General features: G+C 71.4%; 50 protein-coding genes, 2 tRNA genes and 1 riboswitch (2 of these 53 running past the window's edge). Of the genes, 34 read left to right on the top strand and 18 right to left on the bottom strand.

Annotated features, from left to right (window positions below; all coding sequences use genetic code 11):
- The 6 genes from hpnH to ACIQRL_RS27980 form a co-directional block, all read left to right on the top strand.
- On the top strand, window positions 1–581 hold the 3' portion of the coding sequence (gene hpnH, locus ACIQRL_RS28005) for an adenosyl-hopene transferase HpnH (RefSeq protein WP_401336743.1). The gene continues 442 nt to the left of window position 1, outside the view; 581 of the gene's 1023 nt are visible here — the last part of the coding sequence; its start codon lies off the left edge, out of view; the stop codon is at window positions 579–581.
- Between the two features lie 4 nt (window positions 582–585).
- A complete protein-coding gene (gene ispG, locus ACIQRL_RS28000; protein WP_401336742.1) occupies window positions 586–1743 on the top strand; it encodes a flavodoxin-dependent (E)-4-hydroxy-3-methylbut-2-enyl-diphosphate synthase in 1158 nt (385 codons plus the stop codon).
- Window positions 1744–1770: 27 nt separating this feature from the next.
- Complete coding sequence (dxs, locus tag ACIQRL_RS27995; protein ID WP_401336741.1) at window positions 1771–3723, top strand: 1-deoxy-D-xylulose-5-phosphate synthase; 1953 nt, start codon at window positions 1771–1773, stop codon at window positions 3721–3723.
- The gene (locus tag ACIQRL_RS27990; RefSeq protein WP_401336739.1) at window positions 3720–5120 is read left to right on the top strand and encodes an aspartate aminotransferase family protein; all 1401 of its coding nucleotides are present in this window, start codon (window positions 3720–3722) and stop codon (window positions 5118–5120) included. Before dxs ends, ACIQRL_RS27990 begins: the two co-directional genes overlap by 4 nt.
- Window positions 5121–5263: 143 nt before the next feature.
- Window positions 5264–5902, top strand: coding sequence for a helix-turn-helix domain-containing protein (locus tag ACIQRL_RS27985; protein ID WP_401336738.1), 639 nt, complete (start codon window positions 5264–5266; stop codon window positions 5900–5902).
- A gap of 26 nt (window positions 5903–5928) precedes the next feature.
- The gene (locus tag ACIQRL_RS27980) at window positions 5929–6045 is read left to right on the top strand and encodes a DUF6126 family protein (RefSeq protein WP_401337035.1); all 117 of its coding nucleotides are present in this window, start codon (window positions 5929–5931) and stop codon (window positions 6043–6045) included.
- Window positions 6046–6174: 129 nt separating this feature from the next.
- On the opposite strand, the gene ACIQRL_RS27975 is transcribed toward ACIQRL_RS27980, so the two are convergent.
- Window positions 6175–6972: a tyrosine-protein phosphatase gene (locus ACIQRL_RS27975; RefSeq protein ID WP_401336736.1), complete on the bottom strand. Its 798-nt coding sequence runs from the start codon at window positions 6970–6972 to the stop codon at window positions 6175–6177.
- Between the two features lie 644 nt (window positions 6973–7616).
- Window positions 7617–7774: riboswitch (cyclic di-AMP (ydaO/yuaA leader) on the top strand.
- Between the two features lie 4 nt (window positions 7775–7778).
- Here ACIQRL_RS27975 and ACIQRL_RS27970 point away from each other — a divergent pair.
- The 3 genes from ACIQRL_RS27970 (at window position 7779) to ACIQRL_RS27960 (ending at window position 10192) form a co-directional block, all read left to right on the top strand.
- Window positions 7779–8684 (top strand): LysM peptidoglycan-binding domain-containing M23 family metallopeptidase, encoded by a 906-nt coding sequence (locus ACIQRL_RS27970; protein WP_401336734.1) that lies wholly within the window; start codon window positions 7779–7781, stop codon window positions 8682–8684.
- 346 nt (window positions 8685–9030) lie between these two features.
- On the top strand, window positions 9031–9816 hold the full coding sequence (locus tag ACIQRL_RS27965) for an SGNH/GDSL hydrolase family protein (protein ID WP_401337033.1): 786 nt from the start codon (window positions 9031–9033) through the stop codon (window positions 9814–9816).
- A 154-nt stretch (window positions 9817–9970) separates the two neighbouring features.
- Complete coding sequence (locus ACIQRL_RS27960) at window positions 9971–10192, top strand: SIMPL domain-containing protein (RefSeq protein ID WP_401336733.1); 222 nt, start codon at window positions 9971–9973, stop codon at window positions 10190–10192.
- Window positions 10193–10261: 69 nt separating this feature from the next.
- Here the strand turns inward: ACIQRL_RS27960 and ACIQRL_RS27955 are convergent, their stop codons facing one another.
- From ACIQRL_RS27955 to ACIQRL_RS27940, 4 genes are all read right to left on the bottom strand, one after another.
- Entirely contained in the window at window positions 10262–10882 is a 621-nt protein-coding gene (locus ACIQRL_RS27955) for a TetR/AcrR family transcriptional regulator (RefSeq protein ID WP_401336731.1), read from the bottom strand.
- 160 nt (window positions 10883–11042) lie between these two features.
- Window positions 11043–11462 carry a hypothetical protein gene (locus tag ACIQRL_RS27950; protein ID WP_401336729.1) on the bottom strand — a complete coding sequence of 140 codons (420 nt, stop codon included), beginning with the start codon at window positions 11460–11462 and terminating at the stop codon, window positions 11043–11045.
- A gap of 234 nt (window positions 11463–11696) precedes the next feature.
- Window positions 11697–12875: a Glu/Leu/Phe/Val dehydrogenase dimerization domain-containing protein gene (locus ACIQRL_RS27945; RefSeq protein ID WP_401336727.1), complete on the bottom strand. Its 1179-nt coding sequence runs from the start codon at window positions 12873–12875 to the stop codon at window positions 11697–11699.
- A complete protein-coding gene (locus tag ACIQRL_RS27940; RefSeq protein ID WP_401336726.1) occupies window positions 12872–14527 on the bottom strand; it encodes a thiamine pyrophosphate-binding protein in 1656 nt (551 codons plus the stop codon). Before ACIQRL_RS27940 ends, ACIQRL_RS27945 begins: the two co-directional genes overlap by 4 nt.
- Window positions 14528–15009: 482 nt before the next feature.
- Between ACIQRL_RS27940 and ACIQRL_RS27935 the strand changes: the two genes are divergently transcribed.
- From ACIQRL_RS27935 to ACIQRL_RS27865, 15 genes are all read left to right on the top strand, one after another.
- Window positions 15010–16230, top strand: coding sequence for an MBL fold metallo-hydrolase (locus ACIQRL_RS27935; RefSeq protein WP_401336725.1), 1221 nt, complete (start codon window positions 15010–15012; stop codon window positions 16228–16230).
- A 348-nt stretch (window positions 16231–16578) separates the two neighbouring features.
- Window positions 16579–18759 carry an ATP-binding protein gene (locus tag ACIQRL_RS27930; protein ID WP_401336724.1) on the top strand — a complete coding sequence of 727 codons (2181 nt, stop codon included), beginning with the start codon at window positions 16579–16581 and terminating at the stop codon, window positions 18757–18759.
- Between the two features lie 62 nt (window positions 18760–18821).
- On the top strand, window positions 18822–19256 hold the full coding sequence (locus ACIQRL_RS27925; protein ID WP_401336723.1) for a roadblock/LC7 domain-containing protein: 435 nt from the start codon (window positions 18822–18824) through the stop codon (window positions 19254–19256).
- On the top strand, window positions 19253–19630 hold the full coding sequence (locus ACIQRL_RS27920; protein ID WP_401336722.1) for a DUF742 domain-containing protein: 378 nt from the start codon (window positions 19253–19255) through the stop codon (window positions 19628–19630). The genes ACIQRL_RS27925 and ACIQRL_RS27920 overlap by 4 nt, the downstream gene beginning before the upstream one ends.
- Window positions 19608–20207, top strand: coding sequence for a GTP-binding protein (locus tag ACIQRL_RS27915; RefSeq protein WP_401336720.1), 600 nt, complete (start codon window positions 19608–19610; stop codon window positions 20205–20207). The genes ACIQRL_RS27920 and ACIQRL_RS27915 overlap by 23 nt, the downstream gene beginning before the upstream one ends.
- Entirely contained in the window at window positions 20204–20791 is a 588-nt protein-coding gene (locus tag ACIQRL_RS27910) for a GAF domain-containing protein (RefSeq protein WP_401336719.1), read from the top strand. The genes ACIQRL_RS27915 and ACIQRL_RS27910 overlap by 4 nt, the downstream gene beginning before the upstream one ends.
- Before the next feature lie 335 nt (window positions 20792–21126).
- Window positions 21127–22155: an L-threonine 3-dehydrogenase gene (tdh, locus tag ACIQRL_RS27905; protein WP_401336717.1), complete on the top strand. Its 1029-nt coding sequence runs from the start codon at window positions 21127–21129 to the stop codon at window positions 22153–22155.
- 19 nt (window positions 22156–22174) lie between these two features.
- Entirely contained in the window at window positions 22175–23368 is a 1194-nt protein-coding gene (locus ACIQRL_RS27900; protein WP_401337032.1) for a glycine C-acetyltransferase, read from the top strand.
- 80 nt (window positions 23369–23448) lie between these two features.
- Window positions 23449–24354: a LysR family transcriptional regulator gene (locus ACIQRL_RS27895; RefSeq protein WP_401336716.1), complete on the top strand. Its 906-nt coding sequence runs from the start codon at window positions 23449–23451 to the stop codon at window positions 24352–24354.
- A gap of 38 nt (window positions 24355–24392) precedes the next feature.
- Window positions 24393–24965 carry a helix-turn-helix domain-containing protein gene (locus ACIQRL_RS27890; RefSeq protein WP_401336714.1) on the top strand — a complete coding sequence of 191 codons (573 nt, stop codon included), beginning with the start codon at window positions 24393–24395 and terminating at the stop codon, window positions 24963–24965.
- Window positions 24965–25498: a GNAT family N-acetyltransferase gene (locus ACIQRL_RS27885; protein WP_401337031.1), complete on the top strand. Its 534-nt coding sequence runs from the start codon at window positions 24965–24967 to the stop codon at window positions 25496–25498. The genes ACIQRL_RS27890 and ACIQRL_RS27885 overlap by 1 nt, the downstream gene beginning before the upstream one ends.
- A gap of 173 nt (window positions 25499–25671) precedes the next feature.
- Window positions 25672–26031: an MmcQ/YjbR family DNA-binding protein gene (locus tag ACIQRL_RS27880; RefSeq protein ID WP_401336712.1), complete on the top strand. Its 360-nt coding sequence runs from the start codon at window positions 25672–25674 to the stop codon at window positions 26029–26031.
- A 393-nt stretch (window positions 26032–26424) separates the two neighbouring features.
- Window positions 26425–27744, top strand: a complete 1320-nt coding sequence (locus ACIQRL_RS27875) for an MFS transporter (protein ID WP_401337030.1) — start codon at window positions 26425–26427, stop codon at window positions 27742–27744.
- 166 nt (window positions 27745–27910) lie between these two features.
- Window positions 27911–27984, top strand: a tRNA-Pro gene (locus tag ACIQRL_RS27870).
- 319 nt (window positions 27985–28303) lie between these two features.
- A complete protein-coding gene (locus tag ACIQRL_RS27865; RefSeq protein ID WP_401336710.1) occupies window positions 28304–30076 on the top strand; it encodes an ABC transporter ATP-binding protein in 1773 nt (590 codons plus the stop codon).
- Between the two features lie 177 nt (window positions 30077–30253).
- Here ACIQRL_RS27865 and ACIQRL_RS27860 read toward each other — a convergent pair whose 3' ends face one another.
- Complete coding sequence (locus tag ACIQRL_RS27860; protein ID WP_401336709.1) at window positions 30254–31987, bottom strand: GAF domain-containing protein; 1734 nt, start codon at window positions 31985–31987, stop codon at window positions 30254–30256.
- 325 nt (window positions 31988–32312) lie between these two features.
- Here ACIQRL_RS27860 and ACIQRL_RS27855 point away from each other — a divergent pair, with 325 nt between their 5' ends.
- The 3 genes from ACIQRL_RS27855 (at window position 32313) to ACIQRL_RS27845 (ending at window position 35199) form a co-directional block, all read left to right on the top strand.
- A complete protein-coding gene (locus ACIQRL_RS27855; RefSeq protein ID WP_401336707.1) occupies window positions 32313–33500 on the top strand; it encodes a thiolase family protein in 1188 nt (395 codons plus the stop codon).
- Between the two features lie 105 nt (window positions 33501–33605).
- Window positions 33606–34379 carry a sulfite exporter TauE/SafE family protein gene (locus ACIQRL_RS27850; RefSeq protein ID WP_401336705.1) on the top strand — a complete coding sequence of 258 codons (774 nt, stop codon included), beginning with the start codon at window positions 33606–33608 and terminating at the stop codon, window positions 34377–34379.
- Between the two features lie 64 nt (window positions 34380–34443).
- Window positions 34444–35199: a cobalt-precorrin-6A reductase gene (locus ACIQRL_RS27845; RefSeq protein ID WP_401336703.1), complete on the top strand. Its 756-nt coding sequence runs from the start codon at window positions 34444–34446 to the stop codon at window positions 35197–35199.
- Window positions 35200–35304: 105 nt separating this feature from the next.
- Here the strand turns inward: ACIQRL_RS27845 and ACIQRL_RS27840 are convergent, their stop codons facing one another.
- The 3 genes from ACIQRL_RS27840 to ACIQRL_RS27830 form a co-directional block, all read right to left on the bottom strand.
- Entirely contained in the window at window positions 35305–37389 is a 2085-nt protein-coding gene (locus ACIQRL_RS27840; protein WP_401336702.1) for an MDR family MFS transporter, read from the bottom strand.
- A 76-nt stretch (window positions 37390–37465) separates the two neighbouring features.
- Window positions 37466–38236, bottom strand: coding sequence for a precorrin-6A synthase (deacetylating) (gene cobF, locus ACIQRL_RS27835; RefSeq protein ID WP_401336700.1), 771 nt, complete (start codon window positions 38234–38236; stop codon window positions 37466–37468).
- A 102-nt stretch (window positions 38237–38338) separates the two neighbouring features.
- Entirely contained in the window at window positions 38339–38863 is a 525-nt protein-coding gene (locus ACIQRL_RS27830) for a DUF309 domain-containing protein (protein ID WP_401336699.1), read from the bottom strand.
- A gap of 99 nt (window positions 38864–38962) precedes the next feature.
- Here ACIQRL_RS27830 and ACIQRL_RS27825 point away from each other — a divergent pair.
- Window positions 38963–39036 (top strand) — tRNA-Pro (locus ACIQRL_RS27825).
- Window positions 39037–39276: 240 nt separating this feature from the next.
- On the opposite strand, the gene ACIQRL_RS27820 is transcribed toward ACIQRL_RS27825, so the two are convergent.
- The 9 genes from ACIQRL_RS27820 to ACIQRL_RS27780 all read right to left on the bottom strand — a co-directional run bounded on the left by ACIQRL_RS27820 (window position 39277) and on the right by ACIQRL_RS27780 (window position 50494).
- A complete protein-coding gene (locus ACIQRL_RS27820; protein WP_401336697.1) occupies window positions 39277–41181 on the bottom strand; it encodes an ArnT family glycosyltransferase in 1905 nt (634 codons plus the stop codon).
- A gap of 41 nt (window positions 41182–41222) precedes the next feature.
- Window positions 41223–42302, bottom strand: coding sequence for an NlpC/P60 family protein (locus tag ACIQRL_RS27815; RefSeq protein WP_401336696.1), 1080 nt, complete (start codon window positions 42300–42302; stop codon window positions 41223–41225).
- Window positions 42303–42346: 44 nt separating this feature from the next.
- Window positions 42347–42829, bottom strand: a complete 483-nt coding sequence (locus tag ACIQRL_RS27810; protein WP_401336694.1) for a poly-gamma-glutamate biosynthesis protein PgsC/CapC — start codon at window positions 42827–42829, stop codon at window positions 42347–42349.
- Window positions 42829–44286, bottom strand: coding sequence for a poly-gamma-glutamate synthase PgsB (gene pgsB / locus ACIQRL_RS27805; RefSeq protein WP_401336692.1), 1458 nt, complete (start codon window positions 44284–44286; stop codon window positions 42829–42831). The genes ACIQRL_RS27810 and pgsB overlap by 1 nt, the downstream gene beginning before the upstream one ends.
- A gap of 15 nt (window positions 44287–44301) precedes the next feature.
- The gene (locus tag ACIQRL_RS27800; RefSeq protein ID WP_401336690.1) at window positions 44302–46548 is read right to left on the bottom strand and encodes a HAMP domain-containing protein; all 2247 of its coding nucleotides are present in this window, start codon (window positions 46546–46548) and stop codon (window positions 44302–44304) included.
- A 255-nt stretch (window positions 46549–46803) separates the two neighbouring features.
- Window positions 46804–48111 (bottom strand): alpha/beta hydrolase family protein, encoded by a 1308-nt coding sequence (locus tag ACIQRL_RS27795; RefSeq protein ID WP_401336687.1) that lies wholly within the window; start codon window positions 48109–48111, stop codon window positions 46804–46806.
- Between the two features lie 582 nt (window positions 48112–48693).
- Window positions 48694–49650 (bottom strand): hypothetical protein, encoded by a 957-nt coding sequence (locus tag ACIQRL_RS27790; protein ID WP_401336685.1) that lies wholly within the window; start codon window positions 49648–49650, stop codon window positions 48694–48696.
- Complete coding sequence (locus tag ACIQRL_RS27785; RefSeq protein ID WP_401336682.1) at window positions 49647–50309, bottom strand: cytochrome b N-terminal domain-containing protein; 663 nt, start codon at window positions 50307–50309, stop codon at window positions 49647–49649. The genes ACIQRL_RS27790 and ACIQRL_RS27785 overlap by 4 nt, the downstream gene beginning before the upstream one ends.
- Window positions 50306–50494 (bottom strand): hypothetical protein, encoded by a 189-nt coding sequence (locus ACIQRL_RS27780; protein ID WP_401336679.1) that lies wholly within the window; start codon window positions 50492–50494, stop codon window positions 50306–50308. Before ACIQRL_RS27780 ends, ACIQRL_RS27785 begins: the two co-directional genes overlap by 4 nt.
- A gap of 610 nt (window positions 50495–51104) precedes the next feature.
- On the opposite strand from ACIQRL_RS27780, the gene ACIQRL_RS27775 reads away from it, so the two are divergent.
- The 6 genes from ACIQRL_RS27775 to ACIQRL_RS27750 form a co-directional block, all read left to right on the top strand.
- Entirely contained in the window at window positions 51105–52343 is a 1239-nt protein-coding gene (locus ACIQRL_RS27775; protein ID WP_401336676.1) for a CaiB/BaiF CoA transferase family protein, read from the top strand.
- 42 nt (window positions 52344–52385) lie between these two features.
- Entirely contained in the window at window positions 52386–53279 is an 894-nt protein-coding gene (locus ACIQRL_RS27770) for a hydroxymethylglutaryl-CoA lyase (RefSeq protein WP_401336673.1), read from the top strand.
- 70 nt (window positions 53280–53349) lie between these two features.
- The gene (locus ACIQRL_RS27765; protein WP_401336670.1) at window positions 53350–54012 is read left to right on the top strand and encodes a GntR family transcriptional regulator; all 663 of its coding nucleotides are present in this window, start codon (window positions 53350–53352) and stop codon (window positions 54010–54012) included.
- Between the two features lie 477 nt (window positions 54013–54489).
- Complete coding sequence (locus tag ACIQRL_RS27760; protein ID WP_401336667.1) at window positions 54490–55698, top strand: CaiB/BaiF CoA transferase family protein; 1209 nt, start codon at window positions 54490–54492, stop codon at window positions 55696–55698.
- On the top strand, window positions 55692–57230 hold the full coding sequence (locus tag ACIQRL_RS27755) for a class I adenylate-forming enzyme family protein (protein ID WP_401336664.1): 1539 nt from the start codon (window positions 55692–55694) through the stop codon (window positions 57228–57230). The genes ACIQRL_RS27760 and ACIQRL_RS27755 overlap by 7 nt, the downstream gene beginning before the upstream one ends.
- A gap of 130 nt (window positions 57231–57360) precedes the next feature.
- Window positions 57361–57671, top strand: the 5' end (the start) of a protein-coding gene (locus tag ACIQRL_RS27750) for an SMP-30/gluconolactonase/LRE family protein (RefSeq protein ID WP_401336661.1). It continues 781 nt past the right edge of the window; 311 of the gene's 1092 nt are visible here — the first part of the coding sequence; its start codon is at window positions 57361–57363; the stop codon falls past the right edge of the window.

The raw sequence follows: 57671 nt of genomic DNA, 5'->3' as shown, positions 1-57671 counted from the left end.
TCGACGAGGCCGTCGAGGCCATCAAGGAGGCCAAGCGCCGCGGCTTCCGCGTCACCACCAACTCGACCTTCTTCAACACCGACACCCCGCAGACCATCATCGAGGTGCTCAACTACCTCAACGACGACCTGAAGGTCGACGAGATGATGCTCTCGCCCGCCTACGCCTACGAGAAGGCCCCCGACCAGGAGCACTTCCTCGGCGTCCAGCAGACCCGGGAACTGTTCAAGAAGGCCTTCGCGGGCGGCAACCGGCGCCGCTGGCGGCTCAACCAGAGCCCGCTCTTCCTGGACTTCCTGGAGGGCAAGGTCGACTTCCCGTGCACCGCGTGGGCGATCCCGAGCTACTCGCTCTTCGGCTGGCAGAAGCCCTGCTATCTGATGAGCGACGGGTACGTGCAGACGTACAAGCAGCTCCTGGAGGAGACCGACTGGGACTCCTACGGCCGCGGCAAGGACGACCGGTGTGCCAACTGCATGGCGCACTGCGGCTACGAGCCGACGGCCGTCCTCGCCACCATGGGCTCCCTCAAGGAGTCGATCCGGGCGGCCCGTGAGACCTTCACGGAAAGCCGCGGGTGACCTCATGACCGCCGTTTCCCTGGGCCTCCCCGAGGTACCGGTCCGGCCGATCGCGGAGCGCCGTGTCTCGCGGCGCATCCAGGTCGGACCGGTGGCGGTGGGCGGCGGGGCGCCCGTGTCGGTGCAGTCGATGACCACGACCCGTACGTCGGACGTGGGTGCCACCCTCCAGCAGATCGCGGAACTGACCGCGTCCGGCTGCCAGATCGTCCGTGTCGCCTGCCCCACGCAGGACGACGCGGACGCGCTCGCGACCATCGCGCGCAAGTCGCAGATCCCGGTGATCGCGGACATCCACTTCCAGCCGAAGTACGTGTTCGCGGCGATCGAGGCGGGCTGCGCGGCGGTGCGCGTGAACCCCGGCAACATCAAGCAGTTCGACGACAAGGTGAAGGAGATCGCGCGGGCCGCGAAGGACGCCGGGACCCCGATCCGGATCGGCGTGAACGCCGGCTCACTCGACCGGCGGCTGCTGGAGAAGTACGGCAGGGCGACGCCCGAGGCACTCGTCGAGTCGGCGCTGTGGGAGGCGTCGCTCTTCGAGGAGCACGGGTTCCGGGACATCAAGATCTCGGTCAAGCACAACGACCCGGTCGTCATGGTCAACGCCTACCGGCAGCTCGCCGCGCAGTGCGACTACCCGCTGCACCTCGGGGTGACCGAGGCCGGTCCGGCGTTCCAGGGGACCATCAAGTCGGCCGTGGCGTTCGGCGCGCTGCTCAGTGAGGGCATCGGCGACACCATCAGGGTCTCGCTGAGCGCGCCGCCCGCCGAGGAGTGCAAGGTCGGCATCCAGATCCTGGAGTCGCTGGGGCTGCGGCAGCGGCGCCTGGAGATCGTCTCCTGCCCGTCCTGCGGGCGTGCCCAGGTCGACGTGTACAAGCTGGCCGACGAGGTCACGGCCGGTCTGGAGGGGATGGAGGTCCCGTTGCGCGTCGCGGTCATGGGCTGCGTCGTCAACGGTCCCGGCGAGGCGCGGGAGGCGGACCTGGGGGTCGCCTCCGGCAACGGCAAGGGACAGATCTTCGTCAGGGGCGAGGTCATCAAGACCGTCCCCGAGTCGAAGATCGTCGAGACCCTCATCGACGAGGCGATGAAGATCGCGGAGCAGATGGAGAACGACGGCGTCGCGTCCGGAGAACCGGCCGTCACCGTGAGCTGATCAGCACGGACCGAGAGGGGGCCCGACGTGACGATTCTGGAGAACATCCGGGGACCACGCGACCTGAAGGCGCTGTCCGAGGCGGAAATCGGTGAACTGGCCGAAGAGGTGAGGGAGTTCCTGGTGCACGCGGTCGCCAGGACCGGCGGTCACCTCGGACCCAACCTGGGAGTGGTGGAACTGTCCATCGCCCTCCACCGGGTCTTCGAGTCGCCCGTCGACCGCATCCTGTGGGACACCGGCCATCAGAGCTACGTACACAAGCTGCTGACAGGGCGTCAGGACTTCTCCAAGCTGCGCAGCAAGGGCGGCCTGTCCGGCTATCCCTCGCGCGAGGAGTCCGAGCACGACGTCATCGAGAACAGCCACGCCTCCACGGCGCTCGGCTGGGCGGACGGGCTCGCCAAGGCCCGCCAGGTGCAGGGCGAGAAGGGGCACGTCGTCGCGGTCATCGGCGACGGAGCGCTGACCGGCGGCATGGCGTGGGAGGCGCTGAACAACATCGCCGCCGCCAAGGACCGGCCGCTGATCATCGTCGTCAACGACAACGAACGCTCGTACGCGCCGACCATCGGCGGCCTCGCGAACCACCTCGCGACCCTGCGGACGACCGACAGCTACGAGCAGATCCTCGCCTGGGGCAAGGACGTCCTGCTGCGCACCCCCCTGGTCGGCAACACGATCTACGAGTCCCTGCACGGCGCGAAGAAGGGCTTCAAGGACGCCTTCGCGCCGCAGGGCATGTTCGAGGACCTCGGACTCAAGTACGTCGGCCCGATCGACGGCCACGACGTGGGAGCCGTGGAGTCCGCGCTCCGCCGGGCGAAACGCTTCCACGGCCCCGTGCTCGTCCACTGCCTGACGGAGAAGGGCCGCGGCTACGAACCCGCGCTCGCCCACGAGGAGGACCACTTCCACACCGTCGGGGTGATGGACCCGCTCACCTGCGAGCCCCTCGCACCGTCCAACGGCCCTTCCTGGACCTCCGTGTTCGGCGAGGAGATCGTCAGGATCGGCGAGGAGCGCGCGGACGTCGTGGCCATCACGGCGGCCATGCTGCATCCGGTGGGGCTCGGGAAGTTCGCCGAGCGGTTCCCCGACCGGGTGTGGGACGTCGGCATCGCCGAGCAGCACGCCACGGTGTCCGCGGCCGGACTCGCGACCGGCGGTCTGCATCCCGTCGTCGCCGTGTACGCGACCTTCCTCAACCGGGCCTTCGACCAGCTCCTCATGGACGTCGCGCTGCACCGCTGCGGGGTGACCTTCGTCCTCGACCGGGCCGGGGTCACCGGCGTCGACGGCGCCTCGCACAACGGCATGTGGGACATGTCGATCCTCCAGGTCGTGCCCGGCCTCAGGATCGCCGCGCCGCGCGACGCCGACCAGCTGAAGGCTCAACTGAGGGAGGCGGTCGCCGTCGACGACGCGCCGACCCTCATCCGCTTCCCGAAGGAGTCGGTGGGTCCGGCGATCCCCGCGGTCGACCATGTGGGCGGGCTCGACGTCCTGCACCGGGGCGAGCGCCCCGAGGTACTGCTCGTCGCGGTGGGCGTCATGGCGCCGGTCTGCCTCCAGACCGCCGACCTGCTGGAGTCCCGGGGCATCGGCTGCACGGTCGTCGACCCGCGCTGGGTCAAGCCCGTCGACCCGGCGCTGCCCCACCTCGCCGCCGAGCACCGGCTCGTCGCGGTGGTCGAGGACAACAGCCGGGCCTCGGGCGTCGGCGCGGCGGTCGCGCTGGCCCTCGGGGACGCCGAAGTCGACGTGCCCGTACGGCGGTTCGGCATTCCGGAGCAGTTCCTCGCGCACGCCAAGCGGGCCGAGGTGCTGGCCGACATCGGGCTCACGCCCGTGGAGATCGCCGGACGGATCGGCGCCGGCCTGGCGATCAGGGACGAGCGGGCCAAGACCGCGTACGAGCTGTCGACGGCCGCCGACCGGCCGGCCGAGGATGAGTCGTCCAAGGAGAAACAGGAATGACCGACCCTGCCAAGAAGGGGGAGTTCGACCTCGGTGCGCTCCTGGCCGAGCGCGGAGCCGAGCGCTACGAGCTGCACACCAAGTACCTGAACCACCAGCTCCCGCGCATGCTGCACACCATCGGCTTCGACAAGGTGTACGAGCGGGCCGAGGGCGCGCACTTCTGGGACGCCGACGGCAACGACTACCTGGACATGCTCGCCGGGTTCGGGGTGATGGGCCTCGGCCGCCATCACCCCGTCGTCCGGCAGGCACTGCACGACGTCCTCGACGCCTCGCTCGCCGACCTCACCCGCTTCGACTGCCAGCCGTTGCCCGGCCTGCTCGCGGAGCGACTGCTCACCCACTCCCCGCACCTGGACCGGGTGTTCTTCGGCAACAGCGGTACGGAAGCGGTCGAGACCGCGCTGAAGTTCGCCCGGTACGCCACCGGCAGACCGCGGATCCTGTACTGCTCGCACGCCTTCCACGGCCTGACCACCGGCTCGCTGTCCGTGAACGGCGAGGACGGCTTCCGCGACGGCTTCGCGCCCCTGCTGCCCGACACGGCCGTCCCGCTCGGCGATCTCGACGCCCTGGCAAGGGAGTTGAAGAAGGGCGATGTCGCCGCCCTGATCGTGGAGCCGATCCAGGGCAAGGGCGTCCACGAGTCCCCGCCCGGATATCTGCGCGCCGCCCAGGAGTTGCTCCACCGGCACAAGGCACTGCTCATCGCGGACGAGGTGCAGACCGGCCTCGGCCGGACCGGCGACTTCTACGCCTACCAGCACGAGGAGGGCGTCGAACCGGACCTGGTGTGCGTGGCCAAGGCGCTCTCCGGAGGCTATGTGCCCGTCGGCGCGACGCTCGGCAAGGACTGGATCTTCAAGAAGGTCTACTCCTCCATGGACCGGGTCCTCGTGCACTCGGCGAGCTTCGGCTCCAACGCGCAGGCCATGGCGGCGGGGCTCGCGGTGCTCTCCGTGATGGAGAACGAGCAGATCGTCGCCAACGCGCGGATCACCGGAGAACAGCTGAAGTCCCGGCTGGCCGCGCTGGTCGACCGGTACGAACTGCTCAGCGACGTACGCGGCAGGGGTCTGATGATCGGCATCGAGTTCGGCCGGCCCACGTCGCTCAAGCTCCGCGGCCGCTGGACCATGCTGCAGGCCGCGCGCAAGGGCCTGTTCGCGCAGATGGTCGTCGTCCCGCTGCTCCAGCGGCACCGCATCCTCACCCAGGTCTCCGGCGACCACCTGGAGGTGATCAAGCTGATCCCGCCGCTGGTCATCGACGAGCGGGACGTCGACCGGTTCGTGGAGGCCTTCACCGCGGTGATGGAGGACGCGCACAGCGGCGGCGGGCTGATGTGGGACTTCGGGAAGACACTGGTCAAGCAGGCGGTGGCCAACCGCTGAGCCGCGCCCCCTCCTGAGGCCCCGCCCTTTCGGGCCGGGTGAAGGACATACGGGCCTCTCGGGCCGGGTGAAGGACCTACGAGCCGCTTTGCCTCTGGGGCAAGAAAATTGCCCCAGAGGCAACCATCGGGCTCAATGGTCCTATGAGCCCTGCCGATCCAGGGGCGGTCGAAGAGCCGTCCGCCGAGCTGCACGCCGTGGCGCCCCAGCTGCGGGCGCTGCGCCGCAGCGCCAACCTCACGCTGGAGTCCGCCGCCCGCGCCGCCGGACTCTCGCCCGCGCATCTCTCCCGTCTGGAGACCGGGCAGCGCCAGCCCTCGCTGCCGATGCTGCTCGCGCTCGCCCGCGTCTACGGTACGACGGTCTCCGAAGTGCTCGGCGAGACGGTCCCCGACCGTGACGCGATCGTCAGGGCCGCCGACATGGAAGCGGCCCCGGCGGGCGGCTGGACCTACTGGCAGGCCGGTGCCGCGGGCCGCGGTATGCAGGCGCTGCGCGTACACGTCCCCTACGGCTCGCAGGGCGACATCGTGCGCGTCCACCCGGGCGAGGAGTGGCTGTACGTCCTGCAGGGGCGGCTCAGGCTGCGCCTCGGGGACACCGCGCACATCCTCGCACCGGGGGACAGCGCCCATTTCGACTCGCTGACCCCGCACCGCATCGCCGCCGCCGACCGCGACGGAGCCGAGCTCCTCTTCGTACACACCCTGCTGCAGAGCCCCGTCGCCGCGCTGTGCCTCGGCTCGGCGACGGGCCACCCCACCTCGGGAGAGACGTCATGACCGAACCCACGGAACCCCGCCGGTCCATGGAGGACAAGTTCCCGCGCGCCCTGTGGGTGCGGCTGATCATCTACGTCGCCGTCGGCCACCTCTTCGCGGCCTTCATCTATCTGCTCTTCACGCTGGGCGCGCGGAACCAGTAGAAGCGGAACCAGTAGAACCACTGGAGCCGGTGGAACCACTGGAGCCAGTGATTGCAGTAGAACCACTGATCCCACCGGCTCCAGCGGAACCACGGGAACCGGTGGACGCCGCAGACCCGGGCGCCCGGCTCAGTCCAGCAGTCGCTCGCGCAGGCGCTCCCGCAGCTCCGGCGTCATCCCCAGTCCCTGCTCCAGGTAGTCGTCGACGCTGCCCCAGGTCTCCTCGATCGTCTCGAACGCGGCCGTCAGGTACTCGGCGCGGGCATCGAACAGGGGGCTGAGCAGTTCCATGACCTCGGGGGAGTACGCGGCGGCCGAGGTGTTGCTGCGGTGCACCTTGTAGCGGCGGTGCGCGGCGTTCGACTCCAGGTAGTCGGCCACGATCGCGTCGCGCTCGACGCCGAGGGCGAGCAGGGTGATCGCGATGGACAGTCCGGCGCGGTCCTTGCCGGCCGCGCAGTGCATCAGCGCGGGCACACTGTCCGCGGCCAGCGCGTGCAGCACCTGGGAGTGCTCGGCCGTGCGCTCCCTGATGATCGTGCGATACGAGTTGATCATCCGGTTCGCGGCCTTGCCGTCGCCGAGGATCGCGCGGAGCTGGTCGAGATCGCCGTCGCGGACCATCTTCCAGAACGCGCCGCCGTCCGCCGGGTCGGTCAGCGGAAGGTTCACGTTCCGTACGCCCGGCAGTTCGACGTCCGGGCCCTCCAGCTTCTGGTCCGCGGCATTGCGGAAGTCGAAGATCGTGTGGAGTCCCAGGGAGGAGAGGAACGCGGCGTCGTCCTCCGTGGCGTGCGCGAGGTGGCCGCTGCGGAACAGGTGCCCGTAGCGCACTCGTCGGCCGTCCGCGGTGGGCAGACCCCCCACGTCGCGGAAGTTGCGCACTCCGCCGAGCTCGGGCTCGGTCGACGGGACCTGCTGCGTCACGGGGGGCTCCTCTCATGGGGCCGCCGGCGCCGCCGGGCTGGATTCGGCGTCGCTCGTCGGCAGTTGTGTCCGGCTCGCGCTCTCGACGATACGACATGGGTTCCTCAGGCAATGATCTGTCCACAGGCGCCGCCTCCCGGACGAGACCCCCGTGATGATGTTGCTCAACGGGTTCGCCTGTCCGAATGCGTCGAGAGGTCGATCACCTCTTCCTGTCGTGTGGATCCAATGGGGCGAATTGCACCGATTGCAGCACTTTGGCGCGCCGTTTCGCGGGTCCTTTTGCGCGCCGGGCCACACAGGGATCCAGATGTGACGGATATCCGTCCGCGTCGCATCTGGCTGTTCTGTCCGAATTGGCGGCTTCATTCCAACTGGCCCTGGAATAAAGCACCCTGGGACGAGTCGCGTGAGGAGCGTCATATTCGTGACGATGCGTTGCCGTCCTGATTTCTCAACCGCCCCGCATTTCCGGGCGCCTTGAGGGGCCCGAAAGATCGTCATTCCACAGAGGGTGACGGCAATTCCCGCATGGATCAAGAAAGGTGAGCGCCCGGAAAGCGCACACGGTTGTCGACGCGCTCTCGTCTCGCTTACGTTCTGCCTCAATCCGGACGGACGCCCAATCCTGCCGCCGCCCGGAATCCGCACACTCACCCGTACACGGCAGGAGCGGGGGACCCACAGGTTCCGCGCCTGGTCCGGTCTCCGGAACAGGCTAGGGGTACAGCCGCGCAGCAGCGTGGCCGGGCATCTCCAGCCCGCACCCGACAGCTCACCCCGCAGGCGCCGGAGAGGAAATCGTCATGCCCGCGAAGGGTAAGCACCGCCGTCCCAAGTCCCTCCGTTTCAGCCGCTCGATCGCCGCGGCCGGAACCGGTGGCGCCGCACTCGCGCTGCCCCTGATGGGAGCCACGGGAGCCCACGCCGCGACCCCGGCCACCGCCGTCGCGCAGCACGTCGAGAAGGCCGCGACCGCCGCGCCCGCCGCCGCGAGGACCACCACGACGAAGACGTACGCGGTGAGGTCCGGCGACTACCTCTCGAAGATCGCCGACGAGCACAACGTCACCGGCGGCTGGAAGAAGATCTACTCCGACAACCGCTCGGCCATCGGCAGCGACCCGTCGCTGATCCACCCCGGTCTGAAGCTGTCGCTCGGCAAGAAGGCGGCCTTCGCCGGCGCCGGCCACGCGGCCACTCACGCGGCGACCCGCACGGCGGCCTCGGCCCCCAAGACCGACCAGGCGACCCCGGCCACCGACACCGCGGCCTCCAACACCGCCTCCGCCGAGAACAGTTCCGGCTACACCCTGCCGGTCGACGGCGGCAGCGTCGGCACCGGCTACAAGGTGGCGGGCAGCATGTGGTCCAGCGGCTACCACACGGGCGTGGACTTCGTGGTCCCGACCGGCACCACGATCAAGTCCATCGCCGCGGGCACCGTCGTCTCCGCGGGCTGGGGCGGCGCCTACGGCAACCAGGTCGTCATCCTGCACGCCGACGGCAAGTACTCCCAGTACGCCCACATGTCGTCCCTGTCCGTCTCGGCGGGGCAGACCGTGACCCCGGGACAGCAGATCGGCCTCTCCGGCGCGACCGGCAACGTCACCGGACCGCACCTGCACTTCGAGATCCGCACCACGCCCGACTACGGCTCCGACGTCGACCCGGTCGCGTACCTGCGCTCGCACGGTGTCGCCGTCGGCTGACGCCCGACCCCCTGCTCCTGACGGCAGGACCGACACCGAAGGCCGGACCCCACGATCCCCGGGGTCCGGCCTTCGGTGTCCCCTTTACGGGCCACGTGACCCGGAAGTCGGCTGAAACCCGTCGAGCGAAGCACCCGACCACCATGGAGCGATTCCCGTGATTCCCCCGCCCGTGGGTGATCGCTGCTTCAACGTCCTTGATATGAGCCTTATTCCAGAGTTGACCAACGCTTGGCGAGTGGCTTATCTCACCGCCCGTCAACCCTTCCCTACGGTCGCGTAGCTCACATCGAAAGGTGAATCATGGGTCGATGTGGCAGACGATTCGAAGAGTGACGACAGATCAGTGATCGGGTCGTACGTGGCGGTGGGGGACAGCTTCACCGAAGGCGTCGGCGACCCTGGGCCCGACGGGGCGTTCGTCGGCTGGGCCGACCGGTTCGCGGTACTTCTCGCCGACCGGCGACCCGAAGGCGATTTCAATTACACCAATCTCGCCGTGCGCGGCAAACTGCTCGACCAGATCGTCGAGTCCCAGCTCCTGAAGGCCAAGGAGCTCGGCCCCGACCTGGTCTCGTTCTGCGCGGGCGGCAACGACATCATCCGCCCGGGCACCGACCCCGACGAGGTCGCGGAGCGCTTCGAGCGCGCGATCGCCGACCTCACCTCCGCCGTCGGCACCGTCATGGTGACCACCGGCTTCGACACCCGTGGCGTCCCCGTGCTCAAGCATCTGCGCGGCAAGATCGCCACCTACAACGGACATGTGCGGGCCATCGCGGACCGCTACGGCTGTCCCGTCCTCGACCTCTGGTCCCTCAAGACGATCCAGGACCGCCGTGCCTGGGACGGCGACCGGCTGCACCTCTCGCCCGAGGGCCATACCCGGGTGGCGCTCCGTGCTGGACAGGTACTCGGCCTCGACGTACCCGCCGACCCGGACCAGCCCTGGCCGCCCCTCCCGCCGCGCGGCACCCTCGAGATGCGCCGCGACAACATCCAGTGGGCCCGCGAATATCTCGTCCCCTGGATCGGACGGCGGTTGCGCGGGGAGTCCTCGGGCGATCACGTGGCGGCCAAGGGGGCCCTGTCACCGGACGACATCAAGATGCGCATCGAGTCGGTGGCCTGAGACGGGACCACCCGGTGGCGGAACCACGGACAGCACGGGGCCCGGCCGGGCCGAGCAGCCGGGCCCCGCGCCGGCGTCCGGGGCGGGCCGGCGTCGACCGGTGAGATGACAGCGCGGGAGTGGCGCGGGGCGGGGCCCGGCCGACGGTGCTGGGATGGCCGCGTACCGGGACGCGCACACCAAGGCAATCCAGTACGCCCGGCTCGGCGGTCACCGTCCGCGCCGGCTGGTCTCCCTCACGGAGGGCGGCAGCGGGGCGTCCCGCCCGGTACCCCTCGCCGCGACGGCCTTCGGCCAGGGCGGATCAGGGGTACCGGTCGCTCCCGGCGAGATCCGGGACACGATCGTCCTCACGGTCGCCTACGACATGGACTGAGGCGGCGCGGAGCGCACCGCGAAAGGGGCCGAGGCGGCGCGCAGCGGGCCCACCGGGCCGGCCCGCGTGTCAGCGCACCGCCGCCATCAACGCCTCGCGCTCCAGGCCGAGTTCACGGGCGAGGGCCTCGTCCGCCCACTCCTGGGTCCGTGCCCGTGACACGGCTCCCGAGTACGCCGTCATCTGGACGGCCAGTCCGTCCAGCAGCGCCGTGAGCCTGAGGGCGGCACTCGTGGGATCCGCGCAGTGGAACTCGCCCGCGGCCACGCCCTCCGCGATCACCTCGGTCATCGCGGCCTTCCACCGGCGGTCGAGATCGCGGGTGACCTCGCGCAGCGCGGGTTCACGCAGGGCGACCGCCCAGCCCTCGATCCACAGGCGCCAGCCCTTCGCCTGCCCCGTCGGGGCGTACCAGCGCACGGCGGTCCGCAGGCGTCGCAGTGCCGTCGTCCGGCGGCCGAGCAGCTTGCGCAGATGGGCGAGGTCGTCCTCCGCCGCGTAGGTGAACGCGGCGGCGACCAGCTTCTCCTTCGTCGAGAAGTGGTACAGCACCAGCGCGTTGCTCACACCGAGGGACGAGGCCACGTCGGCGATCCGTACCGCCGCCACGCCCCGTGCCTCGATCTGTTCGACGGCGGCCCGCAGCAACTCCTCACGCCGCTCCGCCACGCTCAACCGCACTCTCGCCACGCGGCAACCCTACACAGCCCTTTCGTCAGGGGCCCGGCAGGAGTTGACGCCTTCCTCGGCGGCTCCCTCGGGGCCCGGCCCCGCGCGCCCCGGCGAGAGGCGCTCCGGCCGACCTCGGCCGCCGTCCGTCGTGGCCTTCGTGAAGGCCGTCGCCGTCGTCTCAGTCGACGAACTGATAGTCGGCCTTGATGCGGCCGTCCTCGTCCAGGACGAGGAATTCCAGTCCGCCACCCGTGACCCGTCCGTCCCCGGTGTGGAAGGACTCCCAGCGGAACGTGATCACGTCGTTCAGCCGGCGGGCGGACTCCCGGATCCGGAAGACGTACGTCCCGGGAGCCACGAACTCCTCGTGGGCACGCGTCACGCGCGCGTGCAGCTCGTCGTGGCCCCGTGCCTCCAGGACGGCGGTCCCGAAGCCGAGGGACACGGCCCTGTCGTGCATCTCCCCCGGGGGACGCAGGAGATGCACACCGTCCTCGGCCCAGAGCTCGTGCACGGTCTTGCGGCGGAACTCCGGGTCGGGTTCGTTCCAGACGCCGATGTAGCGCTCGATCAGGTCCTGCGGGTCGATGGCGGACATGACGCTCCTCGTGCGGGTCGGTGCGCGTTCGCGCGCGATCGCTCTGACGACACCGACTCTGCTGCGGCCCGCTCCACGTCTCAATTCCCACCAGGGAATCGCCGACCTCGGCGCGTCCGCATGGCGCGCCCGCATCGCGGGGCCGCACCGCGGGGCCGCACCGCGGGCCGGGCGGCGGGGCCGCCGCCCGGTCCGAGGAGTTCGGGTTGGCGGGCGGTCAGTGGCTTCGCGTCCTCACCGGTACCAGCCGAACCGCTCCGCGATGACCGGCAGTCGGTCGGTGACGATCGCGTGGGCGGCGGCGCGCGGCGTCGTGCCGTCGGCCTCCGCGCGCGCGAGCGTGCGGTCGATCAGGGCGCGCATGGAACGCCGGGTGTGGGCGAACGCCTCGTCCGCGTCGGCGCCGATGTCGCCGAACAGGGTCCACCACCACCAGGCGTTCGTGCCGGAGTTGACCACGACGTCCGGCAGCACGGTGACCCCGCGCGCGGCGAGCAGCAGTTCCGCGTCCGCGAGGACGGGCATGTTGGCCGCCTCGACGATCCAACGGGCCCTGATCCCTTGCTGGTTCGCCGAGTCGATCGCGTACGAGACGGCGGCGGGCACCAGCACCTCGACGTCGGCGGACAGCCAGGCGTCACCGGGGAGTTCACGGTCGGTGCGGCGCAGTACCGCGCGGTCGACCGTCCCGTACGCGTCCCGTGCCGCGAGCAGCGCCTCCACGTCGAGGCCGTCCGGGTTCGCGATGGTTCCCTTGACGTCGGCGACGGCCACGATGCTGAGCCCCGCGCGCGCGAGGAAGCGCGCCGTGGCCCCGCCCATGGTGCCGAGTCCCTGTACGGCGACGCGCGTTCCCGCGTACCGAACCCCGGCCCGGTCCAGGGCGGCGAGCACGGACTCGGCGACGCCGCAGCCGCCGACCAGCTCGTCGAGGCCGATGCCGTCCACCTCGACCGAGAAGGCGTCCGCGAGCCGCTTCCGGGCCGCCGTCTCGTCGTCGAGCAGCGGGTACACGGCCTGGATGGACGAGACGAGCCCGGCCTCCTCGGCGGCCCGGTCCACCAGGTCCTGGCTGAGCCCGAGATCCTCCCCGGTGGTCCAGAAGGCCTCGATGTAGGGGCGCATGGCGCGCAGATAGCGCACCAGCAGGCCGTACGCGGCCGGGTCCTGGGGGTCGCAGTCGATACCGCCCTTGGCGCCGCCCAGCGGGATGTAGCGGCCCTCGGGGTTGTAGTGCAGGGCCTCTTTCATGGTCATGCCACGGGCCAGCCCGGTGACCTCCTCCAGTGTGCAGCCGGGCCGCATCCGCAGTCCGCCGCTGGAGACACCGCGCACGAGCCGGTCGACGACGAGGTAGCCCGGACGGCCGGTGACATGGTCCGTCCAGGTGAGCGTCATCAGGGGGGCGGTCATCGGGTCTCCTCGGGGATGGCGATCAGGGTGGGGCCGGGGGTGCGCAGTGCCACGGTGAGCGCGGCGGTCAGCTCGTCGGGGCTGTACGCGCGCGTGCCCTGTCCTCCGTAGGCGCGGGCCAGGGCGGGCAGGTCCACCGGTGCGAGGTCGACGGCCGTGGGGGTGTCGCCCCGGGCGGCCATCTCGTCGCGGATCTCCCCGTAGCCGCCGTTGTCGAACACCACGACGGGCAGCGGGAGGCCCAGTTGTGCCGCGGTCGCCAGTTCCTGCACCGTGAACTGGAGGCCGCCGTCCCCGCTGAGCGCCACCACCTGGCGGTCGGGGAACGCCGTCCTGGCGCCGATCGCCGCGGGCAGCGCGTAGCCGAGCGTGCCGAAGCCGGTCGGGTGAAGATAGCGGCCCTCGGGCCCCAGCGGGAGATGGGGGAGCGCTCCGTAGTAGCAGCACTGGGCGCTGTCCGAGGTGATCACCGCGTCGTCGGCGAGGACGGAACGGAGGGCCCGCAGATACGGGATCCAGCGGGCGTCGCGCCCGACGGTCTCGGCGTTCCGCGCGGCCCGCAAGGCTCCGGTCCGCCGGACGGGGTCCTCGTCAGGCACGCGCGCGTGGAAGGGGTCCTCGTCGGGCACGCGCGCGTGACGGCGTACACCGCCCGGCGGAGCGACGGCGGCGAGCAGGGCCGTCAGGGAGAGTCGCGCGTCGCCGACGACGGCGATGTCCGCGGGGAGGCCCGCGTACATCTGGTCCGGGTCCAGGTCCACGCGGATCAGGGTGCCGTTCAGGGCGGGCGGGGCGGACCACAGATCGGACTCGGCGAGTTCGGTGCCGACGGCGAGAACGGCGTCGCGTTCCGTGAGCCACTTCTGGACCGAGGGGCTGTGGAGCGACACGCCGAGGGACAGCGGGTGGGTCTCGGGGACGATCCCCTTGCCGTTGGCCGTGGTGAGCACGGGAGCGCCCAGTTCCTCGGCGAGCGCGAGGGCGATGCCGGGGAGGGCCGCGCCGCGCGCTCCGCCGCCGAGCACGAACGCCGGACGGCGCGCCCCGCGCAGGGCTTCGGCGGCCCGCTCCACGGCCGCCGGGGCGGGGGCGAGGGGGACGACAGGAGGGGTGAGGCGGACGGGACCGGTCTCCTCGGCGGCCTCCAGCAGATCGAGGGGGATCTCGATGTGCGCGGGGCGCGGCCGACGGGTGCGGAACAGCGTGAAGGCGCGCGCCACCGCCGCGTCGATCTCCGCCACCGAGGACACGCGATGGCTGAACGCGGCCACGCCCCGCAGGGCCTCCGTCTGACTGCGCGCTTCGTGCAGCAGACCGGTGGCGAGCCGCGGGTGACGCAACGGCATCCCGGGGGAGACGACGAGCAGCGGCACGCTGTCCGAGTACGCCTGGCCGACGGCGGCCGCCGCGTTCAGCAGGGCGGGTCCGGTCGTCGTGATCACGACACCCGGGCGCTGGGTCACGCGCGCGTAGCCGTCGGCGGCGTATCCGGCGCCCTGCTCGTGGCGCGTCAGGACGTGCCGGATGCCGTACGCGGACAGGTGGCGGTAGATCTCCAGGTTGTGCGTGCCGGGGATACCGAAGGCCCGGGTCACGGCGTGGCCGCACAGGGCGCGGACTAGGGCCTCGCCCCCGGTGAGCGTCTCGCCCATCACAGGCTCCGCGCGACGACGTGCCGCGGGACGCCCGGGGCGCCCTCGGTCCTCGCCGGTTCGGCGGGCAGGTCGGACACGGGGTCTCCAGGGGTGGACGGGCCGGCGCGGCCCTGGGGCCACCGGGACGATGACCGGTTTACTGAATCACGAGTCAGTATCGGAAGCGGCCCCGGGTCATGTCAACGTACTGAATCGATCGTCGGGCGAGGCGCCACGGCCCCGCCCGGTGAACCCGTGCCGTACCCGGACCGAGTCGTACGGGACGAGACCGAGCCGTACGGTGCCGGGTCACCGGCGGTCGCCCGCGGGCGACCGCCGGTGACCAGAACGTTTCCCCCGGGCGGAAGAAGTGCGGGCACGCCGGGGTTGAGCACATACGGACCCAGTGTCACGGACACCGCTTTGTGACCGGGGCGACCCGGCGCTGTCAGAGGCGACGACCATAATGAAAGCCTGACCGACTCCATCTGGAGGTATCCGTGACCGGTTTCCGTACCTTGAGCTCCGGGCTCCGCGCGCTGCGGCCCGCCGCCTTCGGCGCGGATCCGGACGGTGCGCGCATGCGGCGCATCCGCAATTCGCCGAACTTCGCGGACGGTGTCTTCCAGAACCCGGAGACCGCCCGCACCCGCCCCGACGGCTCGATGCTGGAGTTCGCGAAGGTCTACTTCCGCAGCGAGGAGCGTGCCCACCGCTCCCCGACCGGGACGGTGCCGGTGCACGCGACGACCCTCGCGGACCTGGCCAGGCCCGCCGCGACCGGCCTGCGGCTCACCTGGATGGGGCACTCCAGCGTCCTCGCCGAGATCGACGGCCACCGCGTGCTGTTCGACCCGGTCTGGGGCGAGCGCTGTTCTCCGTTCGCCTTCGCCGGTCCCAAGCGGCTCCACCCGGTCCCCCTGCCGCTGGCCGCGCTCGGCCCGGTCGACGTCGTGGTGATCTCGCACGACCACTACGACCACCTCGACATGCCCACGATCAAGGCGCTGGCCGGCACGGACACGGTGTTCGCGGTGCCGCTCGGCGTCGGAGCGCATCTGGAGTACTGGGGCGTCTCGGCGGACCGGATCCGCGAGCTGGACTGGCAGGAGTCGACCAAGGTCGGCGGGATCACGCTGACGGCGACACCGGCGCGCCATTTCTGCGGCCGCGGCCTGCGCAACACCCAGCACACCCTCTGGGCCTCCTGGGTCGCCGAGGGCGATACCCACCGGATCTATCACAGCGGCGACACCGGCTACTTCCAGGGCTTCAAGGACATCGGCGCCGCCCACGGCCCGTTCGACGCCACGATGATCCAGATCGGCGCGTACAGCGACTTCTGGCCCGACATCCACATGACGCCCCAGGAGGGCATGCGCTCCCATCTCGACCTCCAGGGCGGGGAGCCCTCCGGAGTGATGCTGCCGATCCACTGGGGGACGTTCAATCTCTCCACCCACGCCTGGTCCGACCCCGGCGAGGGCACGCTGGCCGCCGCCCGCGCGGTCGGTGCGCGCGTGGCGCTGCCCCGGCCCGGCGAGCCCTTCGAGCCCACGGCCGAGACCGTCCCCTCCGAGCCGTGGTGGCGTGGCGTGGCCCGTACGCCGAAGGAGGGCTGGCCGGTCGTCGAGGAGCGCGTCGCCGCCGACACTCCGGGTGACGTCGCCGACGGCTCGGCGGAGGGCACCGGAGAGCCCGAAACGGTGCCCGCGGGCTGATCGACCGATCTGCGGCGAGGGCCGAGGAGCGAAACGCTCCTCGGCCCTCGCCTTTTGCTTGTGACCGCTTCTGACCAGCCCTGATCGGGTCCGGGGTGCGACGCGAACATGCGTCCGAGATGGTTATCGGTCAGCCGTACGAAGCCTCATACCAGAGCGGGACGCTACCTGGGGGAGTTTGTCAACAGCCCACCGCACATGATGCGTTGGCGACTACTGTCAGTTGCCGACGGGCGACGCAGGGCCGATTTTTTCGGCTCTCCCGACCGGCACCGCGATGGCACACGCCCGAGTCGCGCAGACCCGCGGGAGCTCCGTGCCCCCGACGCATCCAGTACGAGGACGCCGATGTCTCACCTTCGCGCACCGGCCGCACGCGCAGACCGCCGTGAGGGCGGGCGGCACGGACGACCGGCCGCCCGTGCCACCTCTCCGCTGCCCGAGACGCACCTGCGGCCCCAGCTCCTGCGCCTCGCGGTCCTGCCGCCGACCGCGGTGGCCCTCAGCGCGTGCGCCGCCGTCCTGTTCACCGTCCGCTCCACCGGCGCCCGGCCCGGCCCGATCCTGTGGGCCGTCCTCGCCGGAGCGGTCGGCGTGGCCCTGGCCGGCATCCTGATCGCCGCCGTGGCCGCCGATCGCGCCGCCACGTCCGTACGGGAACGCGTAGGAGCCCTGCGCCGCGCCAGCGCCCGCGCCGAGACCGATCTGCGCGCCGTCGTCGAGGGGCTGCGCCGCGGCGAGGACCCGCCCGCGCGCAGGACCCGCCGCCGTCCTCCGGAGGACGCCGACGACTTCGAACTCCTCGCCGCCGACATCTCCCGCGCCCACGACGGTGCCGTCGTGGCCGTCGTGCAGGCCTCGCAGCTCTCCAGCCACGCGGGCAGCGAGCAGAAGGTCGAGGTGTTCGTCAATCTGGCCCGGCGCCTGCAGTCCCTGGTGCACCGCGAGATCTCCATCCTCGACGAGCTGGAGAACGAGATCGAGGACCCGGACCTCCTCAAGGGACTCTTCCACGTCGACCATCTGGCCACCCGCATCAGACGCCACGCCGAGAACCTGGCCGTCCTCGGCGGCGCCGTCTCGCGCCGGCAGTGGAGCAACCCCGTCTCCATGACCGAGGTGCTGCGCTCCGCGATCGCCGAGGTCGAGCAGTACTCGCGGGTCAAGCTGGTGCCCCCGATCGAGGGCACCCTGCGCGGCCACGCGGTCGCCGACGTCATCCACCTGCTCGCCGAACTCGTCGAGAACGCCACGGTGTTCTCCGCCCCGCACACCCAAGTGCTGCTGCGCGTCAACCTCGTCACCTCGGGACTGGCCATCGAGGTGGAGGACCGCGGGCTCGGCATGCAGACGGCCGAACAGGCCAAGATGAACGCCCTGCTCGCCGACCCCGACCAGGTCAACGTCGCCGGCCTCCTCCAGGACGGCCGCATCGGCCTGTTCGTGGTCTCGCAGCTCGCCCGCCGGCACGGCATCCACGTACGGCTCCAGGGCAACATCTACGGCGGCGTCCAGGCCGTACTCGTGCTCCCGCAGGGTCTGTTGGGCCCGACGCCGGGCGCCGTCGAACACGCGGGCGTGACGCAGGCACCGCCGCACGGGACGAACGGTGGGCAGCACCGCCCGGCCATCGGAGCCGGGCCCGCACAGTCGGAACCGGTACGGGTCCCGGTCCTTCCCGGTGGCCACCCGGTGGCCCCCGTACCCCGCCAGTCGCCCCGGCAGCCCGCGCGCGAGCCGGCACGGGCGGAGCAGGCACGGGCGGAGCAGGCACGCCCGCGTGTCGCACCGGTCGCGGGGCGCGGCGGTTCCGCACCGCTGCCCGTGCGCGGTGCCCGCGCGGAGCGGCCCAATCCGGCCGAGGCCGTACCCGGCATCCGCCCCGAGGACCGGCTCGCCGCCGCCGAGAGCGCGGGCATGCCGCCCACACCGCGCGCCGGCGTCGGGCGCGGCACCATGGGCAAGCCCCATCTGCCCCGGCGGCGCGCCCAGGAGCACATCGTCCCCCAACTGCGCGAGGGCCCCGCTCCCCGCCGGGACAACGAGTATCTCGTCGGGCACGACCCGGGGCTCATGGCGGCGTTCCAGCGCGGGATCGGGCTCGCGGAGGCCGCCGACGCGGATTGGGCGGGCCGGGAACGGCCGGAGCCCTCCCGGGGAGCGCCCACGGCCGCGGAGGGCGCCCCGGCGTCGTTCCCGGACGGGGCGCGCCTGGAAGCACGGCGCGGGGACGGCGCGATCCCGGTCCAAGGGGACCGGGACGGCGCGGTCCAGGCCCGAGGAGACCGGGACGGCGCGGTCCAGGCCCGAGGAGACCGGGACGGCGCGGTCCAGGCCCGAGGAGAGCTGTCCAGGAGCACCCCCGCAGACGGCGGCGACCCCCTGGACGTACCCCGGAAGGACGGCACGCCGACGGGCGGCCCGGACGAGGCCGGTACGGCGCACGCACCGGCGCCGCCCGGGACCCGCGACACCGCGTCCGGACACGAGCGCACCGGCCGGCACGACGGGAGCGCACCGGCCGGATGAGCACCCCCACACCCACCCCCACCGCTCCCGCGGACCTTCGTACCTCAAGGAGTCGATCCCCCATGGCGAGCGATGCGCCGACCGGCCACGTATCCGACCTCGACTGGCTGATGAGCGGCCTCGTCCAGCGTGTTCCGCACACCACGAGCGCGGTGCTGCTCACCTGCGACGGGCTCGTGAAGTCGGTCCACGGCCTCGACCCGGACAGCGCCGACCACATGGCGGCGCTGGCCTCCGGCCTCTACTCCCTCGGACGCAGCGCGGGTGTGCGCTTCGGGGACGGCGGTGAAGTGCGCCAGGTCGTGGTCGAGCTCGACTCGACCCTGCTCTTCGTCTCCACCGCCGGCTCCGGCACCTGTCTCGCCGTGCTCGCGGGCCGCGAGGCCGACGCGGCCGTGCTCGGCTACGAGATGGCGATGCTGGTCAAGAGCGTCCGGCCCTATCTGGTCACCGCACCCCGGCAACACGCCGTCGCACCCACGGCGATGAGGTCTTGAGCGCGGCCGCGGCCGGCGACGGGCCCTGGCTCGACGACGCGGCGGGACGCCTGGTGCGCCCCTACACCGTCAGCAACGGCCGGACCAGGCCGACGACCGCGCTCGACCTCCTCTCCCAGGTCATGGCCACCGGAGCCACACCCCTCGGCTGCCTCGGCCCCGAGCACAGCCAGGCGCTCGAACGCTGCCGGGCACCCGTCTCGGTCGCCGAGGTCGCCGCCCATCTGAAGCTGCCGGCGGCGGTCACCAAGGTGCTGCTGTCCGACCTCGTCGACTGCGGGGCGCTCACCACGAAGCCCCCGGAGTTCCACCACAACCCCACTGACCGGTCACTTCTGGAGGCGGTGCTCGATGGATTACGACGACAGCTCTGACCCCTTCCCCACCGCACTGAAGATCTTGGTGGCGGGAGGGTTCGGGGTCGGCAAGACGACGTTCGTCGGCGCGGTGAGCGAGATCGCGCCGCTCAGTACGGAGGAGTTGCTCACCACGGTCAGCGCCGCGACCGACCGGCTCGACGGCATCGAGAACAAGGTCGAGACGACCGTCGCGATGGACTTCGGCCGCATAACCCTGGATCCGGAACACGTGCTCTATCTGTTCGGCACACCTGGGCAGGAGCGGTTCTGGTTCATGTGGGACGAGCTCTCCGAGGGCGCGCTCGGCGCGGTGATCCTCGCGGACACGCGACGCCTGGAGGACTGCTTCGCGGCCGTCGACTTCTTCGAGCAGCGCGGTCTCGCGTTCATCGTCGCGGTCAACGAGTTCGACGGCTCGTACCGCTACGACCCGGCCGAGGTGCGCGCGGCCATCGACCTCGACCCCGAGATCCCCGTCGTGTGCTGCGACGCCCGGATCTCCAGCTCCGGGGTGCAGACCCTGCTCGCCCTGGTCCGTCACCTCCTGGCCCACGCGCCGGTCCACTCCCCGAGCCACGGAGCCCGTACATGACCTACGACCCGCCGCGGCCGGCCGGTCGTCTGCTGCTCACACCGGAGGACAGGGACGCTCCCGCCCGGGTGCGGCGGCTGCGCGGGCTGGGTCTCGGGAAGCGCTCCGAGCCCGCCTTCGACGCCTTCGCGGACCGCCTCGCGGGGGTCGCCGCGGCGCCGTACGCGATGGTCAACTTCATCGACGAGGAGCAGCAGTTCTTCGCGGGTCTGCACACCCCGGACGGCGGTGCCAAGGGCACCGATCTCGCGTCGGCCGCGGACGGGAGCGAGCTCGAACTGAGCCGCTACATGGCCCGGGACCACGGCTTCTGCCCTCATGTGGTGGTGCGCCGCAAGGCCCTCGTCCTGGAGGACGTCTGCGACTACCCGCGTTTCGCAGGGAATCCGGTCGTCGACGAGTTCGGCGTCCGCTCCTATCTCGGCGCCCCGCTGATCGACCGCAGCGGCATCGCCCTCGGCACGATCTGTGTCGTGGACGTCGAACCGCGCCCGTGGGGAAGGGCGGGACTGGAGACCATCAAGGCGATGGCGGCCGAACTGGTCGAGCGACTCGAACGGCGGGAGGGAGTCCACGGGATCTGACGCCGTGCCGGGACACGGGAGTCCGGCTTCGCCGCCTCGCCCGGACCCCGCTCGACGCAGGTGATGAGCCCCCATGGAGGGGGGCCTCGCATGTCCACGTGGTCACCTCCGCTGCCGCGGTCCCCCTTTTGGACCACTCCGGCGGCACGGCCTCCGACCCCGGGCAGGGCTAGGGAGAACGGGGGCGTGAAGGAAAGCTGGGGCCGCGCTTAAGAAATCCTCGATGGACCCGGGGCGCGGTCGTACGGCAGATTCCTGGGTGAATTCACCCTCTCCCCGGTGCGGGCCTCCTTCGGCGTGCCCTTTCCCGGGATCTCACGCACAGGAGCCGTCGAGTGAAGGCGCTGGTCAAGGAGAAGGCGGAGCCCGGACTCTGGCTCACGGACGTACCGGAGCCGCAGGCCGGCCCCGGTGACGTACTGATCAAGGTGCTCAGGACCGGGATCTGCGGCACCGACCTGCACATCCGCAACTGGGACGGCTGGGCGCAGCAGGCCATCACCACGCCCCTCGTGCTCGGCCACGAGTTCGTCGGCGAGGTCGTCGAGATCGGCCGCGACGTCGCCGACATCAACGTCGGCGACCGGGTCAGCGGCGAGGGCCACCTGGTCTGCGGCAAGTGCCGCAACTGTCTCGCCGGGCGGCGCCACCTCTGCCGTGCCACGGTCGGCCTCGGCGTGGGCCGCGACGGCGCGTTCGCCGAGTACGTCGTGCTGCCCGCCCAGAACGTGTGGGTGCACCGAGTCCCGGTCGACCTCGATGTCGCCGCGATCTTCGACCCGTTCGGCAACGCCGTGCACACCGCGCTGTCCTTCCCGCTGGTCGGCGAGGACGTCCTGATCACCGGCGCGGGCCCGATCGGCCTGATGGCCGCCGCGGTGGCACGCCACGCGGGCGCCCGCAACGTCGTCATCACCGACGTCAGCGAGGAGCGACTGGAACTGGCCCGGAAGATCGGCGTCAGCCTCGCCCTCAACGTCGCGGGCTCCACGATCGCCGACGGGCAGCGCACGCTCGGTCTGCGCGAGGGCTTCGACATCGGCCTGGAGATGTCCGGCCGCCCCGAGGCCATGCGCGAGATGATCGCCAACATGACCCACGGCGGCCGGATCGCGATGCTGGGCCTGCCGTCCGCGGAGTTCCCGGTCGACTGGTCCCGGATCGTCACCTCCATGATCACGATCAAGGGCATCTACGGCCGCGAGATGTTCGAGACCTGGTACGCGATGTCGGTCCTCCTGGAGAGCGGCCTCGACCTCTCGCCCGTGATCACCGGCCGATACGGCTTCCGGGACTACGAGGAAGCGTTCGACGCCGCGGCCGGCGGCCGCGGCGGCAAGGTCATTCTCGACTGGACCCTCTGAGGACTCTAAGGAACTGATGATGTTCGACTCCGTGCGTGACGACCTCCGCACCACCCTCGAAGAGATCCGCGCCGCCGGGCTGCACAAGCCCGAGCGGGTCATCGGCACCCCGCAGTCCGCGACCGTGAGCGTCACCTCGGGCGGCCGCCCCGGTGAGGTCCTCAACTTCTGTGCGAACAACTACCTCGGTCTGGCCGACCACCCCGAGGTCGTCGCCGCCGCCCACGCGGCGCTCGACCGCTGGGGCTACGGCATGGCCTCCGTGCGCTTCATCTGCGGTACGCAGGAGGTGCACAAGGAGCTGGAGGCGCGGCTGTCCTCGTTCCTCGGCCAGGAGGACACGATCCTCTACTCCTCGTGCTTCGACGCCAACGGCGGCGTCTTCGAGACCCTCCTCGGTGCCGAGGACGCGGTCATCTCCGACGCCCTCAACCACGCCTCGATCATCGACGGCATCCGGCTCTCCAAGGCGCGCCGCTTCCGGTACGCCAACCGTGACATGGCCGACCTGGAGGCCCAGCTCAAGGAGGCCTCCGACGCGCGCCGCCGCCTGATCGTCACGGACGGCGTCTTCTCGATGGACGGCTATGTCGCTCCGCTGAAGGAGATCTGCGACCTCGCCGACCGCTACGACGCGATGGTCATGGTCGACGACTCGCACGCGGTGGGCTTCGTCGGCCCCGGCGGCCGGGGCACCCCCGAGCTGCACGGGGTCATGGACCGTGTCGACATCATCACCGGCACGCTCGGCAAGGCCCTCGGCGGCGCCTCCGGCGGTTATGTCGCGGCCCGCGCGGAGATCGTCGCCCTGCTGCGCCAGCGGTCCCGCCCGTACCTCTTCTCGAACACGCTGGCGCCGGTGATCGCCGCGGCCTCGCTGAAGGTCCTCGACCTGCTGGAGTCCGCCGACGACCTGCGGGTCCGGCTCGCGGAGAACACCGCGCTGTTCCGCTCCCGGATGACCGCGGAGGGCTTCGACATCCTCCCCGGCGACCACGCGATCGCCCCCGTGATGATCGGTGACGCGTCCGTCGCCGGCCGCATGGCGGAGCTGCTCCTGGAGCGTGGCGTGTACGTGATCGGCTTCTCGTACCCGGTCGTCCCGCAGGACAAGGCCCGTATCCGCGTACAGCTGTCCGCGGGACACTCCACCGAGGACGTGAACCGGGCCGTGGACGCCTTCGTGGCGGCGCGGGCGGAACTCGACGCCTGACGGCGGACGCGCCCCCGCGCCGGGGGCGCACAACCGGTCCGATGGCCGGAAAAGGCGCGTGACCTGAGAGAATCGGTCACATGATCGAAGCGCGGCGGCTCCACATCCTTCGTGCGGTGGCCGACCACCGCACGGTGACGGCGGCGGCCGCCGCGCTCTATCTCACGCCTTCGGCGGTCTCGCAGCAGCTGACCGCCCTGGAGCAGGAGACGGGCCACCGGCTCGTCGAGCGCGGCGCCAAGGGCGTGCGGCTGACGCCCGCGGGCGAGATCCTGCTCGGCCACACCAACGCCGTCCTCGCTCAACTGGAGCGCGCCGAGGCCGAGTTGGCCGCGTACAGCTCGGGCTCCGCCGGTACGGTCACCGTGGCCTCCTTCGCGACCGGCATCGGCCTGGTCGTGGCCCCGGCCCTGGCCCGCCTCGCCGTCACCGCGCCCGGCATTCTGCTCCGCGTCCAGGACGCCGAGGGCGACGCCAGCCTGCCGATGGTGCTCGACCGGCAGGTCGACATCGCGGTGGCCGTCGAGTACCGGGGCGCCCCGGACGCGGACGATCCGCGGCTGACGCATGTCCCGCTCTACGCCGAGCCCTTCGACGCGGTCGTCCCCGTCACCCACCGGCTGGCCGATGCCGAGGAGGTGCCGCTCGCGGAGCTGGCCAAGGACTCGTGGATCGGCCCGTACCCGGGCAACCCCTGCCATGACGTGGTCGTCCTGGCCTGCGAGAACGCCGGATTCCAGCCGCGCCTCGAACACTCCTCGGACGACTTCCGCGCGGTCGTCGCCCTCGCCTCCGCCGACGCGGGTGTCGCCCTGGTGCCGCGCTCGGCCCTGCGCGGCATGGAACTGACGGGTGTGGTCGTCCGCCCCGTCGACGGCACCGCGCCCACCCGCCGCGTCTTCGCCGCCGTACGCCGTGGCGCGGAGGGCCATCCACTGATCCGGCCCGTCCTGGAAGCCCTGACGCAGGCGGCGACGGTCGACTGACCGTCACCGCTTCCCGTATTTGGGATAACATCCCGGATATGGGAAGCGATGACGGTGCCGCGGTCGATGCCCGGCTCGGCGCACGACTGGCCGGGCTGAGGGCCGAACGAGGCTGGACCCTGGGGGAGTTGGCGGAGCGCAGCGGGATCAGCAGGTCGACCCTCTCCCGCGCCGAGCGCGCCGAGATCAGCCCCACGGCCTCCCTCCTGAACCGTCTGTGCCATGTGTACGGGCGGACCATGTCACACCTGCTCAGCGAGGTGGAGGGGGAACCCGCGCTGCTGGTCCGCGCCGCGGATCAGGCGGTCTGGACGGACAAGGCCTCCGGATTCGTCCGGCGATCGGTGTCGCCGCCGTACGCGGGCCTGCGGGGTGAACTGGTCGAGGGGCGGCTCGTGGCCGGCGCCGACATCGCGTACGACAGACCTCCCGTACCCGGGCTGGAGCAGCACATCTGGGTCCTCGACGGCACGCTCGACGTGACCGCGCACGACATCGAACACCGCCTCGACGCCGGGGACTGCCTCCGGCTGCGGGTGTGGGGTCCGACGCGTTTCCGCTGCCCCGGCCCCGAGGATGTGCGGTACGCGCTGGCGGTGGTACTGCCGTGATCACCGTCACGCGCCTCGCGGCGGCCGAACTCCACGATGTGCTCGACAAGTTGACGGACCTGCTCACCGACACCGTGCACGGCGGCGCCTCGATCGGATTCCTCGCGCCGCTCGACCGCGCGACGGCCGTCGACTGGTGGCGCGAGCGCGCGGCCGCGGTCTCGGCCGGGCACCTCGCGGTCTGGGTCGCCCACGACGACGACCGGCTGCTCGGCACCGTCGCCCTGGCCTTCCCGGACAAGCCCAACAGCCGCCACCGCGCCGAACTCGTCAAACTGATGGTCCACCGGGACGGCCGCGGGCGGGGCCTCGGCCGTACGCTCCTGGCGACCGCGGAGACGGAGGCGGCCGCCGCGGGAATCACCCTCCTGCACCTGGACACCGAAACCGGCAGTCCCGCCGAGCACCTCTACCTCTCGGCGGGCTGGACCCGGCTCGGCGCGATACCCGACTACGCGCTGACGCCATCGGGCGAACCGCATCCGACGACGATCTTCTACAAGCGGCTGGGAGCGCCCGCCGACGGCGCGTGACAGGGCTCGGCACCGGTGGGGGTGGCGGCCCGGCGAGGTCGCGGGGCCGCGCCGCACCCCGTCCGATCACCGTCGGCCCAGCACGCGCCACCGCCGATGTCGTGCGTCGATGTCGGGCGATGACCTCGTGCTGCGCCGCGTCGATGTCAGTGCCGTTGGCTACCGTGCGTCTCATGCCGGATGCCGAAGACGTACGCCGTATCGCCCTCTCCCTGCCGGACACCACGGAGAAGATCGCCTGGAGCATGCCCACCTTCCGGGTGGCGGGAAAGATGTTCGCCACGCTGCCCGAGGCGGAGACCTCCATCGCGGTGCGCTGCCCGAAGGAGGAGCGCGACGAACTCGTCCTGGCCGAGCCGGGGAAGTTCTGGATCGCCGACCACGAGGCCGGTTTCGCCTGGGTCCGGGCCCGGCTCGCCGCCCTGGCGGACGACGACGAACTCCGCGACATCCTGGCCGACTCGTGGCGTCAGGCGGCCCCGCCCCGACTGATCGACGCCCACCCCGAGTTGGGGCTCCCGTCCGCCGACTGAAACGGCCCCTGCGCGCTCGGTACCCCGTGGCATGATCCGCGCAGAAGTGATCGGGACGGGCGGCTTCGTGGGGGGAGCCGTGGGTCAGGGGAGGGGCGTGAGCGGGATGACCATGACGTCATCGGGCGAGGAGCCACTGCACGAGGAGCCGCCGGATCGCGCGGCGGACGACGGCTCGGCCGCGGGGGGTGGCGCGGCGGTCGGCGGTTCTGCGGGAGGCCGCGTGCAGGACGACGGCCCGGCAGCACGGGACGGCTCAGCGGACGACGGCTCGGCCGGGCTTGCTGGGCACGAGGTGGCCCGGCAAGGGGCCGCTCGGCGGGGAGCGCCTCGGCGGGAGGCGGTATGAGGAGACGTGGCCCGGGGCGGTGGTGGGGCGGTGCGTCCGGGGTGATGGGTTCGGGTGGCGGGCGCCCCGGTGTCCTCGTCGAGCGGCCGCCCCGGCCCGTCTGGTCGCGCGACTTCGCCCTGTTCTTCGTCGCGCGTTCCCTCGCCCGGCTCGGCGACACCATGCTGCCGGTGGCCCTCGCCGCGGGACTGCTGGAGTACGGCTACGGGGTGGGCGCCGTCGGCCTCGCCATGGCCGCTTCGGCCGCTCCCTTCGCCGCACTGGTGATCTTCGGCGGAGTGATCGCCGACCGGTTCAGCACCCGCAAACTGATGATCGGCGCCGACCTCGTGCGACTGGTGGCCCAGTCGATCGCCGCCGCCCTCTTCTTCGCCGGCCATGTGGTCCTCTGGCAGATCTGCGTGATCGGCGCGGTCAACGGCGTGGCCGGCGCGGTCTTCCAGCCCGGCGTCGCCAGCACCGTGCCACGCCTCGCCACCGACATCCAGGGAGCCAACGGCGCGATCCGGATCGCCGAGTCCGCCGCCCAGCTCGCCGGGCCCGCCCTGGCGGGTCTGCTGGTCGCGTTCGCCTCCGCCGGAGGGGTCTTCGTGGCCCACGCCGGCACCTTCGCGCTGAGCGCCGTGTGCCTGCTGCTGCTCCGCCTGCCCCCGGCCGCCCCCGGAAGCCGGGCGCAGAGCGACAGCTTCAAGGCCGATCTCGCCGAGGGATGGCGGGAGTTCAGATCCCGCACCTGGCTGTGGGGCGTCATCGTGATCTGGTGCGTCTACATGATCTCCACCTGGGGCCCGACCGTTCCCCTGGTGGCGACCGAGGTGGTGCAGCAGCACGGAGCCCGCGCCTACGGGCTGATCAACTCCGCCCTCGGCGCCGGCACGGTCGTCGGCGGGCTCGTCGCACTGCGACTGCGCCCGCGCCGCATGCTGCGTACCGGTTCCCTCGCCCTGTTCGCCTTCGCCTGCTTTCCCGCGTCCGTCGGCGCGGGACTCGGCGTGGCCGCCATGTCGGCGGGAGCGGTGATCGCAGGCGCGGGCATGTCGCTCTGGGGTGTGATGTGGGCGACCAGTGTGCAGACGCAGGTGGCACCCGACGTCCTCAACCGCATCCACGCCTACGACGTCGCGGGCTCCCTCGCGATGCTGCCCGTCGGCCAGGCGCTCGCGGGGCCCGCCGCCGCGGCCCTCGGCGCCGACAACGTCCTGCTCATAGCCGGCGTCATGACACTCGTCGTCTGCACGGCCCTGCTCTCGGTGCCCGCGATACGCAACCTGGAGCGCGTCGACGGCCCCGTGCCCCGGCCGCGGACCACCACGACCGGCGCACCGCTCGAACCGGCGCGACGGGACAGCAGCCGAGCCGGGTGAAGCGGGAACCGGTCGTCTTCCGGACCGCTCCTCCGCCCGGACCCGGGCGGCGGGACCCGGGCGGACGGCGACCGGTACGGCGAAAACGGGTGCGCGACCACCGTCGTGAGTGCGGTATTGTTTCCGTGCACGTCCAGCCAGGGGAAACCCCAGGTCAGACGGGCATCGGGACGTGGCGCAGCTTGGTAGCGCACTTGACTGGGGGTCAAGGGGTCGCAGGTTCAAATCCTGTCGTCCCGACTTTTTGAGTCGTGGTTCGGAGGCCGTTTCCTCAACACTGAGGAAACGGCCTCCGTCGTACCCGGTCACCGTCGTCCGCGGTGGTCCGCCACTCCCTCCGGCCGAGGTCGTACCGCTGTCCGGGACGGCCCGATGGCCGAGAAAAACGCTTGGACCGTGTGGCCGCCGTCACGGGACACTGACAGTCCTGGCCTGCCCCTATGCGTACATCCATCGGCGTCTTCGTGAACCGCGCGAGGCGTGGCGGGCAGCCGTACGACGACACAGGGTTGGGATGGCATCTCCTGAAGCGCGCAAGGCCTTACCCCGCAGGGGCTCGGTGCTCCTCGCACTTCGTTACTACGGAAGGGAGCTGCGCAGACTCCGACGGCTGACGGTGCCCGCGATGCTGATGCCGGCGCTGGGCAACATCGGCATCAGCTACATCGCGCCCCTCATCGTCGCGAAGCTCGTCGGCCGTATCGCGGGCGACGGCGGCGGTGTCTCCGTCGGCGCCGCGCTGCCCTACGTCCTCGCCTTCGGCGGCGTCCTGCTGCTCGCGGAGGCCTTCTGGCGCCTCGGTCTGCACTGCCTGAACCGCCTCGACGCCCTCGGTATCGAGCAGTTGTACGTGATCGGCATGGACGAACTGTTCGCCAAGGACGCCTCGTTCTTCCACGACAACTTCGCCGGTTCGCTGACCAAGCGGGTGCTGAGCTTCGCCTCCCGTTTCGAGGAATTCGTCGACACGATGACGTTCCAGGTCGTGGGCAGCCTCGTACCGCTCCTGTTCGGGTCGGTGGTGCTGTGGCGCTACGAACCGCTGCTCGTCGTCGGACTCCTCGTCATGATCGCCGTGACGGGGGTGTGCGTGGTGCCGCTCATCCGGCGCCGCCAGGCACTCGTCGACCAGCGCGAGGAGGCGATCGCCCTGGTCTCGGGCCATGTCGCCGACAGCCTGATGAACATGGACACCGTCCGGGCCTTCGCCGCGGAGGAGCGCGAGGCGGCCGAGCACCGCTCCCGCGTCGCGGTGTCGCGGCGGCTCACCCTGCGGTCCTGGGACTACGGCAACCTGCGCATCGACACGTTCGTCGCGCCGATGTCCGTCCTGACCAACGCGCTCGGCCTGCTGCTCGCGATCACGCTCGGCGGCGGCGGGCACGGCGTGGAGGCGGTCGTGGTCGCCTTCACGTACTACGCCAACGCGACCCGGATCATGTTCGAGTTCAACCAGATCTACCGGCGCCTGGAAAGCTCGATGACGGAGGCCGCCCAGTTCACCGAACTGCTGATGTCGCCGCCGACCGTGCTCGACCCGGTCGCTCCGGAGCCCCTGCGGTCCCGCGCCGCCGACGTCCGCTTCGAAGGGGTGACCTTCACCCACGGCGGGGCGAAGCCGCTGTTCACCGGGCTCGAACTGGTCGTACCGAGCGGTTCCAGGATCGGACTGGTCGGCCGGTCCGGCGGAGGCAAGACCACGCTCACCCGGCTGCTGCTGCGGATGACGGACATCGACGGCGGCCGCATCCTGATCGGCGGCCAGGACATCAGCAAGCTGCGCCAGGCCGACCTGCGCAGCCTGATCGCCTACGTCCCGCAGGACCCGGCGATGTTCCACCGCACCCTGCGGGACAACATCGCCTTCGCCCGGCCGGACGCCACCGAGGCGGAGATCCGCCGCGCGGCCGAGGCGGCGCACGTCACGGAGTTCGCCGACGCGCTGCCGGACGGTTTCGCCACCATGGTCGGAGAGCGTGGCATCAAGCTCTCCGGCGGCCAGCGCCAGCGGGTCGCGCTCGCCCGCGCGATCCTGCGCGACGCGCCGATCCTGCTGCTCGACGAGGCGACCAGCGCCCTCGATTCCGAGAGCGAGATCCTTGTCCAGCAGGCGCTGTGGCGGCTCATGGAGAAGCGCACGGCGCTCGTGGTGGCACACCGGCTCAGCACGGTCGCCACCATGGACCGGCTCGTCGTCCTGGACCGCGGGAAGATCGTCGAACAGGGCACGCACCAGGAACTGCTGGCGTCGGACGGCGCCTACGCGAAGCTGTGGCGCCACCAGTCGGGCGGCTTCATCGACGACAGCCCCGCCCCGGCCGACCAGCACTGAACGCGAGCCCGGAACCTGACCCGGGCCGTGCGCGGGTCAGGGCCCGGCGCGACCGCGTGACGGCGCGGCGGCGGGTACCGAAGCGGCTCGGGCCGGGGGCCGGCAGCGGAGGCCGCGGTCGGTCGGGCCGTCGTCGGTCAGGCCGGGCCGTCGTCGGTCAGGCCGGGTCGTCGTCGGTCAGGCCGGGTCGTCGTGGTGCAGCGGTACCGTCCACTCCAGGACGGTGCCGCTCGGCTCACCGGCCGTCAGGGCGCAGGTTCCGCCGAGGTGTTCGGCGCGGGTGCCGATGTTGCCGAGACCACTGCGGCGGGTGACGTCGGGGCCCATGCCACGGCCGTTGTCCGCCACCCGCAGCCGCAGCGTGGTGGCGGTGGCCTCGGCCGTGACCTCCACGGCGGTGGCGTGGGCGTGCCGGGCCGCGTTGGACAGGGCCTCGCGCAGGACCGCGACCACGTGTTCCCGCTGCTCGTCGGACACGTCGGTGTCCAGCAGGCCGCTCATGCGCAGGGAGGGGGAGAAGCCGAGGGTCTCGGCCGCGCGGCCCACCTCGGTGACGAGCCGGGCGCGCAGACCCGTGGATCCCGCCCGGTCGCTCTCCCGCAGGGCGTAGATCGTGGAGCGTACGACCTTGATCGTGTCGTCGAGGTCGTCCACCACCCGCTGGACGCGTTCGGCCACCTCGGGCCGGTCCGAGAGACGGTTGAGCACCGACTGCAGGCTCAGTCCGCTGGCGAAGAGCCGCTGGATGGCCAGGTCGTGCAGGTCGCGCGCGATGCGGTCACGGTCGTTGAGCACGAGCAACTGCTCGGCGTCGCGGCGGTGTTCGGCGATCTCCAGGGCCAGCGCGGCATGACCGGCGAACCCGGCGATCATGTCGATGGTGGCGTCCGGGAACACGGTGCCACCCTGCCGGTTCGCGACCTGGAGAACGCCGCGCACCCGTTCCTGGGTGCCGAGCGGGATCACGAACGCCGGACCGAGCTCCAGCACCGACGCGCTGCCCGTCCCGGTGCGCGGGTCCTCGCTGAGCGATGGACTGACGATCCGCTCACCGGAGGTGAACACCTTGGCCGCCAGACTCGTCCCGTCGGGCAGGGCCAGCCCCCGCACCTGGTCGGCGTCGCGTCCTTCGGCGGACTCGATGACCAGGTCCGTGGTGCCGGTCACCGGCACCGCCAGGGTCACCAGATCCGCGTCGGACAGCTCCCGGACCGTCGCGGTGAACGTGTGCAGGACCTCGACCGGATCGGCCCCCGACAGCAGGGTGCGGGTCAGGTCGCTGCTCGCGGACAGCCAGCGCTCGCGGCGGCGGGCGTCGTCGTAGAGCCGGGCGTTGTCGATGGCCACACCGGCCGCCGCGCCGAGTGTGCGCAGCACCGCCTCGTCCTCGGCGTCGAACTCGGCTCCGCCGTGTTTCTCCGTGAGGTACAGATTCCCGAAGATCTTGCCGCGGACCTGCACGGGGGTGCCGAGGAACGTCGTCATCGGGGGGTGACCGGGCGGGAATCCGACGGAGTCCGGATGGTCGCTCAGGACGGGGAGCCGCAGCGCGTGCGGCTCGCGGATGAGCAGGCCGAGGATGCCTTCTCCGCGGGGGTAGTTCCCGATGCGGGCGATGGTCTCCTCGTCGATCCCCACCGTGATGAACTGCTTGATGCCGCCCTCGTCGCCGAGGACGCCCAAGGCTCCGTAGCGGCAGTCGACGAGCTGCACGGCGGACTCCACGATCTGCCGCAGAACGACGTCCAGGTCCAGGTCGCTGCCGATCGCGAGAACGGCTTCGAGGAGGGTGTGCACCCGGTTCTGGGTGCCGCGCACACGCTGCACCTGGTCCTGCAGGTCCTCCAGCAGGGCGTCCAGCCGGAACTGCGGTGCTGTCGGCTCCTCCGGAAGGTGTGCGCTCCGGTCCATTCGTGTACCCCTCATTCGCCGCCCGACGAAGCCATGATGCCCGACCGGCCGCGCCCGTGGTCGAGCATGTGTACGGAAGGCGGCGGACGGCTTCGTCGATCTTCGCCCGCGGGTGAACCGGTGCGAACACGAGGGTGGGGTGTGCGGCGCCGTGCGGGCTGGGGTATCCGGGACGGAGGGGCTGATACCGGTCGCGGGAGGGATCTTCCCAAGGGCCCGTAGTGGGGTTATAGTCCAAAACTAGCAGTGCTAATTAATGTGGTGCTGATCACTGTCCGGTGTCCGTCTCCGGTAACCGCTTCCGGTGTCCGTCAGGAGTCCTGTCGTGCGTCCCGTCCACTTCGCGGCCGCCCGCCGCACGCCCATCGGCAAGCTGCGCGGGGCCCTGTCCTCCGTGCGGCCCGACGACCTCGCCGCGAGCGTCATCCGCGCCCTGGTCGCCGAGGTGCCCACGCTCGACCCCGCCCGTATCGACGACGTCTACTGGGGCGCCGCCAACCAGGCCGGCGAGGACAACCGCAATGTAGCCCGGATGGCCGCGCTGCTCGCCGGACTGCCCGACAGCGTGCCCGGCGCCACCGTCAACCGGCTCTGCGCCTCCGGCCTCGAAGCCGTCACGACGGCGGCCCGCGCCATCGCCTCCGGCGAGGCGGACATCGTGCTCGCCGGCGGCTCGGAGTCGATGAGCCGGGCCCCGTTCGTCCTGCCCCGCCCGGACGAGGCGCTGCCGCACCGCATCGAGACCGTCGACACCCGGCTCGGCTGGCGGCTGGTCAACCCGGCGATGAAGGACCTGCACGGCGTCCTGTCGATGGGGGAGACCGCGGAGGAGGTCGCCGAGCGGTACGGCGTCTCGCGCGAGCGGCAGGACGCGTTCGCGCTCCGCAGCCACCAGCGCGCCGCGGACGCCCGCAAGAACGGGTGCTTCGACGCCGAACTGCTCCCCGTGGAGCGTCCCGACGGCGTGATCGTCGACAGCGACGAATGCGTACGGGAGGACACCTCGCTCGACAAGTTGGCCCGCCTCAAGCCCGTGTTCCGGGCCGGCGGTACGGTCACCGCGGGCAACGCCTCGCCGATGAACGACGGCGCCGCCGGTCTCCTGCTGGTCAGCGAGGAAGCCCTGAACGAACTCGGTCTCGAATCGCTCGGACGCTATGCCGCGGGGGCCTCGGCCGGCGTCGATCCCGATGTCATGGGCATCGGCCCCGTGCCCGCCACCCACAAGGCGCTCGCACGTGTCGGCTGGACCGTCGCGGACATCCAGGAGGCCGAGTTCAACGAGGCGTTCGCCGCGCAGGCCCTCGCCTGCGTGGACCGCCTCGGCATCGACCCCGACCTCGTCAACCCGACCGGCGGCGCCATCGCGCTGGGCCACCCGCTCGGCGCCTCGGGCGCCCGCATCCTCACCACGCTGCTGCACCGGATGCGCCGTACGGGCGCCGAGCGCGGGCTGGCCACCATGTGCGTCGGCGTCGGGCAGGGCAGCGCGGTCCTGGTCGAGCGCCACTGACGCCCCGACCGGAACCGCCCGCCCGGTACACCGGGTGCCCCGCGGACCACCTCGCGGGACCCTCCTCACCCGGGCGAGTTGCGTGGGCATAACATCGGCCTCCGCATGAACATGATGACGCTCTGGCACATATCGACGGGGGAGTTCGCCGCGCTGGCCGCCGCGGCGCTGCTCGTCGGCTTCTCCAAGACCGCCGTCAGCGGCGCCAACACGGTCAGTCTGGCGGTCTTCGCCGCCGTACTGCCCGCCCGCGCCTCGACCGGTGTCCTGCTGCCCCTCCTGATCGTCGGCGATGTGCTCGCCGTCGCCACCTACCGGCGCCACGCCCACTGGCCCACCCTGTTGCGCCTGTTCCCGGCGGTCGCCGCCGGTGTCGTCCTCGGCACGGTGTTCCTGGTGTGGGCCGACGACGGGGTCGTACGGACCTCGATCGGCGCGACCCTGCTGCTGATGACCGGGATCACCCTGTGGCGCCGCCGGGCCGCCGCCCAGGACGAGGAACCCGACTCCGTCGTGACCCGTGCGGGCCGCGTCAGGGCACGTTCCTACGGTGTGCTCGGCGGGTTCACCACCATGGTCGCCAACGCGGGCGGCCCGGTCATGTCGATGTATCTCCTCTCGGCGGGTTTCCGAAAGCTCGGCTTCCTCGGCACCTCATCCTTCTTCTTCCTCATCGTCAACGTCTCCAAGCTGCCCTTCAGCGCGGGCCTCGGCCTGATCAACGGCCGTTCGCTGCTCCTTGACGCGGCCCTGGCCGTCTTCGTCGTGCCGGGGGCGTTCCTCGGGAAGTGGGCGGTGAAGCGCATCAACCAACTGCTCTTCGAACGCCTGGTGATCGCGGCGACGGTGGTCGGCGGGGTACAACTGCTGCTCCGCTGACTCCAGACCTCCCGACCTCCCGGGCGCCCGCGGTCCCCCGCCCCGTACCCCGTACGCTCGGTCCATGTCCCCGCACGTCCTCGTCCTCGGCGGCACCACCGAGGCCCGCGAACTCGCCGCCGAGCTGGCCGCGCGCCCCGGCGTGCGCGTGACGACTTCGCTGGCGGGCCGGGTGTCCCGGCCGGGAGCGCTCGAAGGGGACGTACGGACCGGGGGGTTCGGCGGGGCGGACGGACTCGCGCACTGGCTGCGCGAGCACCGGGTGGACGCCCTGGTCGACGCGACGCACCCTTTCGCGTCCGGTATCACCGCGAACGCGGCCCTGGCCGTGGCGGCGACCGGGACTCCCGCCGTGGTGCTGCGCCGCCCCGGCTGGCGCCCGGCCCCCGGTGACCGCTGGCACCCGGTGGGCTCCCTCGCCGAAGCCGCCGCGCTGCTGCCCGGGGTGGGCCGCCGCGTCTTCCTCACCACCGGCCGCCTCGGCCTCGCGGCCTTCGCGGAGCTCCACGGGCTCCACTTTCTCGTACGTTCGGTGGAGGCCCCCGAGCCGCCGCTGCCGCCGGACACCGAAGTCCTGCTCGCGCGCGGGCCCTTCACCGCGGACGACGAGAAGAGCCTGCTGCTCGGGCACCGCATCGACGTCCTGGTGACCAAGGACAGCGGCGGAGCCGCGACGGCGGCCAAACTGACCGCCGCCCGCGAGCTGGGCCTCCCCGTGGTCGTCGTACGCCGTCCGCCCCTGCCGAAGGGGCTGCGCGCGGTACCGGACGTCGCGTCGGCACTGGCCCTGCTGGACACGCCGACCCTCGGTCCGAACTGAGCGGCGGGCGGATCAGCGGCACGGTCCGCGGCACCTCGTTCTCGTCCACCGGTCTCAACTGGGCCCAGGTGTAGGGCTGTTCGCGGTCGTGCCGGGCACGGCCGGTCAGTTCGTGGTGGCCGACGCCAGTTCCGGGGTCCGGTCGGGCAGACCCTGGGTCAGATCCTCGACCAGCAGACGCTTGGCGATGGCGTCGACGGCGGCGCGCAGTTCCGCTCCGGACGGGCGGCCGACATCCTGCTCCACGCGCCCGGCGAGCCAGCGCCCCCAGGCCTCGCTGATCACCCGTGCCTCGCGCTCGCCCGCCGCGGTGTGCGAGAACAGCGAGCCGTGCCGGGTCAGATAGCCCTCCTCGACCATGCGGTTGAACACCGGGACGAGCACCTCGGGAGGCAGATGGCGCCGGGCCGCGATCAGCGCGAGGTTGGCGTGACCGACCATGCGGGTGAGCAGCTCCACCTGCATCACGGCCCAGGCGCCCGCCACATCGAGCCGGGTGTCGGAGTCGGAGACGATCCGGCGCGCGGTGTCCACCTCCGTGGTGCCGATGATTTTCGCGACCGAGAACTCCAGCAGCCGCTGGGAGTCCGCGGTGGACGGCGACGCGAAGCCCTCGCCCATGTCCGTCGACCCCATGCGCGCGCTGTCGCGCAGCTCCACCTGCTTGAGGAAGAGCGCCACGACGAAGCCGAGGAGCGCGACCGGAACCGTCCACAGGAACACTGTGTGAATGGTGTCGGCGTACGCGTCGACGATGGGTGCGGCCGCCTGGGGCGGCAGCCGGTGGAGCCCTTCCGGACTCTGCGCGGCCTTGGCGATGACGACGGGCCCGGCCGCGCCGGTCTCGGCGGCGGCCCTGACCCCGTCGGCCAGGTTGGGCTTCAGCGCGTTGGTGTAGATCGTGCCGAAGACGGCCGTACCGAACGAGCTGCCCAGCGTACGGAAGAAGGTGACCCCGGACGTCGCGGTGCCGAGGTCGGTGTACTCGACGGTGTTCTGCACGGCGATCGTCAGCACCTGCATGCACAGCCCGATCCCGGTGCCGAACACGAACATGTACAGGGACTCCAGCCAGGCCCCCGTGCCCGGTCCCATGCGTGACATCAGATACAGCCCGACCGCCATCACCAGGGAGCCGACGATGGGGAAGATCCGGTACTGCCCGGTCTTGCTGACCACGTTGCCGCTGAAGACCGACGCGATGAGCAGGCCCAGGACCATCGGCAGCGTGCGCACACCCGAGAGCGTGGCCGAGTTCCCGTCCACGTACTGCAGATACGTCGGCAGATAGGTCATCGCGCCGAGCATCGCGAACCCCACGATGAAGCTGAGGATCGAGCAGACCGTGAAGACCGGGTTGGAGAACAGCCGCATCGGCAGCATCGGTTCGGCCGCACGCGTCTCCACCCAGCAGAACAGGCCGAGCGCCACCAGACCGCCCACGAAGAGGCCGATGATGGCCGGCGATCCCCAGGCGTACTCGTTGCCGCCCCAACTCGTCGCCAGGATCAGGGCGCTGGCGCCGACCGCGACCAGCGCGATGCCCAGGTAGTCGATGACCGGCCGGGTCACCGACTTCACCACGGGGATGGTGCGGGCCGCCGCGATCACGACGACGATCGCGAGGGGCACGTTGATGTAGAACGCCCAGCGCCACGACAGATGGTCCGTGAACAGACCGCCGAGCAGCGGCCCGATGACCGTGGCCACACCGAAGACGGCACCGATCGCGCCCTGGTACTTGCCCCGCTCGCGGAGCGGGATGACGTCCGCGATCAGGGCCATGGAGGTCACCATCAGACCGCCCGCGCCGATGCCCTGCAACGCCCGCCAGGCGATCAGCAGGGTCATGTTCGTGGCGAGCCCGCACAGGAACGAACCGGTGATGAAGATGATGGCCGACGCTTGGAAGACCACCTTGCGGCCGAACAGGTCGCCGAACTTGCCGACCAGCACCGTCGCCACGGTCTCGGCCAGCAGGTACGCGGTCACCACCCACGACATGTGCGCGGCGCCGCCCAGATCCGACACGATCGTCGGCAGCGCGGTTCCCACGATCGTCTGGTCGAGCGCGGCGAGCAGCATGCCCAGCACGATCGTCGCGAAGACGATGTTGCGGCGGCGGTTGTCCAGCACCGGCGGTCCTGGTGCCCCCGCCGCGGGTGGCGCCGTGTCCTCCGTGATCGTCACAATCGTCACCCTCGCACCGCAGGGCTCCCCGTGCATGCGGGGCGACCCGCCCGGCGTACGGGGGAACGGGGCGTCCCTAGCGTCCCGGATTCCTGCGCAGCAGATAGGTGTCCATGATCCAGCCCTTGCGCTCCCGGGCCTCGGCGCGCAACCGCTCGATACGGGGAGCCGCTTCGGCCAGCGGACCGGAGGCGAGGATCTCGTCGGGTGTGCCGATGTAGGCGCCCCAGTAGATGTCGATGTCCTCGTCCGCGTACCGCCGGAACGTCTGATGGGCGTCGAGCATCACGACCACGTCGTCCACCCCCTCCGGGAAGCCCTCGGCGAGGCGCCGCCCAGTGGTGATCTGCACCGGCTGGGCGACCCGGTTCAGGCCCGTGCGGTGCCGGGCGACGAGCGCCGAGACACTGCTGATGCCGGGCACCACGTCGTACGAGAACTCCACCGCGCCCCGGTCCAGGATCTCCTCCAGGATGCCGAGCGTGCTGTCGTACAGAGCGGGATCACCCCACACCAGGAACGCGCCGCTCTCGCCCTCGCCCAGCTCCTCGGTGATCAGCCGTTCGTAGACGGCGGCACGGGCGCTGCGCCAGTCCCCGACGGCCGGTGAGTACGCCGAGCCGCCCGCGGTGCGGTCCCGGTCCGGGTCGCGGGCCTCGACCAGGCGGAACGCCCCCTCCGGCAGGTGCGCGTCGAGGATGTCGCGTCGGAGCTGGACGAGGTCCGACTTCACCTCGCCCTTGTCCAGGATGAAGAACACGTCCGTGCTCCTCAGCGCCTTGACCGCCTGCAGCGTGAGCTGATCGGGGTCGCCCGCTCCGATGCCGATGACATGAATCTTTCGCACACCCGGAGTCTGCCGTACGCCACTGACAGTGGACGCACCGCACCCGGCGGTGCCGGGCCGGGCAGTGGGGCGTACGAGAGCGGGTGCCGAGGGGTGCCCTCGTCAGGCGCCCCGGCCGCGCAGCCGTGGCGACGCCGCCGCCGCGTCGACCCGCCCGCCGTCGCGCTCCACGACCGTCGCCAACTCCCGGGCCCAGACGCTGAGTTCCGTGAGGTCCAGGTCGTGCGGCCGCGGCCGGCCGGTCCCCGATGTCCACTCCTCGACCGCCCCGGCGCCCCGCCGCAGCAGCCGTGCGCCGCCCGTCGCGTTTCCGCGGGCCGCGTGGGTGAGCCCCACGGCGAGCTGGGCCAGTCCCCGCCAGAGCCCGCGCTCGTCCCGCGGACCGGACTTCCAGGCGTCCTCGAAGACCTCGTGCGCGTGGAACGGCCTGCCCGCGTCCAGCAGCGCCTGCGCCTCGGCGACCGTCTCCCCGGGGCCGCGCACGACGCCCTCCGGCTGCCGCTCCACCCCGTCCACGCCGTACGGCAGGGGGCGCCCCAGTCCGTCGCGGGGGCGGGCGTTCCGCGCCCGCCCCTCGGTGTCCCGATCACGCCCGCCGTCCCGCCGCGTCTCAGATGTCCCGGTCATACGCCGATTGTCGCGCGCCCCGTCCCCCTGCGGAGCAGTCTCCGGCGTGGGGTAAAGTTCTGTTCGCACGATCACGCGGGTCACCGCGGGTGAAAGCATCGGGACGTGGCGCAGCTTGGTAGCGCACTTGACTGGGGGTCAAGGGGTCGCAGGTTCAAATCCTGTCGTCCCGACTTTTCGAAGTCGCAGGTCAGGGGCCGTTTTGGGGAAATCCGAAACGGCCCCTGAGCCGTTCCCGGGGACCCGCCCGCGACCCGTCGGCGACCGGCTTCCCCGACCGCGTCGGCGGGCGACGACGATCGGGTGCGCAAGGGATCTCGGCCGCCCGGCTGACCGAGGTGGGCGGCGAGCTCACCGAGGGAGGCGGCGAGAGGGAGATCCCCGAGCCGGGACGGCCGCGAGGGCCGGGTATCTCACCCCTTCGGGTTGCAGTCGTAGAGGGACAGGGAGCCGTCGGCGCGGCGGCCGTAGGCGGAGGGCCGGACGCGGGTGCAGTGGGACTTCACCCAGGTCGTGGCGGCCGTGCCGGGGCGCTTCGTGGTGAGCAGCGCGTAGCGGAGCTGGTGGGTCGTGACGAGCGTGCCGAGCTGCCGGGCGCTCGGGTAGGGGGTGAGGCCGGTGAAGCCGCCCATCACGAGCAGGGGCTCGGACTTCGCGCGCAGCAGGGGCTCGGCGGAGTAGGCGGCCTGGGTGGCGAGCAGGAATTTCTCGCCGTGGCGGCGCGCGGTGAGGTAGCGGAGCAGGGCGGTGTCACGGGCGCTCGGCTGGTCGAGCCCCACTCTGGCGACGGCGCGGTGGTGCTGGACGGCCGCGTCGTACGCGAGACCGACCGGACCGGCCGTCGGCGAGGTGGAGGCGCCCGCGTACAGCGGGTCGAGGCAGGCGAAGGCCCAGCCGGCCGGGACGACCAGCATGGCCGCGATCCCGGCGGCGAGGGCGCTGTGGACCATCCGCGGGGCGGTGCGGGGCCCGCGGATCCACAGGCCCGCCGCGCCGCATATCGCGAGCATCCCGGCGATCGGCAGCAGCCAGGAGACGAAGCGGGTGGGCCAGTCGAGCACCAGCGCCCACACCGTCGTCAGCACGATCGCCGCAGGCAGCGCCACGCGCCGTCGGCCGCCCCCGTCGTACTCCGAGCGGAAGAGCTGGAGGCCGCCCCCGACCAGCGCGGCGATCGCCGGGGCGATGACGGCGGTGTAGTAGGCGTGGTTGCCGTTGGAGGCGCTGAACACCAGCGCGTGCATGGCCAGCCAGCCGCCCCAGAGCAGAAATCCCGCGCGCAGCGGGTCGGTCCGCGGTTGCCCGGCGCGCCAGACGACGCCCAGCACCCCGGCGAGCACGGCGAGCGGCAGGAACCAGGCGACCTGGGGACCGACCGTGTGGTTGATCAGCATCGTCCAGCCGGTGTTGCCGCTCGTGCGGCTGGCGGCGGTTCCCGCGACGGCACCGAACGCGGTCGCGTTGCCGCTGAAGCGGCTCATGCCGTTGTAGCCGAAGACGAGGGCGAACGGACTGTTGTTGGACGTTCCGTCGAGGTACGGGCGGTCGGCGGCCGGTGTCACCCAGGCGAGCAGCACCCAGGAACAGGAGACCGCCAGCGCGACCGCACCGGCCGACGCCGACCGCAGGGCCCTCTTCAACGGCGTTCCGGGCGCGACGAGTTGATAGACCAGGGCGAAGACCGGCAGCACCAGCCACGCCTGCAGCATCTTGGCCTGGAAAGCGAGCCCGACCCAGACCCCGCAGATGATCAGCGGCTGCAGCCGCTCGGTGCGCACCGCCTTCTGCAGTGCTCCGGCGGCCGCCACCAGCAGCAGGGTGAGCGCGGTGTCCGGGATGGTGGCCCGGGTGAGGACCACGGTGACCGGGGTCAGAGTGAGCGCCAGCGCGGCGATCAGCGCGGCGAAGGGCCCGGCCCAGACCCGTACGATCCGGTGCAGCAGCCAGACGGTGAGCACGCCCTCCACGACCTGCGGAAGCGCGGCCGCCCACGTGTGCGGGCCGAAGAGCCAGACGGAGACGGCCTCGGGCCAGAACGCGCCGGGGAGCTTGTCGATGGTGATCGAACCACTGGCGTCGAGCCCGCCGTAGAGGAAGGCGCGCCAGCTCCCGGCCATCGACCGTGTCGCCGCGCCGTAGAAGGGGTGGAGCGCTGCGTGCCCGATGCCCCAGGAGTACAGCACCAGGGCGGTGACCAGCACCGCGGCGAGTGCCGGGTGCTCCCAGCGCTGGACGGCTTCCGGTCGGACGGAGCGACGGTCGTTGGCCCGTCGGCTTCGGCGTGCGCCGGTGGGCTGGGCGGCGGGGATGGTGGCCATGACGATGGTCCTCGGATCAGCGGACGGGTGAGGCGGCGTGTTCACAGGCGGCGGGCCGCCCTGAACCCGCGGGCGTAGAAGTCGGTGCCGTCCAGCAGCGAGCGGCCCGACAGGTCGCCCATGGTCGGGCCGTTGGCGGCGGAGCGGCTGGAGTAGAAGCGGTGCCGGCCCTGGTCGTCGAGGCCCAGGTACATGCCGCAGTGGTCGATGAAGTTCGGCCGGTCCTTGATGATCGCGAAGAAGACCAGGTCCCCGGGCTGCAGGATGCCCAGTTCGGTGGGCTGTGTATTGGTGTGGGGGATCACCAGGCTGCCGGGACCGTAGGCGGCGATGGCGAAGGCGCGGCGCGGCAGGCCGGCGCCCTTGGTGTTGGTGTTGTGCAGCGGCAGACCCATGCGGTAGCCCCACACCAGGCGCTGGAAGCCGGAGCAGTCGACATCGCCGTAACGGGCCTGCTCCGGCTGCGCCCTCGTGCCGTCCGAGAAGGTCCAGGGGGTGCCCAGATAGTCGTAGAAGTCGGACTGCTCGTCGTGGTAGGCGAAGTCCAGGGGGCTGCTGACCTCCTGGTTGCGCGGGCCGAAGTGCGCGGTGCCCGCGTAGCGCACGCCGGCGCCGTTGTGCTTGTCGGGCGCCCCGGCGCTGCTGTACTCGAACGCCACGGCGAAGACGTCCGGTGCGGTGTCGCCGAGCGTCTTGCCGAACCAGCCCTTGAACCAGGCGGACTTCTCCATGCCCTGCTGCCACGTGTGCGGCAGCACCCGTACCCAGGCGTTCGTGGTCACCTTGGAGGTGGTGGTCCGTGCCTCGCTGAAGTGGCGGGTGGGCCCGGCGAGTACGGCGGTACGGGCACCGTCGGTGAAGGTGGCGAGCGTGTCGCCGTCGGAGCCGCGGACGACGGTGCGGCCGGGGTCGGACAGCCGCTCGAAGGTGTGGCTCCCGGACCGGGAACTCACGCCGCTGTCGGCGCCGTTGCCGCCGACGCCGCTGCTGTCGGCGCCTCCGTGCCCGTGGCGGTTCCAGGCGTAAGCGCCGGCCACCCCGGCGGCCGCCACGCCCGCGACCGTCCCGAGCACGGCGCGCCGAGTCGGACCGTTGCGCCTGCCGTGGGGTTGAGAGTGCATGGCCGGTGCTCCTTGAGAGTGTGGGTTTGAGGGCGGAGACTAGCTCAGGCGGTGGGGAGGGCGCCGAGCAACAGCCCGACGATCAGTACCACATACGTGGCCAGCGTCACCGCCGTGGTCGAGATGAGGGTGGCCCCCAGCGGCTGGCGGACCATCTGGTAGGAGACCAGACCGGGGACGATGAAGCCGAGCGTCTGTGACGTGTACAGCAGGGGGAACTCGTGGTTGAGGGCGAGCATCACGGTGGTCTGCATGAGTACCGCGCACAGCACCACGGCGGCGAACAGCCGCTTGCCGTAGAGGATCACCGTGCGCTGCAGCAGTTTCGTCATGAAGTAGGTCAGCGCCGAGACGCCGACCATCAGCGCCGCCATCTGCACGTCGGTGACGAGCGTGAGGGCGATCCAGCCAGGGGTGATCATCCCCCCGGGCGAGAGGTTGGTGGTCAGGTAGCAGACGAGCGAGAAGACCAGCCCGAGGGCGATCCCGAGCGCGGCGGTCTGTGCGGTGAGGTTGGCGGGGATCACTAACGGTTCCTCGGAGACTGGTGGGGATCGTAGGCGTGGTGCAGGTCGTCCTCGGTCCGCTCGCCGTCGGTGCGGTCGTGGCGGGCGGCGAACCGGCGGGCGAGCTCGCGCTGTCCCGGGACGTGGAAGGAGTGCGTCGTCTCCAGCGGCGCCACCCAGCTGTACGGCTCGGGGGCGGGGGGCCGGGACAGCGCCATCTGGCGGGGAAGCGCGAACTGCATCGTCTCCTGGTCCAGGCCGTCGCCGGCGGGAACGGCGGCGAGCTCGTCCTCGGAGTCGTCCAGCGGCAGTTCGGCGAGGCAGTCCAGGAACAGCTCGCCCTGGCCGTGGATGTTGCCGATCGCGACCAGCGAGGCGACGGGGCCGAGTTCGGCGAGGATCGCCGCGGTCAGTTCCTCGGGGTCCCGGCGGTCGCCACCGAGGTCCACCACCCGCCCGGTGAAGCCGGCCGGGATGGCGTCGCGGGCGCTCTTGGTCGGGTGGCCGATCAGGAAGACCGCCTCCGGGGCGAGGTCGGGGACGATCGTGCCCATCTGGCCGTTGCGTTCCACCCGGTCCGGGCGGCAGTTGATGATCACGTTGAGCGGCTGCCTGATCGCGCCCAGATCCTTGAGCTGCTTGACGTTCATCAGCGTCGATTCGGGGTCGTTGGCCGCGAAGACGTTGGCGAAGCGCAGCCGCTTGCCCTCGGGCGTGACGTAGCGCTCCACCGACAGCACGCCCGGGTCGGGGGGTGCGTCCCACATGCCCTGCAACGCGGTCTGCCGTTCCACACCGAGCAGTTCGGCGACGGCGAGCGCGATCGCCACGTTCTCCTTGAAGGTGAACCAGCTGAAGCCGCGCAGTTCGGCGTCGCTCACCGACTCCGGATCGACCGAGACCAGACGGCAGTTCCGCTTGTCGGCCTCCTGCTGGAGGATGTGCAGACGGTCCTTCTCCGCCGTCACGCACACCCCGCCGATCGGCATCGAGCGGGAGAGCGAGCGGGCCACGTCGTCCAACGTCGGCCCCATCTCCTCCAGATGGTCCTCGCGGACGTTGCACAGGACGCCGATGGTGGAGCGGATGAGCTTCTCCTGGTTGATCTCCTGCAGTGCGGGCATCACCGCCATGCACTCGATCACCAGGGCGTGCGGGCGGTAGGTCGCCGCCCGCCGCACGATGCCGATCTGCTCGACGATGTTGGACAGCCCGAACTTGCGGTAGACCGGCTCCTCGGTGGCGTCCGGATGGATGAACCGGGCCGCGGTCCCGGTGGTCTTGGCCACCGTGACCAGGCCGCCGCCGCGCAGCGCGCCCGCGCACAGCCGGGTGATCGAACTCTTGCCGCGGATGCCGTTGACCAGCACCCGTGTCGGTATCTGGTTCAGCGAGTCGAAGTGCCGCCTCTGTTCCACGATTCCGGCGACCCACAGCGCGGCGCAGCACAGCAGGACGATGACATAAAGGAAGAGCACGCCGAATCCGTTCTTCTACCGCTGGAGTGTGTTCTCGGGCCACGACTGGAAGAGGTCGGCGGGCTGTGCGGACCTGTCCGCCCGGCCGCGTTCCGCCAGGGCCTGGCGGATCAGCTCCAGGCTGCGGGTGACCGAGCCGACCTCGTCGTGGTTGACCGGGTGCAGCACGGTACGGCGGTCCCCGCCCGCGAGCTTCTCGATGAGCGCGGCGACCGATCGCAGCGGCCGGAACACCACGACGTGCAGCCAGCCCAGGCAGGCCGCGCCGAACGCGAGGCCCAGGATCCCGGCGAGCATGGTGCGCTGCTGGGCCTGCACCGCGGGGAGTTGGAGCGCCGCCGCGGGCTCCGCGGTCACCACGCGCCAGCCGAGGCGTGCTGTCGGGCCGTTCTGAGCCAGCGGCGCGGCGGCGTCGACCGAGGGGCCGGAGGACGAGGAGAGCACCGTCGACGTCGCGGTGCCCGCGGTGCCGGGGGCGCTCTGCGCGGCCCGGGCGAGGCGGGTCAGGCCGGCGTCGGGCAGCGCCTGGAAGGCGCGGTAGCCCAGGCTCGCCGCCAGCACCCTGCAGTCGGCGTCCGTGACCCACACGCTGCCCAGATGGGGTCTGGCCAGGGTGGAGTTGAGCGTCTTCACGTCGATCTCGCCGAAGAGGACCACGCCGGCCGCCCCGGTCTTGCCCTTGACCGCCCGGACCTGGGCGTAGGCGGCGATGGCCGGTATCCGGCCCGAGGTGTTGACCGTGGTGACCCCGCCGCCGTCGGGTACATGGACGAGGGTGCGCAGCGGTGTGTCTCCGACCCGGAGGGTGATGGCGCCGGAGCGGTCCAGGAGGTAGAGCGAGCGGTACTGCTTGTGCTTGGTGAGAGCGTGCCGCAGATCGTCGGTCTGGGCGGCCCGGTTCTTGCCCGGCAGGCTTGTGGCCACGTCGCTCAGGTCGGCGTATGACTGGTCCAGCGACTGCCGGACACGGTTCGCCGCGAGCTCGGCGCGCGCCTGCTGGTTGGCGATGACCGGTGCCGGAACCGAGGTCGCGGTGTCCGCCCGGTTCAGTACGAAGATCATCGGTACCGCCCAGCCGGCCACCAGCAGCAGGACGAACGCGGCCAGCGCCCGGTAGCCCGGTCCGCGGGGTGCCGGGAACTCCTGCGGGCCGCTCTCGCCGAGCAGTTGCCGGCGCAGTGACTCCAACGCCCGTCCGATCCGGGCCAGTTCCCCGAAGCCGTGTACCGGGACGGGCCGGGAGAGCTCCGCCGTCTCGGCCGGCCCGTCCTCGGTCGCGCCCCGGGCCAGGCGTCCGGCGGACAGGTACAGCCGCAGCAGCGGGCGCTGCACGAGGAGGTTCAGCACCAGCCCGAGCAGCAGCGCGATACCGGCCAGCGCCCCCGCGGCCTCGAGCGCGAAGCTCGAGTAGTCGGCGGCGGCTGTGGTGGCGGGCACCGCGCGGGAGGTGAGGACCACCAGGCCGAGGCCGTCGGTGTCGCCCGGACCGGTCGTCGAGGCGACCTGGGCCCAGCCGGCCACCGTGGGCCGAACGCCCGTGGCGGAGCCCGTCAGGCTTCCGGAGGCGTCGGAGTCCCGGCCCGACGCGCTCGCGGCGCGGGACGCCGTCCCGGGCAGAGCGCTGTCGGCCACGGCCGGCGACGCCACGCCGCGGGACGTGGTGACGAGCGCCTTGCCGCTCGCGTCCAGCACTTGGGCGGTGCGCCCGTCGCCGAACGTCGTGAGGGCGGGGAGCGCCTCGGAGACCACCAGCAGCCACTGCCGCTCGGTCGGGACCTGGTTCTGGTCCTGGTTCGCGTCCACGGCCTGCGCGGGCAGCGTGACCCTGGCGAAGTACAGCAGCCGCCGCGCCCCGTTCGAGGTCACCAGCCGGGGCGGGATCCCGCCGCGCCCGGACGTGAGCTGTGCGGCGTCCACCCCGGCCAGCGACACCGACTCGCCACCGGACGCCAGCAGTTTGCCGGTGTGCGCGTCGAGCAGAGCGCCGCCGAGGTCCGCCTTGTTCGCGGCGGTCAGCGCCTTGAGCGTGCTCGCGGGTGTCGGGGTGCCGGTCGCGGTGTAGGCCTCGGCCGTACGGCGTACCGTGCTCGCCTCGACGTCGATCGTGGTACGCACCGACAGCGCGGTGTCTGCGGCGATCTGCTGTTCCGAGTTCAGCACGGCCGGCGGCACACGCTCGGAATGGACGTCACCGAGGCCGACGACGGTCAGGACGGCGACCGCGAGAAGCAGCAGGACGAGCAGGACGATCGGCGGGCGCACACCGCCGAGGAGCGGCATGTCGGCGCGGCGGCGGACTCGGTGTCGGCGCGGCGCCCGGGACTCGGTGGGCAGGGCAGCGGTTCCTCTCTCAATGGGCGCCTAGCGCAGAAGAGTTCGATAGGTCGAACTGTCACTCTAGTGTCCGGGGAACACATCTCCGTCACAGCTTCGTACTACTGTTGTACGAGTGTGGTGTTTCCCGGCCACATCGAAGGGCGGACCCCGTTCAACGGAGCCCGCCCTGGGGACGCGCGGTCAGCGGACGAAGGAGATCTCCGGGTACTTCTTGTCCGGCCCGTCGAGCAGGGTGCTGTGCTGTTTGCGCAGCGTCTGGTCGAAGAAGGCGGCGAGGTACGTGCGTTGGACGGCGATCGCGCGGTTCGGGTCGATCGTGCCGTACTGCTGCTGGAGTTGGGCCTGGGAGAGCCCGAGCAGGCCCGCCTCCTGGTGGACCATGGCCTCGTTGTCGCTGAACGCGAGGTGGGCCGCGCCGTGGAGTTGGATGTCGACCCGGTAGCCCTTGAGGTGCGACCACATGGTGCGCCAGGAGCTGTCGGTGTTGCGGTTGTGGGTGCCGGAGCTGAAGAGCATGAACGGGCGGTCCAGGTCCTTGCTCGGCGCCGTGCCGAAGAACTGTCCGTCCAGGTTGGCGCCGGCGGCAATGCGGTGGTCGAGCTGCATGGCGGTGTCGACCGCGGCACCGCCCAGTGACCAGCCGAACATGCCGATACGGGACATGTCCACGGCCTTCGTCAGACCGGTGGGGAGCGTGGCCTTTCCGGCGTCCGGGTTGCCGCCCTTGCTGAGCGTGCCGAGCTGGTCGATGACGTACTTGATGTCGGCCGCGCGCACCTTGAGCGTGTCGGAGGAGTGCGATCCGGCCGGCATCCGGTTGGTCTCGACCCGGTTCCCCGGGAACTGCACCTCGTTGGCGTCGTGGGTGTGGTCGACGGTGACGACGAGGTAGCCGCGGCTGGCGAGGTCCTGGACGAGCGCGGTGCCCATCGCGCGGTCGGAGTGCAGCCCGGTAGAGAACAGCAGGACGGGCAGCTTGCCGAGCTTGGTGTCCACCGGGGCGAGGACATGGCCCGCGGTCGTCGGCAGGGTCACCTGCTGCGGCGACAGGCCGCGCGAGGCGAGGAAGCGCGCGCCCGAGAGCGACGGCATCCACGGTGCCTGGTAGTGCCCGGAGGGGGAGGCGGTCGGGTACCAGAGCGAGACCATCAGCTCGCGCTTCGTGCCGGCCACGTACGGGTCCGTACGCGACTTGTCGACCAGGTGCAGGCCGACCATGCCCACGCTGTGGCTTCCGGTCGGCGCGGGAAGGGTGAGCTTGAGCGGGGACGACTTCAGGGTGTTGGCCGAGAAGGTGGTGGGGCCGACGGCCTTGTACTGGCTGGGAGCCTCGTCGTTCTCGGGCGCCCAGGGCGCCTTCGGGTCGGGCGTGGCCTCGGGGGTCTCGGGCTTGCCGTGCGTCGTCTCGGCGGCCATCGCCGGCGTCGTCATCCCCGCACCCAAGGCGACGGCGATCGCACTGGCCGTGCTGACCGCGCTGGCGATCACTTTTCCTCGTTGCCGCGGGCGGCGGTGTTTCATGGAACCCCTCGTGGGTCAGTGATCGCGGAACAGGCGATCGACTGCCGCACACGGTACCGTCGTTGGCGGGCCGACGGATCGGCGCACCCTTGTTTACGGCGCACTTGACCGGACGGACGGCAAGTCCCGTTCCACGTCTGCAAATACGGGTCCGGAGCCCGGCCGGCCCACTGACAACGCACCTCCGCCGGAGGCGCGCCCTGACCGGTGGTGGTTTCCTTACTGCCTTTTGCGAATGCGACTTCACGACTAGTCGGGCGAACAGCGCTGCACGGCGTACGGGGTGGGATCGCGTCCCTGCCAGGGTCTGTCGTCGTGGCCTCACGGTCGCCGTGCCGACCTCAGCCGCCGCTTTGAGGCCGTGATGGCGCCTCGCCAAGGGGTCGCAGGGGCAAATCCTTTCGTCCCGCAAGGAGTTCGCCCCATCGGCGACGACGCCCAGGCCCAGAGGCGACAGGTCGGCCGTCCGGCGGTCTCCGGGACACGATGGCCAAGAGGGTGGCACTCGTCTCGCGCGGCCGGTGGACGGCCGAACGGGACCTGACCGGGTCAGCGGGGCGGCCGCTGGGTGCGGTAGTAGTCGCGCCAGATGAGCCGGTGCACCCGGGTCCACCGCGGGATCGACCTGACGCCGGGGATGAAGGGGACCAGGATCAGACCCAGGCTCAACAGGGCCATCAGTCCCCAGATCAGGGCATCGGCGTTGTCGGAGCTCTTGAACGGCTCGATCTGGTACCAGAAGGTGTAGAGCCACAGCCAGGGCTGGCCGGGATAGTTGCCGGTCTCGTTCATCATGCCCCACTGGTCACCGGCCAGGTGCCGGCTCTGGGCGAGGTCCGCGAAGTAGTTGCCGTCGCCGAGGAAGAGCAGCGGGCGGGTGTAGTCCGTCTGGTAGAACTGGCTTCCCTCGGTGAGCAGTTCGCCGTCGAGCGCGCCCGACCGGGCGAGTTCCAGCAGCCGGGCCATCAGGACCGGGACCGGGCCGTAGGCGCCCGGGGCCACCCGCGCGGGGTTGCCGTTCGGGGCTTTGCCCAGCGCGTCGGAGTAGGCGGAGGTCCACGCCTGTTGCCGGCCCGGGGATGCGGCATTCCATACCGCGAGGGCCTTGATGACGAGGGGCGGCTCGGGAGCCCGGCGCAGCGGCTGGATGACGAAGTCCTCGGCGGTATCGATCGGGATGTGCACGCCCGCGAGGCGCTGCAGACTGACCGGCCCGATCTTCTGTCCGGCTCCCGGTGTGTGGTTGTACGGCGGGCCGTACTGCGCGGTGCCGCTGGTGCCGCCGAGCTCGGACACGGCGGTGGCGGTGAAGTCGGCCGAGTCGGCGCGCGACCAGGAACCGAGGGTGACGGGAGGGTCGTCGGGGGAGGAGAACAGCGCGGCGAGCCCGACGGTCAGCAGGGCGACCAGGACCAACGCGATGGTGACCTCTTTGACCAGGTCGTAGGGCCGGGTCGGGAACTCCGAGGACTCGGGTGTGTCGGTCCGGCGGGCTTCGCGGGTCACGCTCGCTCCTGCTGCTCGGGCGGGACATGGTCGGCGCCGGGCGTCGGGGCGTCGATGGGCGGCACGATGCCGCGCAGCCGTACCAGCAGCACGTGCCATCCGCTGAGCAGACAGATCACGAGGGGGAACAGCACGACGTGCCACATCAGCATCTGGCCGAAGTCGAGGACGTTCCAGAACGCGCCGATGCCCACCGCGTTCATGCCGTCCTTGGCCTGGTCCGAGATCCACTGCGAGTCGAAGTTCTGCTGCACCACGTAGCCGGAGAGCGCCGTGCCGATGGAGGTGAGGAAGATGACCACGCCGGTCATCCAGGTCAGGGCGCGCCGGCCGCGCCAGGCGGCCATGAAGAACTTCGCCCACAGGTGGAGCACCAGGACGAACATGAACAGCTCGACGCTCCACAGGTGCAGGCTGTTGACGTACTTCCCGACCGAGGAGACGTGCCACCACGCGGGCCCCTTCAAGGCCAGCAGGCCCCCGCTGACGAGAACCACGGCCAGGGAGGAGACCGTGAGGACGCCGAAGACGTACACCCACGAGGCCATGTAGACCGGCTGGCTGTCGGGCAGCAGTTTCTCCGGCGGCAGCGCCCCGACCAGCCGGCGGCGTACCGCGGCCGTCCAGCCGTGCTCCGGAGTCCGGGCGTCGGTGCTCATCCGCGGCGCCGTCCGTGTGGGAAGGGCAGCAGCAGCGCGAGCGCGAAGATGACGACCATCAGGGCGATCACCACCAGGTTGGCGACGGAGATCTGCACCACGCCCCAGTGGATGTAGTGCCCGGTGCCGTTGAGGTCGACCGGTGCGGCCAGGGTGTGTGCGTTGTCGTTTCCGGATCCGGCCACAGGCCCCGGCCTCCTCGATCAGTCCGACGTGACCGGCGGGCTCGGCGCCCCCGGGACGGCGGTTCGGCGACACGGGCCGAATGGGGCGGCCCGCGGCGGGTGAGGCATCGCCGGCACTTCGGCGCGGCTCCCACAGCACAGCTCAGCCTCGGGCCTCGGTGCTCCGCCGCGGACGAGGCGCCGCCGGGTTCAACCCGTTGGGCCGAGCGACCTGCCCGCACCCGGGCGAATGCCGGAACGCGCAGGACGGGGCAGAGGCCCGGGCGGTGACCGATGTCGGATGTCGAAGGATCGGCCTCGCCGACCGCCGGCCGGCTGCCGCACCCGAGCAAGAAGCGCAGCCGTCCGGTACGGCTGATCTTCGCTTCGTGCGTGGCGCTGATCTCGTCCGTGGCGCTCTCGGCCGTCCCTGGCCCCCTCCCGTGGACGCAGGCGCCGCGACCTGGTGTCCACCACGCGAGATTGCACACAATCCATCGTGTCCATTCAGCGAGGGAAGGGCTATGGTGCCTGGGCAGAGGCAATGAGGCCTCGATCGGCAATCCGAAGTTGTGTACAAGCCGGCGACGGGTGCCCGATGTGCGTGATGTGGGCGAGAGGTGGACATCCCATGGCTGACGACCAGCAGAGCGGCTCCCGGCAAGCGACGGCGGCTGCCCAGGGGCCTTTGGCGGGGGTGCGGGTCGTAGAGACGGGCTCGCTCATCGCGGGGCCGTTCTGCGGACAGTTGCTCGGCGACTTCGGGGCCGAAGTGATCAAGGCCGAGGACCCCGGCAACGGCGACCCGATGCGGCAGTGGGGGAGCAACCTCCCGCAGGGCCTCTCGCTGACCTGGCCGATCATCGCCCGCAACAAGAAGTCGATCACCTGCGACCTGCGCAGGCCCGAGGGACAGCAGCTGCTCCGGGACCTGCTCGCCACGGCCGACGTGTTCATCGAGAACTTCCGGCCGGGCACCCTGGAGCGCTGGGGTCTCGGACCCGCGGAACTCGCCGAGCTGAACCCCCGGCTCGTGGTCACCCGGGTCACCGGCTACGGCCAGGACGGCCCCTACTCCCGGCGCGCCGGATTCGGCTCCATCGGTGAGGCGATGGGCGGCCTGCGGCACATCACGGGGGAACCCGACCGCGCGCCCAGCCGCACCGGCATCTCGATCGGCGACTCGCTGGCCGGCACCTTCGCCGCGCTCGGCACCGTGATGGCCCTGTTCTCCCGTGAGCACACCGGCCGGGGCCAGGTCGTCGACTCCGCGATCTACGAAGCCGTGCTGGCGATGATGGAGTCGATCCTGCCGGAATGGGAGCTGAGCGGGTCGCGGCGCGAGCGCACCGGGTCGGTGCTGCCGGGCGTCTCGCCCAGCAACGTGTATCCGACCCGCGACGGCTCGGCCGTCCTCATCGCCGCCAACCGGGACACGGTGTTCAACCGGCTGGCCGAGATCATGGGCAAGCCGGAGTGGCAGACCGACGAGCGGTTCGGTACCCATGCCGCCCGCGGTGAGCACCAGACCGAGCTCGACAAGCTGGTCGCCGAGTGGACCCAGGAGCAGGACTCCGAGGCGCTGCTCGACCTCCTGCACGAGAGCGGGGTGCCGGCCGGGCTGACGTACACCGCGCAGGACATGTTCGCCGACCCGCACTTCGAGGCCCGGCAGACGATCGTCCGGCTGATGCACGACAAGCTGGGCTCCTTCCCGATGCAGAACGTCGCCCCCAGGCTGTCCGGGACCCCCGGCGCGGTGCACACGCTCGGCCCGGAACTGGGACAGCACAACGACGAGGTGTACGGCGGAATCCTCGGCCTCGACACCGCGGCCCGCGCCCTCCTGCACGAGCAGGGCGTCATCTAGCCGATCGGCCGCAGTCCCGGGGCAAGGAGAGGAGACACCCCCGTGAGCGTCAGAATCTGTGAAGTGGGTCCGCGTGACGGACTCCAGAACGAACCCGAACACCTGAGCCCGCGGCAGCGCGCGGACTTCGTCGACCGGCTGTCCGCCACCGGTGTCGACCGCATCGAGATCGCCAGCTTCGTCAATCCCGCCCGGGTGCCGCAGATGGCCGGGGCGGAAGAGGTCTGCGCCGCGGTGGAACCCGTCGACGGCGTCGGTCTCGCGGCGCTCGTCCTCAACCAGCGCGGCTACACCCGGCTCGCGGAGACCCGGTGCGACGAGGCCCGTATGGCCTTCTGCGTCACCGAGACCTTCAACCGGCGCAACCAGGGCCGCAGCGTCGAACAGTCGATCGCCGAGGCGGCCGACATCGTCGCGGCGGCCCACGCGGACGGCCGCCGGGCCAGTGTCACGCTGGCCGCGTCGTTCGGCTGTCCGTTCGAGGGGACGGTCGACCCGGGCCGCGTGCTGGCCATCGCCGAGCGGGTCGCCGCCACCGGCGCCGACGAACTCGTCTTCGCGGACACCATCGGCGTCGGGGTGCCCCACCAGGTGACCCGGCTGCTCACCGGTGCGGCAGGGCTCGGCATCCCGCTCGGCCTGCACCTGCACAACACCCGCAACACCGGCTACGCCAACGCCTACGCGGGAGTGGAAGCCGGCGTGTCGGTCCTGGACAGCTCCGTCGCGGGCATCGGCGGCTGCCCCTTCGCGCCGAAGGCGACCGGTAACATCGCCACCGAGGACCTCGTCTACCTGCTCGAAGGGCAGGGCGTGGACACCGGCATCGATCTCGACGCGCTGTTGTCCACCGCAGCGTGGATCACGGAGGTCCTCGGCAGGCCGCTGCCGGGACAGTTGCTGCGTGCCGGACGGTTCCCCGCGCCCACGCGATGACCCGACGGGACGGTCGCGCGCCTCTGTTCGGTCGCGCCCTGACCATGGTGCCGTACCAGGAGCGGAAACGATGACGAAGCCGTCGGTGAGGGTCTACGAGGACCTTCGCAGGAGCATCCTGACCGGGGCGCACCCGTCCGGCGCGTGGCTGCGCGAGGAGAACATCGCGACCACCTACGAGGTGAGCCGCACTCCCGTACGCGACGCGCTGCGCCGGCTGCAGGCCGACGGGCTCATCACCCTGCACCCCAACCGCGGTGCGCAGGTGACCGGATTCGACGCCGCCGATCTCGACGACATCTTCAGTCTGCGGGCGCTCCTTGAGGGCTACGCCGCGCGCCGTGCGGCGGAGCGCGACGGTTCGGAGGCCGAGCGCGAGGAACTGCGGGAGCTGTGCGACGCCATGGACGAGGTGGCGCGCGCCGCCGGCGACGACGCCGACGACCGGATCACCGAGCTCAACTTGCAGTTCCATCGCGCGCTGCACCGGGCCGCCGGCAACGCGCTGCTCCCCGGGATCCTGTCCGGGGTCATCGAGATCTCCCTCGTACGGCACACGTTCCACAACTACTCCCCGGAGGAGATGGCGCGCAGCCTGCGCCAGCACCGGGAACTGGTCGACGCGCTCACCGCCCGTGACGGGACGTGGGCGCAGTCGGTCATGACGGCGCACGTGCTGTCCGCGCGGGCGTCCCTGAGCCGCCACCGGGCCGACCAGCAGTCCGGGGACTGACGGGGCGCGCCCCGTCAGTCCCCGGCCCGTCGGGCACACCCGCCGGGCCGTAGGACAGCCGCAGTCGCCGGGGCGCGGGACGGGCACGTCTGCCGGCGTGCGACGGGCCCACCCGCCGTGCGTGCACCGGCCGTATCCGCCGTGCGTGCGACGGGCACATCCTCCGGGTGTATCCGTACCCGCCCGCGCGCGGTGGGCGGGCGGCGCCTGACGGGTTCCGGGGCCCCTGCGGGTACCCCTGCCCGGTAGGGCCGAGGCGTCGGTCCGGGGCGTCGCCTGAGGCGCGGCGGTGACGCTCGTACACGCCGTGGACCAGCGGATTTCGCCACCCGGGGCCGCTCCGCGTGACGCCGCGCGGGACCACCGAAGGCGGTCCGGCAGCAGAACTGATTCAGGTCTGTACGAATCGGAGGGCGCTGTGCTTTCATGCCTGTACCGACCGGACGGTACAACGAGGTACGACGACTGGAGGTGGTCATGAGCGGGCCTCTCGACGGGGTGCGGGTGGTGGAGATCGCCGGGGTCGGCCCCGCTCCGTTCGCCGCGATGCTGCTGGCGGACATGGGCGCCGAGGTGGTCCGGGTGGACCGGGTGGACGCGATCGAGCAGTCGCCCGGCATGGACGACCCCAGGTTCCGTATCCCCGAGCGCAGCCGCAGCTCCGTGGCCGTGGACCTGAAATCCGCCGAGGGCGCGGAGATCGTGCTCCGGCTCGCCGAGACCGCCGACGCGGTGATCGAGGGCTTCCGCCCCGGCGTCGCCGAACGGCTCGGCATCGGACCGGACGCCTGCCGGGCCCGCAACCCGCGTCTGGTGTACGGCCGGATGACGGGCTGGGGGCAGCAGGGTCCGCTCTCGGACCGGGCCGGCCACGACATCAACTTCATCTCGGTCGCGGGAGCGCTGCACCCCATCGGTCTCGCCGGGCAGCCGCCGGTACCGCCGGTGAACCTGGTCGGCGAGGGCGGCGGCGGGATGCTCCTGGCCTACGGGATCGTCTGCGCCCTGCTGGAGGCCCGCCAGTCGGGGGCCGGGCAGGTCGTGGACGCAGGCATCGTCGACGGAGCCGCGGTGCTGCTGTCGACGATGCTCGGGATGCGGGCCGCCGGCACCTGGAACACGGAACGCGGCACCAACACCCTCGACTCGGGTTCGCCCTTCTACGGCACCTACCGCTGTGCCGACGGCGAGTACGTGGCCGTCGGCGCGGCGGAGCGGTACTTCTTCGACCGCCTCCTGGAGACGCTCGGCGTCGCGGACGACCCGAGGGCGGCCGGGGACCGGCTGGATCCCGGGCGCTGGGATGCGATGAAGGAGTGCATCGCCGAGGCCTTCGCCGCCAGGTCACGTGCCGAATGGATGACGGTGTTCGACGATGTCGACGCCTGCGTCACCCCGGTCCTCTCGCTCGACGAGGTCGCGGGCCACCCGCACAACCGCGAGCGTGGCACGTTCCTCGACATCGAAGGGGTGGTGCACCCCGCGGCCGCCCCCCGTTTCAGCCGCACCCGGCCCGCGGCACCCAGACCGCCCGCCGACCCGGGCCGGGACACCGCCGACGTGCTGCGCGCGGCGGGCTACAGCCACCAGCAGATCACCGGATTCGTCGAGAGGCGCGTGGTCGCCGTCCAGGGCGGCACCGCCACCTCGCTCATCGACCGCACAGGAGGAAGAACGCCATGCTGATCAGTGACGTGCTGCGTCGCAACGCGATGCGGACACCGGAAAAGAACGCGCTTCTCATGGCGGACGGTTCGGGCTCCCGCACCTATGCCGAGCTGTACGAGAGGGCGATGCGCCTCGCGAACGCGCTTCTCGGCATCGCCTCGCGGGGCGACCGGATCGCGATCCTGTCCGAGAACAACCCCGAGTACGTCGAGGCGTACTACGGCGTCCCCGCCGTGGGCATGGCGCTGACCATGCTCAACTACCGCCTGCACCCGAAGGAATGGGTGTGGATCCTCAACAACTCCGGCGCCAGGGTCGTCCTGGTCGAGGAGCAGTACCTGGAGGCGCTCACCGAGCACCGCGCCGATCTGGAGTCGGTCGAGCACATCGTCGTCATCGGTGAGTCCCGGCCCGGCGTACGCAGCTACGAGGACCTCGTGGCCGAGGGCCGGCCGACCGAGCCCGAGGTGCGGGTCACCGAGGACGAGGTCGCCTGGCTGCTCTACACCAGCGGCACCACCGGCTTCCCCAAGGGCGCCCAGCTCACCCACCGCAACATCAACACCGCGCTGATCCAGTCGGTGCTCGCCTACGAGCCGACACCGGAGACCAGCTTTCTCAACGCGATGCCGCTGTGTCACGTCGCCGGCTACCTCACGCCGATGCACCAGTTCAACGGCGGTTCCGTGCTGATGATGTCCGGCTGGGACCCGGAGCAGTGGATGCGGCTGGTCCAGGACCACCGGGTCACCAGCGGCGGCTTCGCCCCGACGATGATGGCGATGCTCCTCGCCCACCCGAAGATCGACGAGTACGACCTGAGCAGCCTGGAGTGGATGGGCTACGGCGCCTCCAAGATCCCCGTCGAGGTGCTGCGCCGGACGATCGAGCGGTTCGGCCCGATCGTGTACGCCGGTATGGGCATGACCGAGCTGGGCGGGAACATGCTGACCCTCGACAAGGCGGCCCACATCCGGGCCGTGAACGGCGAGGAGCACCTGCTCGACGCGGTCGGCAAGCCGATGGCCCTGGTCGACGTGCGCGTGGTGCGGCCCGACGGCGAGGACTGCGAGGTGGGCGAGGTCGGCGAGATCGTCGTCCAGGGCGACCAGGTCACCGTCGGTTACTACGGCAATCCGCAGGCCACCGAGGACGCCTTCGCCGGCGGCTGGTTCCACACCGGTGACCTCGCCCGCAAGGACGAGGAGGGCTTCCTCTACATCGTCGACCGGGCCAAGGACATGATCATCTCCGGCGGCGAGAACGTCTACTCCAGCGAGGTCGAGAACGCCCTCTACGAGCACCCGGGGGTCGCCGAGGCGGCGGTCATCGGTCTGCCGGACCCGGTGTGGGGCGAGAAGGTGGCCGCCGTGGTGGTCCGCAGGGAGGGCCAGGAGGTCTCGGCGGACGAGATCGTGGCGCAGTGCAAGAGCCGGCTCGCCTCGTACAAGCAGCCTCGGGCGGTGTTCTTCGCGGACGCCCTGCCGAAGACGGTCAGCGGCAAGATCCGCAAGAACGACCTGCGGGACCGGTTCGCCGCGGGGGAGTGACATCCGTGGCGGGGAGCCGCTCCGCGGGGGTGGTCCCCGCTCCGGGAAGGGCCCGAGGGCACGGTCCTCGGGCCGGACGGCGACATCAGCAACGCGTTCACCAGGAGCTGTACCGAAAGGACGGTTGACCATGGAAAGAACCGAAGAGACCGCGGAGCCCGTTCAGGACATACTGCCGCCGCGGCGGGCCCTCTCCCGCCGGTCGCTGATCGGGCGCATGACCGCGGTGACCGCGGGTGCCTCGGGCGCCGCGGTGCTCGGCCCGGTCGGCGCGGCCGCCGCCGCGGACAGGCGCCGTAAGCCGAAGGTGACCGTCCTGGCCACCGGGCTGAAGTTTCCCGAGGGACCCCTCGCGCTCCCGAACGGTGACGTGCTCGTCGTCGAGGTCCTGCGCGGGACGCTGACCCGGGTCACCCCGGACGGCACCGTGTCGGTGGTGGC

Origin of the sequence: Streptomyces sp. NPDC091209 (assembly GCF_044757755.1) — a bacterium.
Taxonomy (GTDB): domain Bacteria; phylum Actinomycetota; class Actinomycetes; order Streptomycetales; family Streptomycetaceae; genus Streptomyces.
Note: the sequence above shows the minus strand (reverse complement) of the source record. Positions and strands in the feature narration are given on the sequence as shown.

Bases quoted from the DNA above. Each gene is read 5' to 3' on its own strand.
- ACIQRL_RS27755 (WP_401336664.1), top strand. From the start codon at position 55,692: ATGCTGATCAGTGACGTGCTGCGTCGCAACGCGATGCGGACACCGGAA.
- ACIQRL_RS27915 (WP_401336720.1), top strand. From the start codon at position 19,608: ATGGATTACGACGACAGCTCTGACCCCTTCCCCACCGCACTGAAGATC.
- ACIQRL_RS27815 (WP_401336696.1), bottom strand. From the start codon at position 42,302: ATGCACTCTCAACCCCACGGCAGGCGCAACGGTCCGACTCGGCGCGCC.
- ACIQRL_RS27830 (WP_401336699.1), bottom strand. From the start codon at position 38,863: ATGACCGGGACATCTGAGACGCGGCGGGACGGCGGGCGTGATCGGGAC.
- ACIQRL_RS27940 (WP_401336726.1), bottom strand. From the start codon at position 14,527: ATGGGCGAGACGCTCACCGGGGGCGAGGCCCTAGTCCGCGCCCTGTGC.
- ACIQRL_RS27950 (WP_401336729.1), bottom strand. From the start codon at position 11,462: ATGTCCGCCATCGACCCGCAGGACCTGATCGAGCGCTACATCGGCGTC.
- ACIQRL_RS27880 (WP_401336712.1), top strand. From the start codon at position 25,672: ATGCCGGATGCCGAAGACGTACGCCGTATCGCCCTCTCCCTGCCGGAC.
- ACIQRL_RS27875 (WP_401337030.1), top strand. From the start codon at position 26,425: ATGGGTTCGGGTGGCGGGCGCCCCGGTGTCCTCGTCGAGCGGCCGCCC.
- ACIQRL_RS27930 (WP_401336724.1), top strand. From the start codon at position 16,579: ATGTCTCACCTTCGCGCACCGGCCGCACGCGCAGACCGCCGTGAGGGC.
- ACIQRL_RS27765 (WP_401336670.1), top strand. From the start codon at position 53,350: ATGACGAAGCCGTCGGTGAGGGTCTACGAGGACCTTCGCAGGAGCATC.
- ACIQRL_RS27970 (WP_401336734.1), top strand. From the start codon at position 7,779: ATGCCCGCGAAGGGTAAGCACCGCCGTCCCAAGTCCCTCCGTTTCAGC.
- ACIQRL_RS27945 (WP_401336727.1), bottom strand. From the start codon at position 12,875: ATGACCGCCCCCCTGATGACGCTCACCTGGACGGACCATGTCACCGGC.
- ACIQRL_RS27850 (WP_401336705.1), top strand. From the start codon at position 33,606: ATGAACATGATGACGCTCTGGCACATATCGACGGGGGAGTTCGCCGCG.
- ACIQRL_RS27980 (WP_401337035.1), top strand. From the start codon at position 5,929: ATGGAGGACAAGTTCCCGCGCGCCCTGTGGGTGCGGCTGATCATCTAC.
- ACIQRL_RS27860 (WP_401336709.1), bottom strand. From the start codon at position 31,987: ATGGACCGGAGCGCACACCTTCCGGAGGAGCCGACAGCACCGCAGTTC.
- ACIQRL_RS27960 (WP_401336733.1), top strand. From the start codon at position 9,971: ATGGCCGCGTACCGGGACGCGCACACCAAGGCAATCCAGTACGCCCGG.
- ACIQRL_RS27760 (WP_401336667.1), top strand. From the start codon at position 54,490: ATGAGCGGGCCTCTCGACGGGGTGCGGGTGGTGGAGATCGCCGGGGTC.
- ACIQRL_RS27990 (WP_401336739.1), top strand. From the start codon at position 3,720: ATGACCGACCCTGCCAAGAAGGGGGAGTTCGACCTCGGTGCGCTCCTG.
- ACIQRL_RS27785 (WP_401336682.1), bottom strand. From the start codon at position 50,309: ATGAGCACCGACGCCCGGACTCCGGAGCACGGCTGGACGGCCGCGGTA.
- ACIQRL_RS27820 (WP_401336697.1), bottom strand. From the start codon at position 41,181: ATGGCCACCATCCCCGCCGCCCAGCCCACCGGCGCACGCCGAAGCCGA.
- ACIQRL_RS27845 (WP_401336703.1), top strand. From the start codon at position 34,444: ATGTCCCCGCACGTCCTCGTCCTCGGCGGCACCACCGAGGCCCGCGAA.
- ispG (WP_401336742.1), top strand. From the start codon at position 586: ATGACCGCCGTTTCCCTGGGCCTCCCCGAGGTACCGGTCCGGCCGATC.
- ACIQRL_RS27985 (WP_401336738.1), top strand. From the start codon at position 5,264: ATGAGCCCTGCCGATCCAGGGGCGGTCGAAGAGCCGTCCGCCGAGCTG.
- ACIQRL_RS27775 (WP_401336676.1), top strand. From the start codon at position 51,105: ATGGCTGACGACCAGCAGAGCGGCTCCCGGCAAGCGACGGCGGCTGCC.
- ACIQRL_RS27900 (WP_401337032.1), top strand. From the start codon at position 22,175: ATGTTCGACTCCGTGCGTGACGACCTCCGCACCACCCTCGAAGAGATC.
- ACIQRL_RS27925 (WP_401336723.1), top strand. From the start codon at position 18,822: ATGGCGAGCGATGCGCCGACCGGCCACGTATCCGACCTCGACTGGCTG.
- ACIQRL_RS27910 (WP_401336719.1), top strand. From the start codon at position 20,204: ATGACCTACGACCCGCCGCGGCCGGCCGGTCGTCTGCTGCTCACACCG.
- ACIQRL_RS27890 (WP_401336714.1), top strand. From the start codon at position 24,393: ATGGGAAGCGATGACGGTGCCGCGGTCGATGCCCGGCTCGGCGCACGA.
- ACIQRL_RS27895 (WP_401336716.1), top strand. From the start codon at position 23,449: ATGATCGAAGCGCGGCGGCTCCACATCCTTCGTGCGGTGGCCGACCAC.